General features: G+C 50.0%; 56 protein-coding genes and 1 pseudogene (2 of these 57 cut by a window edge). 37 read left to right on the top strand and 20 right to left on the bottom strand.

Features of this window, described 5'->3' with window-relative positions; all coding sequences use genetic code 11:
* The 9 genes from AC0YNW_RS22370 to AC0YNW_RS22330 form a co-directional block, all read left to right on the top strand.
* Window positions 1-680: the 3' portion of a carbohydrate ABC transporter permease gene (locus tag AC0YNW_RS22370; RefSeq protein ID WP_475833835.1), read on the top strand. 205 nt of this gene lie to the left of the window's left edge; the window shows 680 of its 885 coding nt (coding positions 206-885); its start codon lies off the left edge, out of view; it ends in the stop codon at window positions 678-680.
* 88 nt (window positions 681-768) lie between these two features.
* A complete protein-coding gene (locus AC0YNW_RS22365; protein ID WP_475833834.1) occupies window positions 769-2,433 on the top strand; it encodes an extracellular solute-binding protein in 1,665 nt (554 codons plus the stop codon).
* A gap of 155 nt (window positions 2,434-2,588) precedes the next feature.
* On the top strand, window positions 2,589-4,427 hold the full coding sequence (locus AC0YNW_RS22360) for a sensor histidine kinase (RefSeq protein ID WP_475833833.1): 1,839 nt from the start codon (window positions 2,589-2,591) through the stop codon (window positions 4,425-4,427).
* A 3-nt stretch (window positions 4,428-4,430) separates the two neighbouring features.
* On the top strand, window positions 4,431-6,002 hold the full coding sequence (locus AC0YNW_RS22355; protein WP_475833832.1) for a response regulator transcription factor: 1,572 nt from the start codon (window positions 4,431-4,433) through the stop codon (window positions 6,000-6,002).
* Between the two features lie 571 nt (window positions 6,003-6,573).
* Complete coding sequence (locus AC0YNW_RS22350) at window positions 6,574-9,192, top strand: family 16 glycosylhydrolase (protein ID WP_475833831.1); 2,619 nt, start codon at window positions 6,574-6,576, stop codon at window positions 9,190-9,192.
* Window positions 9,193-9,429: 237 nt separating this feature from the next.
* The gene (locus tag AC0YNW_RS22345; protein WP_475833830.1) at window positions 9,430-10,164 is read left to right on the top strand and encodes a hypothetical protein; all 735 of its coding nucleotides are present in this window, start codon (window positions 9,430-9,432) and stop codon (window positions 10,162-10,164) included.
* A 48-nt stretch (window positions 10,165-10,212) separates the two neighbouring features.
* The gene (locus tag AC0YNW_RS22340; protein ID WP_475833829.1) at window positions 10,213-10,779 is read left to right on the top strand and encodes a hypothetical protein; all 567 of its coding nucleotides are present in this window, start codon (window positions 10,213-10,215) and stop codon (window positions 10,777-10,779) included.
* 299 nt (window positions 10,780-11,078) lie between these two features.
* Window positions 11,079-11,522: an SMI1/KNR4 family protein gene (locus tag AC0YNW_RS22335; RefSeq protein ID WP_475833828.1), complete on the top strand. Its 444-nt coding sequence runs from the start codon at window positions 11,079-11,081 to the stop codon at window positions 11,520-11,522.
* Between the two features lie 48 nt (window positions 11,523-11,570).
* Window positions 11,571-12,131, top strand: a complete 561-nt coding sequence (locus tag AC0YNW_RS22330; protein ID WP_475833827.1) for an AAA family ATPase — start codon at window positions 11,571-11,573, stop codon at window positions 12,129-12,131.
* A gap of 95 nt (window positions 12,132-12,226) precedes the next feature.
* On the opposite strand, the gene AC0YNW_RS22325 is transcribed toward AC0YNW_RS22330, so the two are convergent.
* Entirely contained in the window at window positions 12,227-12,994 is a 768-nt protein-coding gene (locus AC0YNW_RS22325; protein WP_475833826.1) for a class I SAM-dependent methyltransferase, read from the bottom strand.
* A gap of 413 nt (window positions 12,995-13,407) precedes the next feature.
* On the opposite strand from AC0YNW_RS22325, the gene AC0YNW_RS22320 reads away from it, so the two are divergent.
* The 3 genes from AC0YNW_RS22320 to AC0YNW_RS22310 are packed head-to-tail and all read left to right on the top strand — an operon-like array spanning window position 13,408 to window position 17,411.
* A complete protein-coding gene (locus tag AC0YNW_RS22320) occupies window positions 13,408-16,476 on the top strand; it encodes an ATP-binding response regulator (protein WP_475833825.1) in 3,069 nt (1,022 codons plus the stop codon).
* Window positions 16,477-16,500: 24 nt separating this feature from the next.
* Entirely contained in the window at window positions 16,501-16,959 is a 459-nt protein-coding gene (locus AC0YNW_RS22315) for a GNAT family N-acetyltransferase (protein WP_475833824.1), read from the top strand.
* Window positions 16,960-16,985: 26 nt separating this feature from the next.
* The gene (locus AC0YNW_RS22310; protein ID WP_475833823.1) at window positions 16,986-17,411 is read left to right on the top strand and encodes an immunity 22 family protein; all 426 of its coding nucleotides are present in this window, start codon (window positions 16,986-16,988) and stop codon (window positions 17,409-17,411) included.
* Between the two features lie 53 nt (window positions 17,412-17,464).
* Here the strand turns inward: AC0YNW_RS22310 and AC0YNW_RS22305 are convergent.
* A pseudogene (locus AC0YNW_RS22305) lies at window positions 17,465-17,536 on the bottom strand (hypothetical protein); the annotation flags it as partial.
* A gap of 74 nt (window positions 17,537-17,610) precedes the next feature.
* A complete protein-coding gene (locus tag AC0YNW_RS22300; protein WP_475833822.1) occupies window positions 17,611-18,132 on the bottom strand; it encodes a GrpB family protein in 522 nt (173 codons plus the stop codon).
* Window positions 18,133-18,351: 219 nt separating this feature from the next.
* On the opposite strand from AC0YNW_RS22300, the gene AC0YNW_RS22295 reads away from it, so the two are divergent.
* The 3 genes from AC0YNW_RS22295 to AC0YNW_RS22285 all read left to right on the top strand — a co-directional run bounded on the left by AC0YNW_RS22295 (window position 18,352) and on the right by AC0YNW_RS22285 (window position 20,320).
* Window positions 18,352-18,849: an RNA polymerase sigma factor gene (locus AC0YNW_RS22295; RefSeq protein WP_119801939.1), complete on the top strand. Its 498-nt coding sequence runs from the start codon at window positions 18,352-18,354 to the stop codon at window positions 18,847-18,849.
* The gene (locus tag AC0YNW_RS22290; RefSeq protein WP_475833821.1) at window positions 18,830-19,675 is read left to right on the top strand and encodes a DUF5666 domain-containing protein; all 846 of its coding nucleotides are present in this window, start codon (window positions 18,830-18,832) and stop codon (window positions 19,673-19,675) included. Before AC0YNW_RS22295 ends, AC0YNW_RS22290 begins: the two co-directional genes overlap by 20 nt.
* Before the next feature lie 153 nt (window positions 19,676-19,828).
* Window positions 19,829-20,320 (top strand): pyridoxamine 5'-phosphate oxidase family protein, encoded by a 492-nt coding sequence (locus tag AC0YNW_RS22285; protein ID WP_475833820.1) that lies wholly within the window; start codon window positions 19,829-19,831, stop codon window positions 20,318-20,320.
* Between the two features lie 94 nt (window positions 20,321-20,414).
* Here AC0YNW_RS22285 and AC0YNW_RS22280 read toward each other — a convergent pair whose 3' ends face one another.
* Window positions 20,415-21,050, bottom strand: coding sequence for a TetR/AcrR family transcriptional regulator (locus tag AC0YNW_RS22280; protein ID WP_475833819.1), 636 nt, complete (start codon window positions 21,048-21,050; stop codon window positions 20,415-20,417).
* Between the two features lie 180 nt (window positions 21,051-21,230).
* Between AC0YNW_RS22280 and AC0YNW_RS22275 the strand changes: the two genes are divergently transcribed.
* The 6 genes from AC0YNW_RS22275 (at window position 21,231) to AC0YNW_RS22250 (ending at window position 26,412) form a co-directional block, all read left to right on the top strand.
* Complete coding sequence (locus tag AC0YNW_RS22275) at window positions 21,231-21,968, top strand: SDR family NAD(P)-dependent oxidoreductase (RefSeq protein ID WP_475833818.1); 738 nt, start codon at window positions 21,231-21,233, stop codon at window positions 21,966-21,968.
* A 135-nt stretch (window positions 21,969-22,103) separates the two neighbouring features.
* Window positions 22,104-22,253, top strand: a complete 150-nt coding sequence (locus AC0YNW_RS22270; RefSeq protein ID WP_387477211.1) for a hypothetical protein — start codon at window positions 22,104-22,106, stop codon at window positions 22,251-22,253.
* A 27-nt stretch (window positions 22,254-22,280) separates the two neighbouring features.
* Window positions 22,281-23,057, top strand: coding sequence for a MerR family transcriptional regulator (locus AC0YNW_RS22265; protein WP_475833817.1), 777 nt, complete (start codon window positions 22,281-22,283; stop codon window positions 23,055-23,057).
* Window positions 23,047-23,703, top strand: a complete 657-nt coding sequence (locus AC0YNW_RS22260; protein WP_475833816.1) for a GAP family protein — start codon at window positions 23,047-23,049, stop codon at window positions 23,701-23,703. Before AC0YNW_RS22265 ends, AC0YNW_RS22260 begins: the two co-directional genes overlap by 11 nt.
* 341 nt (window positions 23,704-24,044) lie before the next feature.
* On the top strand, window positions 24,045-25,544 hold the full coding sequence (locus AC0YNW_RS22255; RefSeq protein WP_475833815.1) for a malate:quinone oxidoreductase: 1,500 nt from the start codon (window positions 24,045-24,047) through the stop codon (window positions 25,542-25,544).
* A 322-nt stretch (window positions 25,545-25,866) separates the two neighbouring features.
* Window positions 25,867-26,412: a 50S ribosomal protein L25 gene (locus tag AC0YNW_RS22250; RefSeq protein ID WP_475833814.1), complete on the top strand. Its 546-nt coding sequence runs from the start codon at window positions 25,867-25,869 to the stop codon at window positions 26,410-26,412.
* Window positions 26,413-26,607: 195 nt separating this feature from the next.
* Here the strand turns inward: AC0YNW_RS22250 and AC0YNW_RS22245 are convergent, their stop codons facing one another.
* Together AC0YNW_RS22245 and AC0YNW_RS22240 are read right to left on the bottom strand one after the other, a co-directional pair.
* Window positions 26,608-27,375, bottom strand: coding sequence for an SMI1/KNR4 family protein (locus AC0YNW_RS22245; RefSeq protein ID WP_475833813.1), 768 nt, complete (start codon window positions 27,373-27,375; stop codon window positions 26,608-26,610).
* Window positions 27,376-27,391: 16 nt separating this feature from the next.
* Window positions 27,392-28,408 (bottom strand): hypothetical protein, encoded by a 1,017-nt coding sequence (locus AC0YNW_RS22240; protein ID WP_475833812.1) that lies wholly within the window; start codon window positions 28,406-28,408, stop codon window positions 27,392-27,394.
* Window positions 28,409-28,590: 182 nt separating this feature from the next.
* On the opposite strand from AC0YNW_RS22240, the gene AC0YNW_RS22235 reads away from it, so the two are divergent.
* The 5 genes from AC0YNW_RS22235 (at window position 28,591) to AC0YNW_RS22215 (ending at window position 32,667) form a co-directional block, all read left to right on the top strand.
* A complete protein-coding gene (locus AC0YNW_RS22235; RefSeq protein WP_475833811.1) occupies window positions 28,591-29,667 on the top strand; it encodes an ankyrin repeat domain-containing protein in 1,077 nt (358 codons plus the stop codon).
* A 62-nt stretch (window positions 29,668-29,729) separates the two neighbouring features.
* Window positions 29,730-30,803 carry a LytTR family transcriptional regulator DNA-binding domain-containing protein gene (locus AC0YNW_RS22230; RefSeq protein WP_475833810.1) on the top strand — a complete coding sequence of 358 codons (1,074 nt, stop codon included), beginning with the start codon at window positions 29,730-29,732 and terminating at the stop codon, window positions 30,801-30,803.
* 135 nt (window positions 30,804-30,938) lie between these two features.
* Complete coding sequence (locus tag AC0YNW_RS22225; protein ID WP_475833809.1) at window positions 30,939-31,784, top strand: ABC transporter ATP-binding protein; 846 nt, start codon at window positions 30,939-30,941, stop codon at window positions 31,782-31,784.
* Window positions 31,781-32,500, top strand: coding sequence for an ABC transporter permease (locus tag AC0YNW_RS22220; protein WP_475833808.1), 720 nt, complete (start codon window positions 31,781-31,783; stop codon window positions 32,498-32,500). Before AC0YNW_RS22225 ends, AC0YNW_RS22220 begins: the two co-directional genes overlap by 4 nt.
* A 38-nt stretch (window positions 32,501-32,538) precedes the next feature.
* Complete coding sequence (locus tag AC0YNW_RS22215; protein ID WP_475833807.1) at window positions 32,539-32,667, top strand: hypothetical protein; 129 nt, start codon at window positions 32,539-32,541, stop codon at window positions 32,665-32,667.
* Between the two features lie 65 nt (window positions 32,668-32,732).
* Here AC0YNW_RS22215 and AC0YNW_RS22210 read toward each other — a convergent pair whose 3' ends face one another.
* Window positions 32,733-33,110 carry a hypothetical protein gene (locus AC0YNW_RS22210; protein WP_475833806.1) on the bottom strand — a complete coding sequence of 126 codons (378 nt, stop codon included), beginning with the start codon at window positions 33,108-33,110 and terminating at the stop codon, window positions 32,733-32,735.
* Window positions 33,111-33,529: 419 nt separating this feature from the next.
* On the opposite strand from AC0YNW_RS22210, the gene AC0YNW_RS22205 reads away from it, so the two are divergent.
* Window positions 33,530-35,638: a TerD family protein gene (locus AC0YNW_RS22205; protein ID WP_475833805.1), complete on the top strand. Its 2,109-nt coding sequence runs from the start codon at window positions 33,530-33,532 to the stop codon at window positions 35,636-35,638.
* A 184-nt stretch (window positions 35,639-35,822) separates the two neighbouring features.
* Here the strand turns inward: AC0YNW_RS22205 and AC0YNW_RS22200 are convergent, their stop codons facing one another.
* Window positions 35,823-36,065, bottom strand: a complete 243-nt coding sequence (locus AC0YNW_RS22200) for a hypothetical protein (RefSeq protein ID WP_475833804.1) — start codon at window positions 36,063-36,065, stop codon at window positions 35,823-35,825.
* 135 nt (window positions 36,066-36,200) lie between these two features.
* Here AC0YNW_RS22200 and AC0YNW_RS22195 point away from each other — a divergent pair, with 135 nt between their 5' ends.
* Together AC0YNW_RS22195 and AC0YNW_RS22190 are read left to right on the top strand one after the other, a co-directional pair.
* A complete protein-coding gene (locus tag AC0YNW_RS22195) occupies window positions 36,201-37,982 on the top strand; it encodes an HSP90 family protein (protein ID WP_475833803.1) in 1,782 nt (593 codons plus the stop codon).
* Complete coding sequence (locus AC0YNW_RS22190) at window positions 37,979-39,040, top strand: hypothetical protein (protein ID WP_475833802.1); 1,062 nt, start codon at window positions 37,979-37,981, stop codon at window positions 39,038-39,040. The genes AC0YNW_RS22195 and AC0YNW_RS22190 overlap by 4 nt, the downstream gene beginning before the upstream one ends.
* A gap of 146 nt (window positions 39,041-39,186) precedes the next feature.
* Here the strand turns inward: AC0YNW_RS22190 and AC0YNW_RS22185 are convergent, their stop codons facing one another.
* Window positions 39,187-40,620, bottom strand: a complete 1,434-nt coding sequence (locus tag AC0YNW_RS22185; protein WP_475833801.1) for a catalase — start codon at window positions 40,618-40,620, stop codon at window positions 39,187-39,189.
* A gap of 100 nt (window positions 40,621-40,720) precedes the next feature.
* Between AC0YNW_RS22185 and AC0YNW_RS22180 the strand changes: the two genes are divergently transcribed.
* The 4 genes from AC0YNW_RS22180 (at window position 40,721) to AC0YNW_RS22165 (ending at window position 45,242) form a co-directional block, all read left to right on the top strand.
* A complete protein-coding gene (locus tag AC0YNW_RS22180) occupies window positions 40,721-41,398 on the top strand; it encodes a response regulator transcription factor (protein WP_475833800.1) in 678 nt (225 codons plus the stop codon).
* Window positions 41,395-42,759: a sensor histidine kinase gene (locus AC0YNW_RS22175; protein WP_475833799.1), complete on the top strand. Its 1,365-nt coding sequence runs from the start codon at window positions 41,395-41,397 to the stop codon at window positions 42,757-42,759. Before AC0YNW_RS22180 ends, AC0YNW_RS22175 begins: the two co-directional genes overlap by 4 nt.
* 181 nt (window positions 42,760-42,940) lie before the next feature.
* On the top strand, window positions 42,941-44,623 hold the full coding sequence (locus AC0YNW_RS22170; protein ID WP_475833798.1) for a S41 family peptidase: 1,683 nt from the start codon (window positions 42,941-42,943) through the stop codon (window positions 44,621-44,623).
* A gap of 136 nt (window positions 44,624-44,759) precedes the next feature.
* Window positions 44,760-45,242, top strand: coding sequence for an SRPBCC family protein (locus AC0YNW_RS22165; protein ID WP_475833797.1), 483 nt, complete (start codon window positions 44,760-44,762; stop codon window positions 45,240-45,242).
* Window positions 45,243-45,290: 48 nt separating this feature from the next.
* On the opposite strand, the gene AC0YNW_RS22160 is transcribed toward AC0YNW_RS22165, so the two are convergent.
* From AC0YNW_RS22160 to AC0YNW_RS22120, 9 genes are all read right to left on the bottom strand, one after another.
* Entirely contained in the window at window positions 45,291-45,755 is a 465-nt protein-coding gene (locus tag AC0YNW_RS22160; protein WP_475833796.1) for a DUF2306 domain-containing protein, read from the bottom strand.
* A 59-nt stretch (window positions 45,756-45,814) separates the two neighbouring features.
* Window positions 45,815-46,459, bottom strand: coding sequence for a TetR/AcrR family transcriptional regulator (locus AC0YNW_RS22155; protein WP_387477251.1), 645 nt, complete (start codon window positions 46,457-46,459; stop codon window positions 45,815-45,817).
* Window positions 46,460-46,620: 161 nt separating this feature from the next.
* Complete coding sequence (locus tag AC0YNW_RS22150) at window positions 46,621-47,019, bottom strand: hypothetical protein (protein ID WP_475833795.1); 399 nt, start codon at window positions 47,017-47,019, stop codon at window positions 46,621-46,623.
* On the bottom strand, window positions 47,016-47,492 hold the full coding sequence (locus AC0YNW_RS22145; protein ID WP_475833794.1) for a hypothetical protein: 477 nt from the start codon (window positions 47,490-47,492) through the stop codon (window positions 47,016-47,018). The genes AC0YNW_RS22150 and AC0YNW_RS22145 overlap by 4 nt, the downstream gene beginning before the upstream one ends.
* Complete coding sequence (locus AC0YNW_RS22140; RefSeq protein ID WP_475833793.1) at window positions 47,489-48,019, bottom strand: MauE/DoxX family redox-associated membrane protein; 531 nt, start codon at window positions 48,017-48,019, stop codon at window positions 47,489-47,491. Before AC0YNW_RS22140 ends, AC0YNW_RS22145 begins: the two co-directional genes overlap by 4 nt.
* A gap of 34 nt (window positions 48,020-48,053) precedes the next feature.
* Window positions 48,054-48,521, bottom strand: a complete 468-nt coding sequence (locus AC0YNW_RS22135; RefSeq protein WP_475833792.1) for a TlpA family protein disulfide reductase — start codon at window positions 48,519-48,521, stop codon at window positions 48,054-48,056.
* Window positions 48,490-50,241 (bottom strand): ABC transporter ATP-binding protein, encoded by a 1,752-nt coding sequence (locus AC0YNW_RS22130; RefSeq protein WP_475833791.1) that lies wholly within the window; start codon window positions 50,239-50,241, stop codon window positions 48,490-48,492. Before AC0YNW_RS22130 ends, AC0YNW_RS22135 begins: the two co-directional genes overlap by 32 nt.
* A 26-nt stretch (window positions 50,242-50,267) precedes the next feature.
* Window positions 50,268-50,690 carry a TlpA family protein disulfide reductase gene (locus AC0YNW_RS22125; RefSeq protein ID WP_475833790.1) on the bottom strand — a complete coding sequence of 141 codons (423 nt, stop codon included), beginning with the start codon at window positions 50,688-50,690 and terminating at the stop codon, window positions 50,268-50,270.
* An 895-nt stretch (window positions 50,691-51,585) separates the two neighbouring features.
* Entirely contained in the window at window positions 51,586-52,374 is a 789-nt protein-coding gene (locus AC0YNW_RS22120) for a MerR family transcriptional regulator (RefSeq protein ID WP_475833789.1), read from the bottom strand.
* A 209-nt stretch (window positions 52,375-52,583) separates the two neighbouring features.
* Here AC0YNW_RS22120 and AC0YNW_RS22115 point away from each other — a divergent pair, with 209 nt between their 5' ends.
* The gene (locus AC0YNW_RS22115; RefSeq protein WP_475833788.1) at window positions 52,584-54,131 is read left to right on the top strand and encodes a tetratricopeptide repeat protein; all 1,548 of its coding nucleotides are present in this window, start codon (window positions 52,584-52,586) and stop codon (window positions 54,129-54,131) included.
* Between the two features lie 88 nt (window positions 54,132-54,219).
* Here AC0YNW_RS22115 and AC0YNW_RS22110 read toward each other — a convergent pair whose 3' ends face one another.
* A complete protein-coding gene (locus AC0YNW_RS22110; protein WP_475833787.1) occupies window positions 54,220-54,939 on the bottom strand; it encodes a 3-ketoacyl-ACP reductase in 720 nt (239 codons plus the stop codon).
* A 161-nt stretch (window positions 54,940-55,100) separates the two neighbouring features.
* Between AC0YNW_RS22110 and AC0YNW_RS22105 the strand changes: the two genes are divergently transcribed.
* The 3 genes from AC0YNW_RS22105 (at window position 55,101) to hxlB (ending at window position 56,805) form a co-directional block, all read left to right on the top strand.
* Complete coding sequence (locus AC0YNW_RS22105; protein ID WP_387477263.1) at window positions 55,101-55,436, top strand: winged helix-turn-helix transcriptional regulator; 336 nt, start codon at window positions 55,101-55,103, stop codon at window positions 55,434-55,436.
* Between the two features lie 170 nt (window positions 55,437-55,606).
* Window positions 55,607-56,242: a 3-hexulose-6-phosphate synthase gene (gene hxlA, locus AC0YNW_RS22100; RefSeq protein WP_475833786.1), complete on the top strand. Its 636-nt coding sequence runs from the start codon at window positions 55,607-55,609 to the stop codon at window positions 56,240-56,242.
* Window positions 56,243-56,247: 5 nt separating this feature from the next.
* Window positions 56,248-56,805, top strand: a complete 558-nt coding sequence (gene hxlB, locus AC0YNW_RS22095) for a 6-phospho-3-hexuloisomerase (protein ID WP_475833785.1) — start codon at window positions 56,248-56,250, stop codon at window positions 56,803-56,805.
* A 74-nt stretch (window positions 56,806-56,879) separates the two neighbouring features.
* Here hxlB and AC0YNW_RS22090 read toward each other — a convergent pair whose 3' ends face one another.
* Window positions 56,880-56,897: the 3' portion of a Gfo/Idh/MocA family protein gene (locus AC0YNW_RS22090; protein WP_475833784.1), read on the bottom strand. Its footprint extends 1,020 nt past the window's final position; only the last 18 of its 1,038 coding nucleotides appear in the window; the start codon falls outside the window, past its right edge — the gene reads right to left on this strand; its stop codon occupies window positions 56,880-56,882.

Raw genomic sequence — 56,897 nt, 5'->3', positions numbered from 1 at the left:
ATAAAGGCTTGATGAATGGCTTCTATGTCACCACGATGCGTACGCTTATCGGTACGACCGCGCATGTGCTGTTCACGGCAATCGTAGCGTATGGCATGAGCAAGACAAATCTGATCGGCCGTAAGGTCTATATGAAGATTGCCCTGATTACGATGCTGTTCTCAGGTGGACTTATTCCTACGTTTATTCTCATGACGAAGCTGGGACTCTATGATAACTTCCTGGTCTTCATCATTCCGGCGATGTACACGTTCTTCAATATGGTCATCTTCATGAGCTTCTTCCGCACAATTCCGGATAGTCTGGAGGAATCGGCGAAGGTAGACGGAGCTTCTGATTACGGCGTATTGTTCCGCATCGTCATGCCGAACAGTATGGCTGTTATTGCGACGATCTCGCTATTCTCGGCGGTATATCACTGGAACGATTATTATCAAGGTGTCATCTATATCTACTCGCAGGAAAATCTGCCGCTGCAAACGATGCTCTACAAAATTATTGCAGAGAACTCCATGTCGTTCATGCAGCAGCAAGCGATGGCGCAATTCGGCGCCAGGCTGCCGGGCAACTCCATCAAGTTCGCTTCCATGATGGTAGCTACGCTTCCTATTCTGTTGGTTTACCCCTTTATTCAGCGCTATCTGGTCAAAGGTGTTATGATTGGCGCCATTAAAGGGTAAGCGTCATACGCCGATCTAAGGTAATGAGCGGAGCGGCGTATGATCCATATATACTAAAAAAGGGACAAAAAGAGAGGATGATCACGTAATGAAGCGCAACCGCATGAAGCAAAGCATCATTATGGCCCTGGCTTTAATTATGGTGCTAAGCTTGGCCGCGTGTACCGGGTCGAAGAACAATGAGAACACGCCAACTTCCCAGCCTTCGAACAACTCGCAGCCGCCCGCTGGCGAAGCGACGCCGAACCCTGAGGTTCCGGCATGGCAGCTGGATACTAGCCCGATAGAATTATCGTGGTTCGTAGGAGCTTCCTGGTATCCGCATTCCTGGGGCGAAAGCTTGGCCTCCAAGTATGTAACTGAAAAAACAGGCGTCAAAGTAAAACTCGAAGTTCCTTCGGGCGAAGCGAACGAGCATATTACGCTCATGATGACTTCCGGTAAACTGCCGGATCTTATTACAATGGGCTCTTGGGAAAACGCTGTCAAAAAGCTATGGGAAGGCGACTTTGTGTATGCTTTGAATGAACTGGCAGACCAGTACGACCCCTACTTCTACAAAGTGGCGGGCGATGGCACACTGAAGTGGTACCGTCAAGAGAATGGCAATACGTACGGCGTGCCGAATGATTCGTATAGCCCGAACCTGATGCATGAAACGGGTATGACTGCCGCTAACCAAACGTTTTTGGTGCGTAAGGATCTATATGAGGAAATGGGCAAGCCGGATCTAAGCACACCGGAGGGCTTCCTGAATGCCTTGCAATTGCTGAAGGATAAGTATCCGGAATACAAAGGACAGCCGATCAGCCCGTTCTTTGCACAAGGCAATGTGCCTTACGGCATGACCGAGTACCTGCAAAATCTGCTGGCTGTTCCGCATGAGCAAGAAGGCAAGGTTTATGACCGCATTACCGATCCCAATTATGTTACTTGGCTGAAAACCTTCCGTACGGCTTACGAGCGCGGACTGATCAACGTAGATTTCCTGGTCGATTCCGATACGCAAGTGGAGGAGAAAACGAATAACGCCCGTTATTTCATGATGGTTCGCGAGTGGAACGGTATGGCGGCGGTTAACCCGTTGCTGGCTTCAAGCGCCAACCCGGATTCATACTACATTGCCGTGGATGGACCACAGAACAGCAACGGCGACAGCGCGAAGCTGTTCCCGGGCAATATGGACGGCTGGATGGTTACCATGATCAGCAAATCGACCAAAAACCCTGAGCGTGCCATTCGCTTCCTGACGTACCTGGCCAGCGAAGAAGGCCAGCGCGATCTGTTCCTTGGCAAGGAAGGCGAGACATGGGATATGGTCGACGGCAAGCCGACGCTGAAGACGGAGATGGTAGATCTTCTTTCGAACGATATTGAGAAGCTGGAGAAGGAATACGGCGTCATGGATACGTACTGGATGGTTCGCAATCCGGTTATTATCAACCAGTGGAGACCGGAGAAAGCCCCTGTTCTGAAGCAAATGGAGGACTTCGCGAACGCTCAGGCCGATATTGACAGCGGTATCTACAAGGGCCTCGACCCGCTTGGCGATTCCGATGTAGCGGTAGCATGGGCGCGTATCTCCCAGAACTGGGAGGAAGTCATGCCGGAGCTGATTACCGCTAAGGACGAGGCTACTTTCGACAAAGTGTTCGAGAGCTTCCTTGCACGCCGCGATAGCTATGGCTTTGACAAAGTACTGGAATTCCGTCAGGCGGAGCTGGATGTGCGCAAAGCCAAAATGGCGGAGTAATCGAATAGTTATAGGATGTTAATTGCCGGCTGCCGTAATGGTGGCCGGTATTCCCTACTTTTACGGGAACTAGCCAGAGGGTGCCATATTGCCTGATTACCTACCTGCCGGTTTGTAATACATGGTATATTACAGAGGTAGGGGAGGGCGCTGGAATGAATTATTTGCTGACGAGAATGAGAAAGCTGTACCGCAATTCCCGCATATCCCAAAAGTTCTTTATGGCCTTCAGTCTGACAATCGCAATTCCTGCCGTGTTGGTATCCTTCCTGTTCATCCGAACACAGGAGACGCAGCTGTACAAGGATGCGATGGCGAGTGGAAGCAGCCATGTATCAAGGCTGAACGAGCAGCTGCGCAGTCGGATGGATATGATTGAAAACGCTTCCTCTACGGCGTTGACTCAGAAGGCCTTTGTCGATTTTATCCACTCCAATATGCGCAGCGACGGCCTTAGGCTGGTGAAATTCAGACAGAACCAATATGAGCAGATGCATAATATTATTCAAAGCCATGAGATGATTAGTCAACTCAGCTTTTATGTCGATAATCCGAATTTGCATGAAATCTGGCCGGAAATTTACCATTATGACAACTTCTATCCGCAGGATTATTGGGTCACGCTGCGGGATGAAGGAGGGACGGCATACCGCATCTTTGCCCTTCAGGATGGGGAACATACGCTGTCCTACTACCGGCTCGTTCGCCTTCAGGGGCAGCAGCAGAAGCGTCCCAGCATTATGGAGATTCGCGTAGAGCACAGCGCATTTTTCCGAGACATGCTGGAGGAGACCGGGGGGAATTTCTTTTCAGTAGTCATGGATGGCAAGGACCCTGCCCGTACGGTGTATAATCCTCAGCATGAATTTACCGGCAATGCAGGAGAGGAACTGGGCGATATTCTGGGCAGCATTCACCGGCAGCTGGATGTGCTGGAGCAGGGGGAACCCGTTAAGGTCAAGGTAGGGGATCATACCTACTATGCGTTGTACAAGTATATTGCCCCGCTCGATGCCTATGTGGTGGATATTGCATCTCACCAGGCGCTAATGAAAGGTCCGCGCAATTGGTATGCCCTGGTTGTAGCCATTACCTTGAGCGTGCTATTGCTCATTATGCTGTTCGTCTCGCATACGACCCGGCGCATGTTCCGCAGACTGGAGAGTATATTGGTTTCTATGCGCAAGGTGCGCAGAGGCCAGCTCGATGCGAAGATTGACACGGGCCTTGATGACCACGAGAGCGGAGATGAGATTGATGAAGTGGCTGTAAGCTATAACAACATGCTGGATGAGATCAAACGCCTGATGACACAGGTGGTGGATAAGCAGCTTATAGCCAAAAATGCGCAGCTTCACTCCCTGCATTCGCAGATCAATTCGCACTTTCTGTATAACGCGCTGGAGTCCATCCGTATGCAGGCGGAGGTTCAGCGGCAGCCGGCTATTGCGGATGCCTTAGTTTCGTTAGGCTCGCTGCTCCGATACAGCATGCAGTGGCGCAGTGATACCGTGGCCCTCAGCGAGGAGCTTGCGAACATTCAAAGCTATATTCAATTTATTAACTTCATGGAAGGCGGCAACATTGAACTGACAGCGGATCTTCCGCCGGAGGTGCTGCGGTACACTATTCCGAAGATGTGCATGCAGCCCATCGTGGAGAATGCCGTTCATCATGCGGCGCCGCGGGGCGGCAGCGTACGGATCGGAATCAGTGTCTCCGTGGAGGATGACAGCCGGCTGCTCATCAACATACGGGATGACGGAGCGGGCGTGGAGCCGCAGATGCTGGCCAGCTTGCAGGCTGTGCTGCAGGGCGATTCAGACACGCCGATCGTGGCGAGTAAGAACGGGTTGGGTTTGGAAAATGTGCATAAGCGGCTGCAGCTTCATTATGGCAAAGGCTGCGGTCTGTGGATTGAGAGCGTGCAGGGTGCTTATACCTGTGTCACGATTCGATTGCCTTGGGAAAATGTGAATCTTGGAGGGTGGTAGAGCATGATCAACATGTTGATTGTGGACGATCAGAAGCAAATACGCGATGGCCTGCAGGCCATGCTGCGCCAATTTCCTCTAGAGCTTGATACCATCTATTGTGCTGCTAACGGGGTAGAGGCGCTGGACATTTTGCGTCAGCATAGCATCCAACTGGTGATTACCGATATCATGATGCCGGATATGGATGGGCTGGAGCTGATGGCGCACACCAAAGAGGAACGGATCAAGGTGGAATATCTGATCATTAGCGGCTATAGCGATTTCGCTTATGCCCAGAAGGCGATAGGGCTTGGAGCCAAGGGTTATCTTCTTAAGCCCGTGAAGCGGGATGATCTGCAAACCGCGGTCGAGCATGTATGGCAAGAGATCAAGACCCGGCAGGCGCTCTCGCGCAATATGAAGCATGTCTCTCGCCGCGCCAAGGAAGCGGACCGCAAGGAGCTGTGCATGTATATGCAGGGCGCTGCCAATGACGAGTCGTGGATTATTCAGACCCAGCAGCAAAATCCGGATTTATGGCGACATTACCGCCTGTGCTTGCTGCGTGAGGAGCTGCGGATCAACCAGCCAGGGGCCAGCAGTGCTCATAGCATGGAATCCATTGCGTATCGCGTCTATGGCAGACGGGGCTGTATCTGCCTGCAGCACGGCCCGCATCTGATTCTAGCGGTTGCCGCAGACGTAGATACGGGCGCTTTGCCCGCCGCGCTCAAGGCTTCACAGATTGATACCACTATTGTGATGACCAGCCCGCAGAAAGGGTTAAAGGAGCTTCCGGGCAGCTACACGCAAGTGCTGGAGCTGCACCGACATAGCTATTTGTTCCCTGATAAACGATGCATACTGCCCTCGCAAGTGGATCGGCTGGAACAGCAGTGGCAGCTTCCATATGAGGATATTTATGCGCTGTTCCAGCTAATTGGCACCAAGAACAGCGGCAAAATCGCCCAAGGTATCTCCTCCATGTTCCACAAGGATGCCCTGCAGCGTTATCATATCCGCTATACGCAGCAGCTCTGTCGCGCCATGGTCGAGATGCTGGAGGAGTATGAGCGTGTTATACGTCCCTATATGGGGGAGGAAGCGCTGGATATTGACTGCTTGCGCAATCTGTTCGATTATCCGGGCATTCGCGACTACATTCAGGCGCTTCAGCAGCAGCTGCTTCGTCTGAACCAATTCTATTATGAATTCAAATGCAGCTATCGCAACTCGCAGGATTTGAACGAAGCGATTCGTTTCATCCATGAGAGTTACCATAAGCCGCTGGATCTCGCAATGGTATCCAATCACGTATCGCTTAATTATGCTTACTTCTCCAACCTGTTCAAAAAAAATATCGGCAAAGGCTTCGCGGAATACTTGCGTGACGTGCGCCTAGATAAAGCCCGGCGGCTGCTTGCTGAGACGGAGCACAAGATCGTGGAAGTGGCAGCCATGGTCGGCTATGAAAGCTATAAGAGCTTCACCCGCGCATTTCGGGATGTTATGAATATGCAGCCTACCGAATACAGGGTGCTCATGCGGAGGAAGTATGAAAGAGAAGGGAAATACCAAGACACAGCGCTATGACTTCCGGTCATAGCGCTGCTATCTTTTTGAGCATAGTGCTGCAATCTAAAATATTGGGTCATAACAAAAACAATTGTACCTTTCAGGCGATTGCGATATTCGTTAGAATAAAGATGTTCTCCCATGTAAGCGGTTTCCTTGACTTGTACACGGACCTATTCGCATGGTCCGTTGCAGAAGCCGCAGGCCCAGATAAAGCGAATGACTCGGCCGGAAAGCTTGAAGTCTAATGGCCTTACAGCAGGTATGCCAGCGGCTATACATGAGCTAGCCATGTATTCGAAGCGGGAATACTCTATCTGTGCAAGGGGCCATGTTGCGAGTCAGCCACCGTCTGCTGGCGAATCTGCCCGGGCTTCACAAGGGAGTAACAGCAGGGTCGTCAAGATGGACAGCGCTGACGAGCGAAGCACGTAATAAACAGGGGTAAGCTTGGTCATTAAGGCATAACTGCGCTTAATGGCATAGTTCCCGACATTCAACCAATCCCATATTTATGCTTTTTAATTAATATTATCCTATTAGTCACGGCAAATCACAAACATCTATGTATTAAAGGAGGACAAATGTAATGCAATATTACCGGATGGAGAATAGATTAAAGCACAGAGTACTGAGTATGTTCTTAGCAATCGCTATGATCGCCAGCGTGGGACTGTTGCCGCCATCCAAGGTACAGGCAGCCGGAACCGCCGTTACCTCAATGGCTTACTTCTCAGCAGAGGATGGGCCTGTCATCTCCAAGTCAGGGGTCGGACAAGCCAGCTACGGATTTGTAATGCCTGTATTCAATGGAGGCTCAGCTACCTGGAATGATGTCTCCGATGATGTAGGCGTAAATGTGAAAGTAGGCGGCAATTGGGTCGACATTGACAGTGCCAGCGGATATGTCTACAACCAGAACTGGGGGCACTGGAGCGACGGCGGCATGAACGGCTACTGGTTTATGCTCTCCGCTACGACCGAGATTCAGCTGTTCTCCAAGACCAATCCCGGAGTGACGCTGAATTACACGCTTCAATTCCAGAACATTAACAAAACGACAATTACGTCCATGGCTTTTACGCAAGGGCCGCAGATTACAGCGGGCTTTACGGGCGGAGCGGGCTTCACTTACCCGACCTTCAACAATAATGCGGCTATTCCTTATGCAGCCGTTGCGGATGATCTGAAGGTGTATGTGAAACCTGTGAGCAGCGGCACTTGGATTGATATTGAAAACAATGCGGCCAGCGGCTGGATTTATGACAATAACTTCGGTCAATTCACGGAAGGCGGGGGCGGCTACTGGTTTACCGTAACCGAGTCCATCAACGTGAAGCTGGAGTCGAAATCCTCCGGCGCCAACGTTATTTATACGATCGTCTTCAATGTGCCGGTCCGAAATTCGTATACCCTGACTCCATACGAAGGAACGACCTTTACTGCAGATCAAAGCGGCGTCATCGGCATTCCTTTGCCTAAGATTGACGGCGGTGCAGCGATTGGCACGGAGCTGGGCAAATTCGTCTATCAAATCAATGTGAATGGCCAATGGGTAGATATGGCGAACTCCAGCCTGAGCGGATTTGCCTACTCCCCGAATGGCTACAATAATATGTCTGATGCCAATCAATGGGGGTACTGGGCTGACTACATCTATGGTCTGTGGTTCCAGCCTATCCAAGTCGATATGCAGATTCGTATCGGCTATCCGCTGAACGGCCAGTCCGGCGGCAGCGTAGGCAACAATTATGTCTACTACACCTTCATTGGCAACCCGAACGCTCCGCGTCCGGATGTGAGCGATCATGACGATATTGAGATTGGCACGCCAACCAATCCGGCGATCCAGAACTGGAACCTCATCTGGAATGATGAGTTTGCCGGCACTCAGCTCGATACGAACAAATGGAATTATGAAACAGGCTATTACATTAGCAACGACCCTAACAGCTGGGGCTGGGGCAATGCGGAGCTGGCGCACTATACGGACAGCTCGCAGAACGTATTTATTCAAGACGGGAAGCTGAATCTCAGAGCGCTGAATGATCCGAAGAACTTCCCTCAGGACCCAACTCGTTATGCGCAATACTCTTCTGGCAAGCTGAATACGAAGGATAACTTCTCCTTCCAGTACGGCAGAGTGGACATCCGCGCGAAACTGCCGACGGGCAATGGCGTCTGGCCGGCTCTGTGGATGCTTCCGGAAGACTCGGCTTACGGCGCATGGGCGGCATCCGGTGAAATCGATATTATGGAAGCAAAGGGACGCTTGCCTGGCACAACTAGCGGAGCGCTTCACTTTGGCGGACAGTGGCCGGTCAACCGCTACATTGCGGGTGAATACCACTTCCCAGAGGGCCAAACCTTCGCCAACGATTTCCGCGTCTATTCCATGGTATGGGAAGAGGACAACTTCAAGTGGTATGTCGATGGCGAGTTCTTCTTCAAAGTAACAAGAGACCAATGGTATTCCGTAGCTGCTCCGAATAATCCGAACGCGCCATTCGATCAGCCGTTCTATCTCATTATGAACCTGGCGATCGGCGGATACTTTGACGGACTGCTCAGCCCAGACCCTCAGGATATTCCTGCAACGATGCAGGTCGATTATGTACGTGTGTACAAAGAAGGCGACAGTGAGAATCCCGGGAGTGTATCCGTTACCGGTGTAACGCTGAACCAGACTTCTGCACAAGTGGAAGTAGGGCAGGACGTACAATTGAATGCTACAGTAGCGCCGTCTAATGCGACGAATAAACAAGTAACGTGGACCGTATCCAATTCGAGCGTCGCTTCCGTGAATCAGAGCGGCAAGGTGACGGGACTCGCTCCGGGCACAACCACGGTCACGGCGACGAGCGTTGACGGCAACAAGACAGCTGTAAGCACCATTACGGTGGTGCCTGCAGCGCCTACGGTCATTGTTATTGGCGACGCGGTGCGCGGGCTGAAGAAAATCGGAAACAACCTGCAGTTCTATGTCAATGGTGCGACCTTTGCCGACTTGCACTATAAGATCAATAACGGCGGGCAACAGAACGTTGCTATGACTTCAGCAGGCAACGGCAACTATACCTATGCGGTCAATAATTTGCAGCAAGGGGATACGGTTGAATATTTCTTCACTTATAATCCAGGTCAAGGCGCGCTCGACACGCCATGGTTCACGTATGTTCATGGGGTAACGCAAGGCACGCCTGAGTAAGCGATGACTTGTTGCTTGGTCTGAGAATAACAGAGTAATGCCATAGATAGGCGAGGGGAAGCATCGTTTCCCTTCGCCTATCTTGTTATGTCGCCTTACTCATATAGGCTCATGGCATTATGGACAGCAGCTCTCCCCATGATCATGCTAGTCCCTTTTGGCTAAACTTAGCAGTTCAAGCAACTTAAGGCGTGCTGCTTCCGTACATAGAAGAAAGCAGGAGAGCAAAGGAGGAAGATGATGTATTTGGTATCACAGCCAGGGCCGCTATCATCGGCTCACATGGAAGCAATAGAGCTGAATTCAGCCGTCTCTTTTCCGCCAGGATATCTTCGGTTTATGAAGCGGTTTGGTTCAGGGACGTACAGGGGTTGGATGAATGTCTACTCACCGGATAACGAGGTGCTTCGTCCTTTCCCGGAATATGAATTATGGGAGCATGATGCGGACAGCCCTATTACACAAGAGCAGATTGGCGAGTGCGTCGCAATAGGCCATACCGCAGATGGCGACTTTCTGGCGGTGCATCCGCAGACGAAGCAGCTGTTATGGCTGCCGCGGCATGCGGAGCGTATCGAGAGAGTGGTTGTGCAGGTACGGGAGACGGAGGATGACAGCATGTATGCTTTGTTGCTGGATGATATCTATAGCCAAGTATACGGATGTGGCCAGCAAGGGGCGGTCTATTATGAACCGTGGTCCGAGACGCGGAACCATCGTTTTTTGCGTCTGCCGCCGGGAACGAATGGACTGACGCTGCCGAAGCTGTCAGGAATGTTCCGGGAGGTTTTCCCGCCTGATCTGGTCGTCGAAAATGAATTTACCTGTCTACTGTTCTATCAGGAAATAGGCGGTTATATACGGTTTAATTATGCCTACGGGCAAGAGGTGGCTGTCATATATGAAGAGGATGCTGCGCAGGCGTTCGTTACGATGGAGCGATGGTTGTTGTCGCAGGGATGCGTAGGGTAACTTCAGTGAGACATGCCAATCATTTGGTCTAATAAGGGAGCGGGAATAGTGGACATAACCTTTGGCTTGGATACACATGGCACATGCGTGGGCCAATTAAAAGACGAGCTGTTGCCGCTCACCGAATTGGCGGAAGCTTGGTCGTTTCCTTATCACATTGCGTTCATGTGGCGTGTATTGCCGGAAAGTTATGAACGCAGGACCTTCAGACGATTCGATAGCCGGGATCAGACACTTACGCTGGATATTAGTATCCCCTATGAGCAGTATTTGCGAATGTCCAAAAACGAGCAGCGAGAGGCTCTAGGAATTGGGCTCTATCAATATTTGGTGGAGTCGATTGTGAAGTACAAGAAGTATGCGGGTACGGAAGACCAGCAGCAATTATTGGCGAAGGTGAAGGGCTGGATGCTGGAGAATAATTGGCTGGAGGGAAAGATCGAGCAGGCAAGGAAGCTTCTTGCACAAGACATCGGGCTATACGATGTCAGTAAGCAATTGCGCATGTCCCTGGAGGAAGTAGAGTATATTCTGCTTCGCATGAATGGTTATGAGCAGACTGACGTACATCCTGACAACATCGTCGCAGGGAAAGCGACATCTTATCATTTGTAAGAACAAGGGTAGTGGCTAGTCAGCCTATATTGAGGAGGTACTGATGATGAACCAAGGGCAGACGTCGCTGAATAAAGCATTGCTTTATTTGGACCGCGGCAGTCTGTTACGGGGAATGGTTATGTGAGATGGAGAGGGCCCGGGAGTCTTCGAAGTGGCTTCGGCTTGCACTTGAGCGGTCTGCTCTGTCCCCGCATTCAGATATAGATGTGTTGGATGAGGAGATCAACCACGCTCGCGAGTTGCTTGAATGGATGGCAAATAGGTCGTAAGAGTCAAATGACAGGGAGGGTTACTGGATGAATAATGCACTTATGGAGAGGTTAACAACATTTCTTCATCGTGAGGATAATAGTACCTTAGCAGGCACTCCTGCGAGCCAGGAGGAAGTGGCTCATGCAGAGCAGCGGCTGGGAGTAAGTTTTCATGAGGATTATGTGCAATTTATCCGTGCGTTCGGAGGAGCGTATGCAGGCATTGCGGTGCATGCGTTCTCTAACGGCTCTAGTATCGGGAAGGAGACGGTTACCGATATGACGCTGGAATTTCGCGAGCAGTGCAAGGAGCTGCCATGCGGAGAGATTTTACAAAGCAGTTACGTCATCTCGTTGGACGGCTCCGGCGATCCGATATTTATCAATCCGGCGGGAGAAGTGCTGATCTGCTATCATGATACCGGGGAGCTTAAGGTATTGGCAAAATCATTTGAGGAGCTTATTGAAGACAGCTTTTACGAATGGTGAGCAGGCAGAGGGAGAGCGATTGATGGATTTCGGGATGGAGTTGTGTGTATGAGCAGGTTAGTCATTCTTACAGTAGGCAAAACCCATAGCGGTAAAACGACCTTTGCCAAAGCGTTAGAGCAACAGCTTCAGGATACACTTGTCATTGATCAAGATAACCATGCCGAATTCATTAATGCCTATTATAGAAGCCTGCTGCCCGCACATGGGCCCAATAGAATCAAGTTTGCCATGACCCAGACCATTGTAGAGTACGCTATTCATCAAACCGAGCTTCATCTGATTCTATGCAATTCCAATCGTAATCGCCAGGATCGGTTAGAGCTGCTCTCCAAGTTTCATAACGAAAAGTTTATCTGCATCGTGGTCCATTTTGATCTTGACGATGACATTATTCAAGCGCGAGTCGCTAACAGTACGCGGAGCACAGTTATATTTAGGAGTGTTTCCACATTTGAAGAGGTTTTACTTCGACAACAAGCAGAATTGGTTAACGATGCTGATCACGCACCTCAAGAAGATGAGGCGGATTATTTATTTGTGATAAAAGACTCTACTGACGTTCAGTCGGTCATTCAACGTATAGCAGCGATTTCTCGCAACGAATAGGGTTCATAGAGCAAGGTTAAAGCCAGACAATGGATCATCCCAAAAAGCCATCCTTTAGAGGATGGCTTTTTTGGGATGACTGTTTCTTTAATCATTTAAGCTCTAGTTGCTTCAAACACATACGTCTGGTTCGCATGGGCAGGCGTCTGGCCGTATTCGAAGTCGGCCGATATGGCCACATTCGAGAAGCCGATGCTTTCCAAAACAAGCTTAAATTCCTCAATCCCGTACCAGCGCAGGCCAAAGCGCTGCAATTCCGTCTGAATCAAGGCCCCGTCGCGCCACTTCTCATATCGGAGATAGGAGACCTTGTATTGATGAAGCAGATCCGCTTCTACGAGCTTCTCTTCCAGCGTAATGCTGTCGCCATTCGGTAAGTGGAAGGTCGATGTTGGTCCAACCTTGCCAACTTCGAAATTAGCGTCAGGCAGGAACAGATCCAGAATGAGACGTCCGCCTGGCTCAAGATGCTCATAAAGGCGCTTCAATACGTTAATGGATTCCTCGCGTTTCTCAATAAGCAAGAAGGAACCCGCTGGGATAATGATCGCTTCATATCGCTGGGGCAGGGACAACTCTTGAAGGTCTGCCTCGTATAGATTGGCGATGAGCCCTCTTTCCTCTAGGCGCTGATGGCATGAAGCCAGCATTTCCGGAGAATAGTCCACGCCATCTACTAGAAGCCCATCTTCAAGCAGCGGGATGATGACCCGTCCGGACCCGACCATCGCCTCTAGAATACGCCCTTTGCAAGGCTTCAGTCTGTCGCGGTAGTAGTCAAGTTCTCTTCCAAAAGATTGACCGACCTTTTTCGTCAGGTCATAGACCTCTGTACAAAGCTCACCATAATAACTAAAAGACATATTGTTTTCCCTCCGTAATTTGAATGTATGACGGATAGGGATGGGTTGGAATTATCCCTTCCGCACCTTATAAATGGACATCGCGGATGTAAGGACTGTCATATCAATCACACACCTTCTTGTAAAATTAATCCTATTATAGGCCTCTGTTAGGAATTGTACAATGTTACTAAACGTTTTAAACTGAACTTTCTATTAAATGATGACAAAGCCATGCGTTATGGAAGAATAAATGAACGGATATCCTGGTTCATTCTTTTTTGTTTCTGCCGAACACCCAACATCTGTTAAGTTTGTATCGTATAATAGATATAATGTTAGCCTTTATATGAATGTCTTTGAAGAATAGGACTAGGAGAGAAGACCTCTTGCCACGTTATTCATTAAGATACCCATTTAAGAAAGCACGCATTATGATCATGCTACTGATAGTTCTAGCTGTTGCATCGGGCTTACGGCTGTTATGGATGGAATGGTTCCATCTTCAAAAACAGGTATCCATTCAAAATGGACAGTTGGACTTACGCGATTGGCATGCAGAGAATGGAGATATTCTCTTGCTTGATGGGGAGTGGGAGTTTTATCCTTCTCAATGGCTCATGAAAGGCAACCGGCAGCAAGCAACCGGAGAGCGTAATTCGACACTCATTCAAGTTCCAGGCGGATGGAACGACGCGCTGAATGAGCAGCGGCCGACCCCATACGGCTTTGGTTCTTATCGCTTGCTTCTATATGTAGACCCGGCGAAGGACGAGAACTACAGTGTTCGAGTGCCGAGCGTGCGAACTTCATCCGAGTTATATGTCAACGGCAGACTCCTTGCCGGAACGGGACGTATCGCTGACGCGGAGCATGATTATATAGCGAAAAACCTTCCTTATTCTACAACGTTTACAGCCGATGAGAATGGTGTTATCGAGCTTGTCATTCAGGCAGCCAATTACGTGGATAGCCGCAATAGCGGTATTGCGCGGTCGATTAAATTCGGCTCGGAGGAAGCGATCGCCATGGAGATGAAAATCTCTGTATCAATGCAGCTTCTGGTCACGGTAATCTTTCTCATGCATTCGGCTTACGCGTTTATATTATTTTTACTCGGAAATAGAGAGAAGAAGCTGCTTTACTTTTCTCTGCTGACCGTGTGTATCTCATTTGCTAATCTGTTAAGCAACGACGAGAAGCTGTTCCACCAATTGTTTTATATCGGAACCACCTGGGATTTCCGGTTGGCGAATTGTGCCTTAATGCTGGGTGTCTATGCTTTGCTGCAATGCACGAATCATCGCGAGATTCGGTATTGGCGTCGTATGTACCCTTTCGTGATGGTCATGATATTAGGGTCTGCCAGCATAACGTTGTTCTTGCAGCCCGATCAGATTATTCAGCTGTTTCCGGTTTATACACTAGGTGGAGCTATAGCCATTATCATTACGATCATGGCCATCTTCAAAACCGTGGTAAAGGATATTAGGAGCAACCTGCTTTTGCTTGTTGCCTTACTTGTGCTGGTGCATCATTTTGCATGGTCGTTGTTTTGGCGGGATAGCGGCCTCAGTCTGGTATACTATCCGTTCGATCAGATTTTTGCTATGGGATGCCTGGCTTCTGTCTGGTTTAAGCAATACTTCAGTATGCATGCCCATACGAAAGAGATTGCATCCACCTTGCAGCGTATGAATGACCACAAGGATCAATTCCTAGCCAATACGTCGCATGAATTTCGCAATCCGCTTCACAGCATTTTGAATATGTCACAGACGGTCTTGAATCGAGAGCGGCATTTGTTGCAGAGCAGGAGCGTCAAAGAGCTTGAAACGGTACTGGCCGTAGGGCGCCGGCTCACCTTGATTCTTAATGATTTGATTGATGTCATGAGCTTGCGGGAAGGCAATCCGCGCCTGCAAAAAACATCCGTCTCGATTCAATCTATCGTGACCGGCGTACTGGATATGCTGAGCTATAATGCAGAAGTGAAGTCGATTCACATCACGAATGGAATCCCGGTAGATTTCCCTCCTGTCTATGCGGACGAAAATCGTGTTATACAGATCATCTTCAATCTGCTGCATAATGCCGTGAAGTATACGAATGAAGGAAGTATTGTGATTCAGTCTGCCGTCAAGGACGGTAGAGCGTATATCCGAATTACGGATACAGGGATCGGCATGGATGAAGAGATGCTGAAGCGCCTATTCCGTCCCTATGAGCAAGCGGGTAGAAGCGAAACCATGATTGAAGGCGGCTTTGGCTTAGGCTTAAGCATCTGCAAGCAGTTGGTTGAGCTTCATGGGGGAATGCTGGATGTGTCCTCTGTAGCAGGGGAAGGCTCCACCTTTACCTTCTCGTTAGAGCTTGCTGAGCTCGGCGCTAAGAATGAGGTCGCCGCTGCGAGCTCATTCGAGCCGGTGAATAGGCCATCGCTGCCGATGGAGGACGACTCTATTCCTACGGAGAAGACCGTTCCGCTGCTTCATGAAATTGCAGCCAATTGCCCCCGTCCGTGTCTACTTATTGTGGATGATGACCCTGTCAATCTTCAGGTGCTGGAATCGATTCTGTCGTCGGATGAGTACGATGCCACGATGGTTACAAGCGGCAAAGAAGCGTTGGCTGTACTGAATCAGAAGGAGTGGGATTTGGTCATCTCGGATGTCATGATGCCGCAGATGTCTGGCTACGAGCTGACGCGAATCCTTCGCGGTCGCTTCTCGCTTACAGAGCTACCCATTCTGCTCATCACGGCAAGAAGCCAGCCGGAAGATATTCGCGGCGGTTTTATGGCGGGGGCGAATGATTATGTAACCAAGCCTGTGGAAGCGATAGAGTTAAAATCACGGATCGAGGCCTTAATTACAATCAAACGATTTGTTCGGGAGCAGCAGCGGTTGGAGGCGGCATGGCTTCAAGCGCAAATCCAGCCTCATTTTTTATTCAATGCACTAAACGCTGTAACTGCATTAAGCAACATTAACTTGGATAAGATGCGTACGCTGCTTGAAGAGTTTAGCAATTATTTGAGGAATAAATTTAGATTTACCAATATGGATGGACTTGTTCCGATTGAGGAGGAGCTAAGTCTGGTGAACTCTTATCTATTTATTGAACAGGTTCGATTCGATGAAAGGCTGCAGGTGATTTGGGAGATAGAGGATTGCAAAGCATTGAAAGTCCCGTTCCTGTCGATCCAGCCTCTGGTGGAGAACGCGATCATGCATGGCGTAATGAAGCGCAGTCGAGGCGGCAAGATCTATATTAGGATTGCTGTCCATGAATCGTATGCAGAGATAACCGTTGAAGACGATGGAGTCGGCATGGACGAAGCACAAGTGAAACGGCTATTCGAAAGAACGGCGGACGGCAGGACAGGTGTCGGATTGATCAATACGGACCAGCGATTAAAGCGTCATTTTGGAACCGGACTGCATATCAGCAGTAAGTTAGGTCAAGGAACAAGGATAACCTTTTATGTTCGTAATAAGTAAAAGGGGATTGGAGGAGGCGGCACCATGGCGATTGTGCGATTGGCTGAACTGGAAGATGTCGATCAACTTGTTCGAATGCGGTGGGAGTTCTCAGAAGAGGAAACGCAAAGCGGAGCCCGATATGAGGAGTTTCATACTGTGTGCAGCTCGTTTTTGACGAAGGCGATCGGTGGCGGAGATTGGCACATATGGGTTGCAGAAGCGGACGGGAGCATTGTCTCTCACATGTATCTGCAATTCATTCATAAAGTACCAAGACCGGGGAAGTCGCCCGATCCTTATTTCGGTTATGTGACCAATGTCTATACTCGGCCGGAGTTCAGGAGTCAGGGAATAGGTAGTCAAATTCATACCGCGATGGAACAGTGGGCCAAGGAGAATGCGGTTGAGTTTATTGTGTTGTGGCCTAGCAGCGGAAGCATCGAGTTCTATGCAAGGAATGGCTTCTCGCGATGTGAGGAAGCTATGGAGAAGCACTGGTAACGAACTATGAATAGACGGGTGGTGGGGTGGAGTTGCAACATGTTGTGACCGTATGGGGAGCGAGGTTCTCCTCAGAGGACGAGCTGGCCGCTTTTGTTGAGACTCTGTATGACGAAGATGGAGAGGCTCAGCCGTCAGTATTTCTAGACAACATAGGGTGCTCCTGGTTGGACGATGACTTTCTGGAGCTGCATTTTTTGAGTGATGCAGAAGAACGGGCTGCTTTTGTCTCATACTTGCGGTCGGAGTATGCCCCGCATGATGCATTCGCAGATCAACTGCCCGCCACGATCGGTGAAGCCTTGGAGGGCTACAACTCCATTATTCTCGTATCGGGTAGCAATTCGTCGTATGGTGCGATCAACGAAGAGCTATTCCAAATTGCCAAGACAGGTGCGCAGCCTGGTTCCCCGGCGGTTCTCCTTGCAGCAGTGGAGTATGAGAGCCGGTAGGGAGTTAGAGGCTGACTTTGGTCCATACTGTACGTGTTCATGAACTCTAGGCTATAACGAAGTAATTCAATGTCTTCGAAGTCGAGCCAATAATAGGAGTCAGTCAGCCCGAAACAATGGAGCATAAGGTTATTTTCTTGCCCCCAAGCTGGATCTTTGTAGGCGGTTTGAGCACGAATTGAATCATAGAGCAGTCTCCTCAATTCCCGCTCTGGCTGTACCACTCCAAGGCCTTTCTCTCCAACTCTTTCACAAAGGCATCCTTGCCGTTCATATAAGCTTCGATGTCCCTCGGAAAGCGGACAGCGAGGCTTTCTTTTAATCCTCCATAAAGATGTGCTTCATCCGGATGCATCCGAAGGTAATCTCTGACGGCCAGATGGCGAGTAGTATCCACCAGGTTATTGTCCTGAAATACGTGCACCTGATGTGTGCGAAGATCGCCGCCTTTTCGAAAATATCTTCTTCCCTTCATGCCCAACTCTCCCATGCATTCATACCCGAGCGCTTTCATGGACTCATTATACAAATCTACATTACCAATATCCCGAACCACCGGCATGATATCGATGACCGGCTTGGCTTTTAGCCCAGGGACAGAAGTACTGCCGATATGATGAATGGCAATTAATTCATCGCTGAATATCTGTTTGATCCGATTGGATTCCTCATTAAATTCACGTACCCATTCCTCACGGTAAGCTGTAACTACAACATACATCTACATACCCTCCTTAGGTCAACCAGATCGTCATTCTCTTCCTACTATACCGCTCTGGCCAGACTTAGGGTCAAGCGATTTCTTCAAATAAACCCTGGAACCTTTTTTCGCCTATACCGCGTTTATTTAATCAAAAATAGCTGGATGCTAAAAAAAGTTTGGGCACAATGAAAAATATAAGCCTCCTCAGTTGTATTAAAAGTGAAAGGAGGTGCTGAGTTGTACAATTCATATGAGCTCAATGAATCTGTACGGCGGGCCTTGGATCTATATTCGCAAAGCATGATCAAGATTGCTTTTACGTATTTGAAAAATATAGCGGACGCGGAGGAAGTGGCACAGGATGTATTCCTGACCTACTTGCAGAAGCGCCCCGTCTTTGAAAACAGTGAACACGAAAAAGCATGGTTGATTCGAACAACCATCAATAAAAGCAAAAATATGCTGAAAACCGGATGGTTCAAAAGCAGGAATCCTGTTCCCGAACACTTAAGCTACCTCCCGAAGGAAGAAAACGAGGTTCTTCAGGCCGTGCTGGCGTTGGACAAGAAGTATCGAATTCCGATTCATCTGCACTATTATGAGGGATATTCTATCCAGGAAATTGCAGCTATTATGCGGACCAAGTCGGCAACGGTTGGAACATGGCTTGCAAGAGGACGCCTTATCTTAAAAGAAAAGATTGGAGGCCTGGAGGATGAAGAAATCAGTCTATAAATCTGCGATGTCCCGTGTGAAAACAAGCGAGGATTTTCAAGAAGCAACGTACCGGAAGCTGATGCACGAAATGGATAAAACCACACCATCAACTAGAAACGATCAAAAGGAGCGGGTTAGAATGATGAATACAGCGAAAAAAAGAATGATTACAGGTTGGACGGTTGGAATTGCAGCATGTGCAGTATTGTCGGTTAGCTTGATTGCCACGAATCAGCCGGCGCCTAAGCTGCCAGGACAGCCCCCAACGACCATTACACAACCGCCGATTTCGGGCAAAGTAGCTGTGAATATCGACGGAGTCATTACGGAAGTAAGCGCAGACGGCAAAAGCTTCAAGGTTGGCGATCTCTGGGTTCAAGTAACCGACCAAACGAAGTTGGGCAGCAATGAGCCAACGGCTACAGCGCCTTCCGAAGATCTGCTTCAGAAGGAATTCAAAGTCGGCAACATCGTCTCTGGCTATACATCCCAGGATGTGAGCAGCGGCAAAGTTACGGCAGACGTCATCTACAACAACATGGCTCCGGCGAAGGAAGAAGCAAGTGCGCCGCCGGTTACAGGCAAGGCAATGGTGAATATTGACGGCCAAATTACCGAAGTAAGCGCAGACGGCAAAAGCTTCAAAGTCGGCGATCTGTGGGTAACGGTAACGACTGACACGATTCTGGGCATCCCCGGCCCAACTGCTGCCGAGCCATCGGAAGAGCTGCTGCAGAAGGAATTCAAAGTCGGCAATTTCGTATCGGGTTATACATCGGAGGATCTGAGCACAGGTAAAGTGAATGCAACACGCATCTACAACAACATGGCTCCGCAGCAATAAGAACAGGAGCTCCAGCATTCAGGATGATCAACGACAAGATCGCAACCTTAGGGGGCGTTCTTGCCGTTTTTTTGTATGAGCGGATGGAGAAAGCTGGCCGATCTTCCGAATGGAAGGGAGGCTATCAAGGAATCCTAAGGCGAGGTGATCAGAATGAAAGAAGCTAAGACAGAGCGCAAGCAGGCCATTCAAAAGGTTCGAGAATTGATCAAAGGCATTGATACAGCTATGCTGACGACCATCTCTGGCGAAGAGGGGCTTGTATCCCGTCCCATGAAGACACAGGAAATCGAGTTCGACGGAGATTTATGGTTTGTGACGATGAAGGATACTGCCAAGTTCCATGAAATACGGAGCAACCCGAGCGTGAATGTCTCGTATGCAGGACAATCCTATGTATCGATTAGGGGTAAGGCCGAGTTTGTAGAGGACTTGCAGAAGAAAAAGGAATATTGGAACAAAGCCTATGAAAAGCTGCTTCACGCTTCCTACGATGACCCCAACGTCGTCCTTATTAAGGTGAATGCGGAGACAGCTGAATATTGGGAGAGCGGCAGCGTGATCAAGTCGGTGAAGCTGCTGTTGCATCAGTTGACGGGAGCGGGAGGGGACAGCAAGCTGAATGAGACTGTTCAGCTAAGGTAGCTAGCCCATAGCGGAAAGTATTCGCTTGTTGCCTCGCCATAAGAACCGGAAGCCGCTCATTCACGGCTATCCTCATGGTGTAGGGCTGTAACAGTTATCGTATCGGGGGGTGCTGAGGATCGTCTGAAGCGCGTCCCACATATTCCACAGCTTGCATATGGGTTTTGGTCAGAGCGATGATTTCTTGGATGAACTCTTCCTGGGATGCCCGGAACCCCGTCTCAATCCAGTGACGGACCAGCCCGTAGAAGCCATAGGCCGTGTAGCGCTTGAAGTAATCCATGTTGACGGGCAGCCGATTGATCGTCTCGAATCGGAATTGCTTCTGGTAGATGTTCAGCAGCGTCTGGGGAAATCCCGTAAGCAGCCCCGGTAGAGTATCCTCATACATGATCAGCTCGAAAAAATCGCGGTTCTCGTAGATGTACGACAGAATGCGGAAGGATGGGGTGCCGAGCTTGTCCGTATATACCTTCTGTCCGGGCTGATACGGCTCCCCGACAGCCCCCTCAAGACCTTGCAGCATCGTATTCAGCAGATCCTCCGTCAGCTCGATCTTGTCTTGATAATGCACATAGAAGGTGCTCCGGTTATAGGCTGCGCCTTCCACGATATCTTTTACGGTGACCGTATGATAGCCCTTCTCCTTCACCAGCTTGATGAAGGCCGACTTCAGATGCTCTCTTGTCCGATTTTGTCGCCGGGTTGCCGCGTTACGTTCTGTATCCATCTCCATACCCTCCTTCGAAAAAAGACACTTTTCCTGTGAGTGTCGACCAATGCGACACATCGCAAAAGGTTGCTGATTGTGATCTATAGTCAGAATCGTACAATGAAATTGTAGTCAAAATTAATCAGAGGCGTATAGCTTCTGCATGCATACTACTCTATTATACGGGAGGATTCCTAAATGGGTAAACTGGACAACAAAGTGGCTGTCATCACAGGCGGAGCATCCGGCATCGGTGCCGCAACCGCGCGCCTATTCGTATCTGAAGGTGCAAAAGTTGTGTTGGTCGATCTGAATGAAGAGAAGGGCAAATCGTTCGAGCAGGAGCTCAAAGAGGCGCAAGCAGAAGCGCTGTTCGTAAAGGCGAATATCACAAGCGAGGAAGAAGTTGCAGGCGTGTTCCAGCAGGCGAAAGATGCCTTTGGCAAAGTGGATATTGTCTTTAATAATGCAGGAATCGGCCGCGTACAACCTACGCATGAGCTGGAGTATGCGGAATGGCGCAACACGGTGAACGTGGATCTGGACGGTGTATTCCTGGTGGCTCGCGAGGCCATTCGAGAAATGCTGGCATCCGGCGGCGGCACAATCGTCAATACTGCATCGATGTACGGCTGGGTCGGTTCCCCGGGCTCCGCGGCTTATAATGCGGCCAAAGGCGGCGTCGTGAACCTTACGCGTTCGCTCGCGCTTGAATATGCAGAGAAGAATATCCGCGTGAATGCACTGTGTCCGGGCTTTATTGATACGCCGATTATTCCGGAAGAGAGCAAGCAGGCTCTGTCCGCCATGACGCCGATGAAACGTCTCGGCCAAGCGGAAGAGATGGCCAAAGCGGTACTATTCATGGCAAGCGACGACTCCTCCTTCATGACGGGCGGCAGCCTGATCGTGGATGGCGGTTATACGGCTCAATAATGACCCATTTCATGGCGCAAGCCTGTTACTCACTCTTAAAGTGAGCAGCAGGCTTTTTTTTCTGAAAAAGCCCTTGAAAGTGACGTTGCGTCATTTTGTATAATCAACCCAGAACACTTCAAGGAGATGATTTTCATGAAATCCGGAGACATTATCATTTATGCTTGTGTCATTGTTGGCGCTGGGATCGGCCTTATGCTCGATCAGTCGCTCCCCGGCGTGCTGGTCGGATTAGGTTTGGGGTATCTGATTAAGTATGCTATAGATAATAAAAAGGAAGAATAGAACGTCCGAGTGCGGGGGTGCGATGAATTGATTCATATCAAAGATGTTGCCAAGCAAACGCAAATTACGGTTCGAACGCTACGTTATTATGACCAGATCGGTCTGCTTTCAGCCCCGTCCAAGACAGAGGGAGGACATCGCCTTTATTCCGAGGAGGAGCTGAAGAAGCTGCAATATATTCATTTTTTCAAGCGTATGGGCTATAAATTGCAAGAAATTAAAGATATGCTGTCAGACCCTGACTGGGATTGGTCGACAGGATTGAAGAGCCAGCTGTCCTTTATCCTTGAGGAGCAGAAGAGATTAAGAAGCATGGAGCTTTCTCTGCGCGAGCTCATTAACGGAATTGCAGTCGAGGGCGGGAATGAGCCGCTTGCGGTGCAGAAGCTTATTCAGCTGTCGAATCAACATCAGAAAGACTTGCCGGATTTGAAGGAGCATCAATTGAAGGCTAAGGACCCGGACCTCTGGGCCAAGCTCCCCAAGATGAACGGAGAAGACCCGGATTCACTGGAGTGGATTGCTCTGCTGGGCCAAATCAAACGATTGGTCAAGGATGCTCCGGCTTCATCCAAGGTGCAGAACATTATACGGCGTATGGCGGAAAAGCAGGCGGAGCAATTCGGAGATGCAGATGAGTTCGTCAATGAACTATGGGACATCAGGAAGTCTCCTAAGCAATCGGAGAACCACGGGCTTTATCCGATTGAGAAGGAGGTTCTCGACTATATGGAGAGAGCATTCGATATCTATCTCTCTTCGGTGAAGAGCCCCTCCAGCAAGGAGGAGAAGCATGACCAATGAACTCCTTATTACGGTAGGAGGCTTGGCTTTGCTAGATACGCTAAGTCCAGCAACCCTGGGCGTGACGGTCTACTTGTTGCTAACGGAGAAGGAACGGTTAAGCTCCCGCCTTATGATTTATTTGGCCACAGTCGCTGCCTTTTACTTTTCAGTTGGCGTTGCTCTGATGCTAGGCCTTGATGCCTTGCTCCCGGCTATGTCCTCGATATTAGAAAACCGGACGGTAAGCTGGGGATTATTCATCATAGGCGCCATATTGTTCATAGCCAGCTTTTATTATCCGAAGAGCAAAAAGACGATCGTGCACAGACCAAAGTCCAAAAGCATCGCGTCCATGATTGCGCTTGGATTCACAACGTCTTTGATCGAGGTAGGGACGGCCTTTCCGTATTTTGCGGCTATCGGGCTGATGTCGACCCATCACTTGCCGATGTTTCAATGGCTGCCGATGCTGGCTGGATACAATGTAGTTATGGTCCTTCCTCCGCTTATTGTGTTCGCATTGCATGTTTTGCTAGGAAGAGTGATGCAGAGACCGCTGGAGAAGCTCCAGACTTACATCTCCAAGCATTCGGGATCGGCGATCTCTTGGATCATGTGTATTGTCGGATTAATCCTTATCTTTAATACCTTGGACTACCTATAACACGAGAGCAGCAGGAGCCTATAACGTCCTTATCCAAAACCAAAGCAAAGACCCGAGCATATGATAAGGGCAAAGCTTTGGTTTTTGTGTTGATTGGACCGCAAGAGGAAGCTTTCTCCCCTCTTAACAGCAACAGGGTCGCCACACTAAAATTTAACGGCTTTCAAATACCAACTAACTATCATATAATAGTATATATATCAAATTCAAAATATTTTGTTGTTCGGCTGAATGATTCATTTAGAAAAGGTGCGTGACTGGTTCGCACCCTGCTTTGCTATGTACTTGAGCGGGAAGTCTTACATCTTTTCTTTAAATATTAGTGTGTAAGGGCGGTAAAAATGGGTGACAAACAAACCAAATCAGACGTTATCTTAATTGGTGCTGGCATTATGAGTGCAACTCTGGGGGCATTGCTGAAGGAACTGGTCCCCAGCTGGAAAATCACGGTATTCGAGAAGCTGCCAAGCGCAGGCGAAGAAAGCTCAAATGAATGGAACAACGCCGGAACCGGTCATGCGGCTCTTTGCGAGCTGAACTACACGTCCGAGAAGCAGGACGGATCTGTAGATATTAGCAAAGCGATTCAGATTAATGAGCAATTTCAGGTTTCCATGCAGTTCTGGTCTCATCTGGTTAATAGCAATCTGCTGCGCAATCCCCAGGACTTTATTATGCCCTTGCCGCATATGAGCTTAGTCCAAGGTGAGAAGAATGTTTCGTTCTTGAAGAAGCGTTATGAAGCGATGTCCGCTAATCCATTGTTCAAAGGAATGGAATTTTCCGAAGATCCGAAGAAGCTGATGGAGTGGATTCCGCTCATTATGCAGAATCGCGATGCGAGCGAAGCGATTGCGGCTACCAAAATCGACACGGGTACGGATGTTAACTTTGGCGCTTTAACGCGCATGCTTTTCGACCATTTGAAGAGCCAAAATGTAGACATCAAGTACAAGCATAGTGTCAATAATATGAAACGCACGAGCGAAGGCGACTGGGATTTGAAAGTGCGGAATGAAGCCAGCGGCACAACCGAGCATCATACTGCCAAATTCGTGTTCATTGGCGGCGGCGGCGGAAGCCTGCATCTGTTGCAGAAATCCGGCATTCCTGAAGGCAAGCATATGGGCGGCTTCCCGGTCAGCGGTATCTTCATGGTGTGTAAAAACCAAGAGGTTGTCGAGCAGCATCATGCCAAAGTATATGGCAAAGCGAAGGTCGGCGCTCCTCCGATGTCAGTGCCGCATCTGGATACTCGATTCATCGATAACAAGAAATCACTTCTCTTCGGTCCATTCGCCGGCTTCTCGCCGAAGTTCCTGAAGACGGGCTCTATGTTCGACTTGATTACGTCCGTGAAGCCGGATAATCTGTTCACCATGCTGGCAGCAGGCGCGAAGAACATGTCGCTAACCAAATATCTCATCGAGCAAGTCATGTTGTCGAAGGAGAAGCGTATGGAAGAGCTGCGCGAGTTCATCCCGAACGCCAAGCTTGAGGATTGGGATCTGGTTGTCGCGGGACAACGCGTACAGGTCATCAAAGATACGGTAGCCGGAGGCAAAGGCACGCTTCAATTCGGTACGGAAGTCGTCAGCGCGGCTGACGGTTCGATTGCTGCATTGCTTGGCGCTTCGCCGGGCGCATCGACTGCTGTCTCCGTCATGCTTGAAGTATTGAACAGATGCTTCCCGCAGCATATCAAGGAGTGGGAGCCGAAGATTAAGGCGATGATTCCTTCTTACGGTGAATCTTTATTGAAGAACCCTGCACTGCTTGAGGAAGTTCATGCTACGACAGCACAGACGCTTCGTCTAAGCCGTGAACTGCAACCGGTCTAATTGTCTTTATATCTTCAATGAGTTAGCGGCCTTCTATCCTGAGATGGATGAGGGCCGCTTTTGTTATGTCTTACCCGGATGGCCACAAATCTTAGACAAAGCGCAGCTTCTATGATATGGTAGCTGTAATCCATAGGCATTCCACTCTTTCTTGAGTGGGGTGCCTTCGCGCGTATTAAGGGGTTTTTACATTAAATGTATAGCTCTATTGGCGTGAGAAGGGTTATGGGAGGTGATGCTATGTTTCTCTTTGTATCCCCGCCAGGGGAGGGTTCAGCGATTAGGCAATTCACGCTAAATTCATGAAGAGGAGCGATTTATTATGGCAAAAAGCTTGCTAGCGGAAAAACGTACTCATATGAACACATCGGCGCTTCGAAATCTGCGTCACTCGGGCCGTATTCCCGGCATCGTATTCGGCAGGAATAAAAGTAATGAGATGATTCATATTTCAGCCATAGAATTTCAGAGATGGCTCAGGCAAGACGGATCGGGCATTATTCAGTTGCAGCTTGAGGGAGACATGAAGTTACCGGTATTGTTAGAGGACCTTCAGCGTCATCCGGTCACACAGGATGTGATCCATATCGACTTCCAGCATGTGCAGTCGAATGAGCGCGTGCGCACCAAGGTTGCCGTCAGGTTTACGGGCACAGCGGTGGGCACCAAGTCCGGCGGCGTTGTGCAAATCCATAAAGAATTTATTGAAGTGGAAACGTTGCCTCAGCACTTGCCGAATGTTATTGAACTCGATATTAGCGGCATGGACATTGGTGAGTCTCTGTACATTCGAGATATCGAGTTTGCCCCGGAGGTAACGGTACTCTCGGGGACGAATGACTTCCTCGTATCCGTCGCCATGCCTTAAGCTTGAATCAAAAAATAGCTTTCCTCTCCATGGTTATGAAGGGGAAAGCTATTTGTATTGCTCAGCTATATACAATAGGGTTCAATGCTGACGGAGTTAGTTCCTTTTTTCCTCGCATGTTCAATGATTTCAATGGAATCCTCAATGAATTGCCGTATGTCGCCTATTTCTTGATGCGGGGCTGTAAGCCTGCACCTACTGCACAAATTCAGCGAAGCTTATTTCTCGCTTTTCATACTCCGTTCCAATGTCCTTCAGTTGTGCCTCCATTTTCTCGGCACCTTGATGAATTCCCTTGTACACAAGGAGAGGCAGCGACTCCATAAACGCTCTTGCTTGCGCATAGTCGCAGGAAAACTTCTTTTTAATAAACGCCAATGTCTTCAGCTTGTTGCTGCCTTCACCTGTAATGAAAATCTTGTAATAGGTGTAGGTATCGGACTCTTCTGTGTCCCAGTCCAAGGAGCTGCTCGGCGGCAGCAGAACACTGCGAAGAAAGACGGTTAGATTGTCGTATGCGACGTCAAAATCCCATGATCCTGTGCCATGCTCGGCAGCATATACAACGGTGTCCCCTCTGGACAAATCGATACAATAGGGATCGCCTTCATCGCTGGCGATGACCAGATAATGGTCAGGCCATTCTTGGAACACTTCATTTGTCTGAGGATTATGGCTGTACCCCCATTGCCCTCTCTCCAAGTCCTTGGCGCCAAAAATGTCCAAGTTCACATAGTCGCCGGTATTCCATGTGACGGATTGCGGGACATAGCGCTTCAGAAAATACAGGTACTCTTCCGGCAATGCCCACTCGCTAATGTTATGGAGGGACTGTTCGTCCGCTTCGCCCGCCAACGTCATAGGGTATCGGTTGTAATGTTGGGGATCTTGCTCCTGAAGCTCCTGTATGAAGACCCGCATTTCTTCGATAATATCATCAATTGCTACGTATGGCTGATTCAAAAGGGGTCCACCTTTCTTAATCCAAGTCCTGCAACACCATTTCTATAATTAACTTTGTATCCTCTTCGAGCTCTGTTTGAAGCTGCTCTCTCAAGTACGGTATAGCCGGTTCACCGAGCGAGAGGAGCTGTTCATAGGGGGCATAGTCCGTCTTCTCATATTGGTGCGGGCTGTCCTTACCGAACTCGCCTTGCTCAATGGCAGTCGTCCAGTGCAGCACTTGCTCTTGTACAGACTTCTTCTGCACCTCCAGCACAGCTGCTTGGAAAGCAAGGTCCATCTCCTGCACCTCCGGCATCACCTGGTACAACTTCTCCTCGCTTATACACTTTCGGATGAGCTGGCTGGTCGTGAGCGTGTCTCCTCCTACACCGTCTGCGGCTGATACATAAGCAATGAAATTATCGGTTTGATCCAGCTGTCTGAGATTATCCTGCAGCCGGTGAATAACCTTGATCGCAAGGAGAAAGAGCTGGGAGTCTGTCATTCCCTTTTCAAAAATATAGTTTTGCTCCACATCCAGGTACTCCGGCGTATTAATCTCTATACAAGCCAGCATACCCAGCCAATGTCTCAGTCGCGGCGGATAATCGTCGGACATAAAAGGGTAGTCGGCTTCCGCATACTGGAGCTCGTAGTGAAGCTGCTTGCGGAGCTGACTATCGTCATTTCCAGCCTGTGAAGCAGATGAGCGGGAGCGCTCATACGGAAGGGCGCTCTCTATGCTATGATTTAGACTCGCCATGTTGTTGATATAGACGAGCAAGCTGCCGTGATACGTATCAACCTGAATGGAGAAGGTGTAGACATCTTTATTGTGTCCTGCCGCTATATATTGGGTGAGGGCAGATTGGCAAAATTCGTACAGAGCATCCTCCCAATCCTGGGAGCTCACGAGAATTCCTTGAACGGAGCCGGGAGATTCCATTTCGGTAATGGTCTTCTCCGGCGTGCAGAGCAAGTAGACTCCTTTGCCCTCCTGCTCGCGTCTTCCGCTAATTAATTTTCCAATATGCACATCATACGCGCTCATTACAAACCGCTCCTTTCTTTAAAAGCGTCTATGCAATATTCAACGGGAGGGTTGGTATTCCTGCCGCTTGCACGGAACTTGCACTCTCCGTCAAATGCCCGATCTAAGTCCCTGGTCGGATGCGTTTTGCCGAATGGTTCAACTATACTTTTTGTAAGACTTAGTCAGGAGTGGATAAATCGATGATTAAGCTGAAGGATATCGGAAAGTTCGAGAGTCTTCCGGACATCGCGATGCATATTTATAAAGGCGATATTCCGGCTTTGAAAGAAGCTATTGAGGCAGGTTGGAATATAGAAGAAGGTATTGCGCTCAGCAAACATATAACGGTCAGCCCGCTGGACATGGCGCTGCTTTCGGAAAAGCTGGAAGTCGTTAGACTGCTAGTAGAGCATGGTGCTAATCTGAATGATCGTCAAAACCCCGCTTTTTTGCGAGCGGTCCGATATTGCAAGGAGAATATTGTACGTTATGTGGCGGAGCAAGGCGCCAAGCTGGATCTCGTGAACAAGGTTGGCTCCAGTGCTTATAGCGAGGCGTATTACGGCAACAAACAAAATATCCCGCTTATTGAGGAGCTGGGATTGGATATTAAGCGGTACGGGGGCTCCTTATTGCGCAAGGCGGTCTCCGATTATGACAGGAAGACCGTCACTTATTTGCTGGATCGTGGAGTGGATATTAATTACAATGAACCCGATCAAGTATATCCCTATCGGGCGACACCGTTGACTGTCGCGGTGCGTATAGGGAATCAGGCGATGGTGAAGGAACTAATCGAACGGGGCGCGGATGTGACCATTGCGGAGAAGGACGGCGAGCGCCCTTATACGATTGCAGTAGCTAATAAGAACAATGAGCTGGCCGACTATTTGAAATCATTAGAACCGGCAGCGTTTCATGACGTAGCGAACAAAAAACACGAATTGAAGTCCTTTCATTTGTCAGAGGAAATCATGAGCTTTCTGACCGGTGACCAGCTGCGTCTGGATCTGACGGCTAACGAGTACGAGATTAGCCATATCGACTTCTTCTCCTTAACCGATACGGTTCAGATGAAGATTGGCCGGCAGAAGCTGCTTCGCTTGTCGGCTGACATCGACAACTATTCGCATCTTCAGTTGGTGTGGAATCCGAAGAAGAAGGGGCTAGGCTGCTATGATCTGGAGCACCAGCAATACGCGGATCTATGCGGATTTTCCGAGTTTCTTGCTAAACCGGAGAGCTATTTGATCCGGTTTATGGAGGGGGAGCTGTAGTAAGCCGGCCGATTGGAAGTTAAGTTTACTCTTTATAAAAGCAATAGGAGGCGCCAAAACATATGACGGTATTGCAAGTACAACAGCAGAAAGAAGAGAGCACCGTTACTTCGGCGTTAATGGAGCTAGAGCTTACGCTCGGACAGTGCACGGTTGTGCAATGCAACTACGAGCATGGACGCCAGTTCATCGGCTCCATTCTAGGTGAACCGTCTAATCTCGGCTACAACGTCCAGTACAGGGGTGCGTCGCTTCATCTGCAGCGCTCGGAGATGAAGCATCGAGCCGGCTTTTGTTTATTGGATGACGGAGTCTACAGTTACATGAGCGTACGCGATTTCCTGCAATTTTGGGCACGGCTATATAAGATGGGAAAGCCGGTTGACGAGCTGCTAGGGGCGGTCGGACTGGAGGCCAAAGCCAAGGTTCGACTCACCAAACTCAGCATCTCCGAGAAGCGGCGGCTTAGCTTTGCCAGAAGCATTGTCCATGAGCCTGAGCTGGTCATATGGGAGGACCCCGAGCAAAATCTGGATCTCGACAGCTGCATTATCGTTCGGAAGCTCATCGCAAGTCTTGTCGATCAGGGCAAGACCGTGCTGGTGACCTGCTCCACAATGGAGCAGGCCATCTCGCTGTCCGATCATGTATACCGGCTGACGGGAAATGGCTTCCATCGGTTCGCGACGCAGGAAGAAGCAGAGCCGGCTGAACAGACGGCACCATTACATGCAGACTTCCTGGATATAGAGGAGCCATACGCGGAACAACCGGAGACGGAGACTGCGATACCTAAGCTCGCAAAATTAATGGTGAAGTCAGATGATAAATACGTGTTTATCGATCCGTCGGATATTTACTATGTGGAGAGCAATGACGGACTGTCACATATTCATACAGGCATAGGAGAGTTTGCGGTGACATGGACACTGACGGAGATGGAGTCGCGGCTCGCTCCGCATCAGTTCTACCGCTGCCATCGTTCGTACCTCGTCAACCTTCAGTATGCAGCGGAGTTGATCGTATGGTCCCGCAATAGCTACAGCCTGGTGATCGGTGACGGCAAGAAGTCGATGATTCCGATGTCCAAGGCCAAATTCGAGGAGCTAAAGGCGATTGTGGGCTCCCAAACCTGATTTATTCAACCCCAAAATGGCTGAATTCATCCCCCTGACGGCGCAATTCATGGGGGATTTGCTGCGTTTGCAGGGGAAATTCGGTAAGCTTGCCGTGAGCTTGAAAGAGCTACTAAGTGACAGTGGGTGACGGCAATGGAAAGCATTATTGAAGTGGAGAACCTTCAGAAGACGTACAAAAATAAGCAAGCGTTGAAGAATGTCAGCTTCCGGGTGCAGAGGGGAGAGATATTTGGTTTTCTCGGTCCAAGCGGCTCTGGGAAAACGACGACGATGAAAATTCTCACCTCCCAGCTGACGCATACATCAGGACGAGTGAGCGTCTTTGGAGGGGATCCAGCCCGCAATCGAAAAGCCGGTTTCCTGAGCAGGATTGGGGTGCTGACGGATAACAGCGGCATGTATGACCGCCTTACGGTTTATGAGAACCTCAAGCTGTTCTGCGGCTTATATGGCGTCCCGGATAAAGAGATAGGGCCGGTGCTGGCGTCTGTCAATATGGCGGCAGACCAGTCAACGCCGGTACAGAAGCTGTCCAAAGGCATGAAGCAGCGAGTGACACTGGCGAGAGCGATTCTGCACAGGCCGGAAATTCTCTTCCTGGACGAACCGACCTCGGCGCTCGATCCGGTCAATGTGGGGCAAATTCACGAAACGCTGAGGCAGCTTAACCGTGAGGGCACGACGATTTTTTTGACCACGCACAATATGCAGGAGGCGGAGATGCTCTGCAACCGGGTAGCGTTCTTGAATAACGGGGAAATATCGGCGCTAGACACGCCGCTCCAGCTGCGGCTGCAGCATGGTGATCAGACCATTACGATAACAGCGCCTGGGGGCAAGGAAATCGTGCGACAGGATAAGGACGGAGCGAGGCGAATTGGCGAGCTAATGGAAAGAGGAGAGCTGCTCGCGATCCATTCGAACGAGCCGACGCTCGGAGATATATTTGTGAAGATTACGGGGAGGGGCCTGGAATGAGCTTATCACTGCATCGGCTGTTGGCCATTATCAACAAAGAATGGAAGGACTCCATGAAAAATCCGCAGATTCTGTTAATGGCGGGTATCCCCATATTAATGGCTATTTTGGCAAAAGGAAGGCCCCAGACGGCAGGAGAAGGCATGGACATCTTCACACTGCCAATAATGGTTGCCATTGTGACCGTCGGCGCCTTCGCACAAGCCTTAATGATTTCGGAAGAAAAGGAAAAGAACACGCTGCGGGCGCTCATGCTGTCCCCTGCATCGCCTATGGAAGTGCTGCTTGGCAAAAGTGCCATGACCGCAGTCTTTACTGCCGTGGTTATCGTCATATGTACCCAAATTACGGGCATACCTGATCTCCATATCGGATTTCTTATTCTGTTTGTGCTTATTATGCTTATTATTTTTATGGCATTCGGTACAATTATTGGGCTTATCTCGCGCACCGCATCGGAGACATCCATTGTAGGGCTTCCTGTATTGCTTATCTTTATATTCGGGCCTATGTTCGGGACTGGCATTGACTCTGCCGTCATTGTAAAAATCGTGGAGCTGCTTCCATCCTATCAATTCATGATTGGGCTATCCGAGCATGCGCATGGCGGGGGCTTCGAGGGAGTGAAGGGCAGTCTGCTGAACCTGGCAATCTGGGCTGCGGCGGCGATTGTACTCACCCTGATCATTTATCGCAGTAAGAGCTTTGACAAGTAAAGGCGGAATGGAATCATGAGCGGAGAGGGGGGCGCGGATTGGACAAAAACAAGCTGGCGAAAAATATAATTGTGGGCGTCATTGTACTTGCGGTGGTGCTTATTGTCAGACGTTATTGGCTGCCGGATGGCATCATCGGATACCTGTTCGAAGATAACGACAAATAGTGATTCATCTCTTTAAGATAAAGACCCGCAGTAGGCACATCCTGTGCTCTCTGCGGGTCTGTGCATTATGATGGCAGGTAGGCTCCAACAACTTCATAGCGCCGCTCCTGGCCGATCATCATAAACTTGACTTCAATGACGCTGCCCTTCTGAAACGAAGGGATCGATATAATTGGAATAACGGCCTTTACTTCGGTATGGACTACCTCGCCATCCGGCTTGGTCACTTCCAGATGGAGCAGTACCTCCGGCTGATTGTCGACCTGTGCGTTGGTTTGCTGAATGGACTTAATGACGGCTTGGGCTGTTGTGCCTTCCGCAAGAATCATTTTCTTCTGTTTGTAGCGTTGGCTGTTGGAACGCACTAGCTTAACGACAAGCACAATGGTGATTGTAGCTGAAATCAAGGACATAACGGCTAATGCTGTGAAAAAGATTGTCATCGTCTTCACCTCTCTGTTCATTAGGAATGAGCAAATGGGATCGGCTTCCTTTTATTATAAGGGCAATCATCCAAAAGGGTAATGGTTTTCATATTTCATTTCGATGCCGCCCTTTATGAGGGCACTAGATGAGCCCCACAATTCGAATATGAGGATGAATTTAACGCTTCGTAATACTTCCGCCCTGTTCGGAGCATTCCGGTTATGTGAAGATGGGTACATCAAAGCGAGCGGCTTTAGCTGCTGGTTTTGGCCTTCAGGCTACCTGCGCATCCTTCCTTCTATTATTCAGTTAAAGGTGAACTAGGGGCGCAGCTTTCCTGAAGGAGTTCCCATGAGAGGAGGCATCCAGGCTATTATATTCCTTCCTTCTATTCCAACTTCCAATGAATAGGGATATAGCTTTCCTGGTAGTCCTTATGAACATGAATACCATTTATTTGCGAAGAGCAAACAAGTTAATTGTGAATCGGGGAGAGAATCCTCGCAACCTGCTGCCCCATACTTACTTGGCGACAGCGCTGAACAATATCGAACAGCTCGGCTATACGTTCTCTGCCCCATTGATGCAAGCTGTGCGATCCTTGTCCATTAAGCAGTTTGAAGAGTTGTATGTTCAACTTGTCGCGGATCTAAGCGTGATGACAGGCGCTCATGTTACGTACAGACCGATGTATCCTGACTTTCCGAACCAAGTGATGGAGGCTCACGATGCAGAGCTGTATTTGAATGCAATCTATCACTATTACACACTAAATGTTCCCGAATATATGACGTCTGAAAGACCTCCTTTCCCGGAGAAAACGAAATTGAAAACCATTGAACTAGGCAGCGACGCGGAGTTCCGCGTCATGTTATTCAGACTAATTCAGGCAAATGCATCCATCTCTGAGACAGATAAAGCAGATATCGATTCGGTAATTGAATATGCCGATCATCGGGTACTGAGCGAGATATTGCCCGAGCAGATTCCGTATAAGGAGAATGTGGCATTCGTCGCAGGCGCTTTGCTTAAGCATGACAAAGCGGATACCGCGTTAATCGGGCGTTATGTGAAGAACGCAACGGATGTCCTTCGTCTGGCTGTCGCTTGGTCGGAAGGCGATGTCAGTCTTGCGGAGCCTGCACGCTTCCGCAAGTTCAAGCGTTCCGAGAGAAGGCTATTGCTGGGGCTGCTGGAACAATGCCATTCTATAACGGAGGACATGTTGAAATACAAGCAGCGTTGGATCAGGCTTGGCGAAATTTTGCATCCTGCGGAATATAAGCATCGTTATACGCGCTGCCAAGAGGCATTCGATATATTGCGCAATAATAAGCCGTTTACGACCTTCCGCGGAAGCGTTGAGCTCGCCTTGCAGTATCGAGATGTATGGACCTCGATGAATCTCTTGATGCAGCGTCCCGGCGAGTTCGCCAGACGGCTGGATCACCTGCTGCGTATAGGCGTCGATGATCAAGAATACGTCGTGGCGGCTTTCGGCGAGATCGCAGACCAAGTAGCTACGCCTGTCTTGCTGCAAGTGAAGGCGCACTTTGCCCTTCGTCATGAGCGGGTAGAGCTGCGGACATTTTTCCCCAAAGGCAATGTCGCCAAGGCGGTTGTCATTCCATATCAGTTGCCTGTGATAGACCGTGCGCTGTGTGAAGAGATTGTACACATCTCTGACCGGACCCTGATCGAGCGATTCTCGTCGCTTCCGCCGCTCGGGAAGACCTATATTGATCGCCGATTGGTGAATTGTCTAGTTCCGTTCTCTCAGCGATCGGCAAGCAAGGCGCTGCGCACCATCGTCCGGGGCAGCCGTCTGGCGATGCCGGAGGGAGATACGATCCGTTTCTTCAGCTGGTGGAAGGAAGGGGACGTGAACGGCAAGCCTACCGGACGTGTGGATATCGATTTGTCCGCCGTGATGTACGATAAGAATTGGCGGTATATGGAGCATATCTCGTACACGAATCTAAGATCCACCAGTATGCGTGCAGTGCATAGCGGCGATATTGTAGCGGCGCCACACGGCGCGTGTGAGTTCATTGATCTGCATATTCCCTCAATCGTCGAACAGGGCGGCCGTTATGTTATCGCAACCCTTCAGTCTTATACGGATCAGCCGTACTGTGACTTGCCGGAATGCTTCATGGGCTGGATGATGCGCAAGAAGCCTGTCTCGGGTGAGATTTTCGAGCCTTCGACGGTGGAGAACAAGATTGATGTGACGGCTAATACGCAGATTGCGATTCCCGTCATTTTGGATCTAGTGACACGTACAGTGGTGTGGACAGATTTATCTCTGAAGAGACATCCTGGTTATCATAATAATGTGGAAGGGAACCAGAACGGTATCGTCATTATGGGCCAAGCAATGACTACCCTGCGGAAGCCCAACCTGTATGATTTGTTTACGCTCCATGCGATGGCAAGAGGCGTACTGGCTGAAGAAGCGAATGAGGCTGACTCGGTATTTTCGATGGATAAAGGGGTTACGCCGTTTGATCTGGAGGAGATTATGGCGGAATATCTCGCTTAATCGAAAGAAGCCCCTGCTGCAGTGAAGCAGCAGGGGCTTTGGTTTTGTAAGGGAGCCTTAAGTGGTGACACCGTTTAGCATAATTCCGGAAGCAAAAATGTGTTTATCGAGATTACCGCTCTTCGCCGTGCCTATTGCCTTGCTCCCGCCATAATCCTTCCATCCCAACATGTCGATATACAAATTAGAGATATTTGCTTCCTCCAGCCAGTCTTGCTTCTGAAGTTAATGAGCAAATCACGGATTTCCGGGTCGAGCGCAGGCCTGTTGTTCCGAAATGGGAAGGTGAGTCCGGCTCAAGTGCCTTCTCTGGTATATTGGTGAAGAAGACAATGAAGTTGTAGCTCAGATTGCGCGTAAAGCGCATCAGCGCTTCAAGCGTCTGAGCATCCATATCTACGGCATATTTCAAGTAACTGTAGTCCAACGTTGATCACCTTCTACAGAATAGACCAGATAGACTGGGCTCAGGTTCACGAGGCAGCTAACATATTCACTTTATCCTTACTTTGATATAATTAAATTTGTAACATATTCCATTCTAGTATGATGAGGTAGACTCATGAAAAATATGAACTTTCAAGTGAATTTACAAGGCGTTATTGATCTATTATCTAATCACCTCTACTCCGATCCCGGCGTATTTGTACGAGAGTTGCTGCAGAACGGCGTCGATGCGGTGACCGCAAGAAGAAGGCTTGGACATACCTTCGACGAGACGGTGAAGGTTGAAGTATTCTCTTCCCATACGCTCGCCTTCTCGGATAATGGCTGCGGGTTGACGGAGTCGGAGATTGAGCAGTTTTTGGCTCGAATCGGCAGCTCGACGAAGCGGGAGCAGCAGGATACGGCGGACGACTTTATCGGTCAGTTTGGGGTAGGGCTGCTGGCTTGTTTTGTCGTGAGCGAGGAGATCGTGATGATTACCCGTTCCGCATTGGAAGGTGACGCGCTGGAATGGCGCGGCAAGCCGGATGGCACTTACACCATTAAGAAGCTTCAGCGGCAGGTACCGATAGGGACGACCGTCTACCTGAAGGCGAAGCCAGATTATGAGGAATACTTTGAGTATTATCAAGTCAGCGAGCTGCTGGAGAAGTACGGGCAATATTTGCCGATTCCGATCAAGCTGATTGAGGATAAATACGAGCGTACCATCAACGAGCCTACACCGCCGTGGTGCATGGAAAAGGAGGAGGCTCTTGCATATGTGGAGCGAGAGACGTATTCCAAGCCCATGGATATTATCCCGTTATCCTCGGTCATTGGAGGCGTGTCTGGCATCGCGCATATTCTTCCGTATGCGGTTAGCTTACAGGACGAGAAGAGACACCGGGTCTATCTGAAAAACATGCTGCTGTCCGACAAGATGAACAACATCCTGCCGGCATGGGCTTTTTTCGTCAATGGCATATTGAATACCGATAGCTTGCGCCCTACGGCATCACGGGAAGCCTTTCAGGAGAATGACTTGTTTTTTGCCGTCCGTGACGAACTGGGCGAGTGTATCAAGCGGTACTTGATCGGTCTGTCCGAGCGCGATCCGGAGTTGTTCCAGCGTATCATTCGCGTACACTATGCTTCGATCAAGACGATGGCCGTCGAGGATGATGAGCTGTATGCCTTGTTCATCCGTCACTTAAGCTTTGAGACCTCCTATGGGGATCGGAAGATGGCGGACATTCTCCGCGATCATCGCATCATTCTTGTTGCGGCTACTCTGGATGAATTCCGGCAGGTTGCGCGTGTAGCCAAGGCGCAGGAGTTGATGGTCGTGAATGGCGGCTACGTCCATGATCTGGACCTTGTACGGAACGTGACGACAGTAGAGGAAGATGTAACGGTCGATATCTTAAGCATTCTGGAATTCGCCAATCGATTCGAGGAGCTGGGCTATGAGGATAAGCTGGCTGTCCAGCCTTTTCTGGACTATTCCGATCGGCTGCTTGAGCCGTTCCAATGCCGCACGTTAGTGCGCTGGTTCGAGCCGGCGGACATTCCGGTGCTGTACAACACTGATCAGGAAGCGAACTTCTTCAAGCTGGCGGAGGCAAGCGAGCAGGAAGCGAACCCGCTATTCGCGGAGATCGTTCGTGTCATCAAGGATGGGCTGTATGAACAGCCGTATGCTCGTCTCTGCTACAACTACAACAATCCGATGGTCCGCAAAGCGATTGAATCCCGTGATCTGGAGCTGCAGAAGGCCAGTATAGAGCTGTTCTATACGCAGGCGCTTCTGCTTGGCAACCATGTCATGGGAGCGGAAGAGCTGCGGATGCTGAATGAGGCTCTGCTGAAGTTCATGAATAGAGGACTCGGCGGAGCGGCCGAGGTACGCCTATGAGTAATCGATTCCATGAATTAAGGCGCGGGAGCTGGAGCATAACGGACCAGAAGCAGAAGGCGGCGACCTTCGAGGAAATGATCGTCATGGCAGACTGTTATATGACGGAAGAGGATGCCTATGACGCACGGATTAACTATATGTCGGCCGCGCTTGAGGCAGGCTCGCGGGAGAAGATATTAGTTGCTTTCTCCTGGTGCTTGGCGAAGTTCGAGCAGACGCCGGGCGAATATTCGGTGCATACCTTGCTCTGGTATTACAAGTGGGTCTTGAATGAGGTATGGCGAATGCCGGAGTTCAGTCTGGATCAGGTGGAACGGATTTATGAGGATTTCAAGCAAAAGTGTATCCAGCACGGCTTTAATCTTCGTCCGTACTATCAGCAGAAGGTCAATTTCTTATTGTCACAGGGCATGCTTGCGGAAGCAACAGAATTTTATAAGCTATGGCGTTCCGCGCCGCGCGATTCCCTCGCCGATTGCAAAGCCTGCGAACAGAATCTGTTTGGCGTATACCAGTTCAAGATGAACCATTACAAGAAGGGCATGGGAACGCTGAAGCCGATTCTGGAGGGGAAGATGACCTGTCACGCTGTTCCTCAGAATACATACAGCCATACCATTGTTCCGCTGCTGAAGCTTAAGGAATATGATCAGGCGATGGCTATCTCGAAGAAAGCGCTCCGGCTCATTAAAGGACCGCAGTTTCTGGAGGAGCATAGCATTTTCTTGGAGTTCTTCACCGTGACCGACTTGCCTAAGGCTGTGAAAATCTACAATGAGACGATTCGTTATGGTCTGGATAGCAAAGTAGGCTGGGACCGGTTTCACTATTTTCTGTCCGTGCGAATGTTCCTCGCCGAGTGGCATAAGAAGAGGCGGAGGAAGAAACTGGCCGAGGCGGATCGCGTGACGATGGACTGGGTGAATCAAGAGATTGCGCGACTGGCTGAGGCGTTCGACCGCAGGAATGGCAACTCGTATATGACTCAGTATATCGAAGAGAGGAATAAGCATATCCGCAGGCTGATTGCGGCGTATGCATCTCGATCGGAATAGCGGGGGGAGCGCTTATTGCACGGCCTCCAAACAGCAAGGAACTGCACCTATGGGCTGGCAACTGGCCAATCCCACGGGTGCAGTTCTATTCGGTTCAACGGGGAATGGCCGAGTCAATGCTGCGAGACTATGCTTTCTCGTATGCTCTAGCTGGAGCCATTCCGAGACGAGGCTTGAATCTGCCGGGCTACCCGGTCGCCGAGCTCAGGCGATGCCTGGGACAGATAGCCCAGCACGACGCTTCGTGTCTCTTGGGAAATGCCGGCGAGATCAGCGGCCAGATTATCAACCAGATGCTCCTGCTCCACAGGAGGAAGGGCTTGGTAGAACTGGCCGGCCTGTGTGAAGTCGTCTGGCTTCGGGATATCTGAGCGTTGGAGGCGGCCCTCGACATGACGTCCATCGCCGCTGGTCACGAGGTTAGCGGGTGTCCAGTTTTCCTGATGATTGACGGGGATTTTGCGGAAGTCGGGCCCGAGCCGCCGCCGCTGCGAATCCCAGTAGATGTTGGCGCGCCCTTGGAGCATCTTGTCATCGGACAGCTCAGCGCCTTCGAGCAGATTGGAAGGCGAGAAGGCGAGCTTCTCCACTTGTTCCATATAGTTGCGAGGGTTGCGGTTCAGCACGAGCCGCCCTACCGGCCTCATGGGGTATAGCCGCTCGTCCCATACCTTTGTATCATCCAGCGGGTCAAAGGGGAGTACAGCTTCATCCTGTGGATTCATGAGCTGCACATACAGCCCGTATTCTACTGTTTTGCCTGCCGCCAAGGTATCGTACAGATCCTGGCCTGCGTAATCCGGGTTAGCGGCACTTAACTTGGCCGACTCTTGTCGGTCTATGTACTGAATGCCTGCGGTCGGAATCCAGTGATACTTGACGTACACGCGTGCGCCCTGCGCATTCTTCCACACATAGGTATTGACGCCGTGGCCCGGAATGTGGCGAAGGCTCTTAACCGTCCCTGCATCGGAATAAAGATAGAGAAGGAAATGCGTAGATTCCGGCGCTCTGGCGACGAAGCTCCAGAACCTCTCTGGATCAAGTAGATTATTTACCGGAGATGGCAGGAACGCCTTAATGGATTCCGGGAAGCGGATGGCATCCCGCACAGAGAAGACGGGAATATGGTTGCAGATCAGATCGAATACGCCTTCGTGAGTATAAAATTTGGTGGCAAAGCCGCGCACGTTGCGAGATGTGTCCGGCGTACCCCGGTTGCTGACAGCCAGGGAGAACCGTACAGTGACGGGAACCTGCTGGCCAGGGTTTTGCAGAAAGCTGAGCTGCGTATACGGAGTCATGGAATGAACGGTCTCGAAGTAGCCGAAGGCGCCGTAGCCCTTTACATGCACTGGTCTTTCGATGATTTTCTCATGGACAAAGGTCTCCAGTGTCTCATGCAGGATGTTGTCCTGCTCCAGTACCGGGCCGCGATCGCCTACCGTCTGCGAATGCCGTTCAGCGGGCGCATCGCTTGCCCAATGACCGGTGACGCGAACCTGGCGTTGTTCATCTCCTGCCGCATGCTGCGATGGCTGGGGGGACGGCGTCCGGGGGTTTTCGTTAGGATTGTCCATGCTTCTACCTCCCATGTCTATAAGTGTATTCCTACTACCATATGGTTCGGGTCAGGCTTCCATGCCAGTACAAAGAAATCGATAAAGGAGTGAGTTCCGGATGGCCACAATTCTAATCGCCGAAGACGATGCGCATATTCGCGAGCTGATTAGCGAGCATATGCAGACCGCGGGCTTCTTGACGGTGGAGGCGGACAACGGTGTCCAAGCGCTGGGTATTTTGCAAGGTATGGAAATTGACCTGATCATTCTAGATATTATGATGCCGGAGATGGACGGCTGGGAGCTCTGCAAGGCTATCCGCAGCGAGGGGGAGGATATCCCTATCCTTATGCTGACGGCGAAAGGCGAGGCGGGTCAGAGGGTGAAAGGCTTCCAGCTAGGAACGGATGATTATTTGACCAAGCCCTTCGATCCAATGGAACTGGTGCTGCGCGTGAAAGCGTTGCTGAGGCGCTACCGGATCGCGTCTTCCCAAATTGTGCAGTTGGGCGGAATAGTGCTGAACCGGCTAACCTACAAGATTACGCGAGGAGACGAGGAGCTTGCTCTGCCGCTGAAGGAATTCGAGCTGCTGTTCAAGCTGGCCAGTTATCCGGGTCAGATCTTTACCAGGGAGCAGCTCATTGTCCAAATATGGGGCATGGCATATGAAGGCGATGACCGGACTGTAGATGTGCATATCAAAAGGCTGCGGGAGCGGTTCGGGGATGAGTCAAGCGGGTTCCGCATTGAAACGGCCCGCGGTCTCGGCTACCGGGTTGTGGGGCGGATATGATCAAGACGCTTTATGTCCGCGTTGTCCTGACCTTTCTAGCCACGATTGCGGCAGCTATTTTCGCGGCTTCATTAATCGGATTGTTGCTGTATCAGAGGGATCTGAACGTATTGCAGCAAGAAGAGATGCGGGCTGCGGGAGAGCATATTCTAAGCGTATACGAACAGGCAGATGTTGAGGATTTGGAGCGGTTCATCGGTGATGTGTCCGCATTGTCTTCGTTTCCGGTTCAACTGCTGGCGGACGGCGCCAATAAGAAAGCTTATGAAGCGATAAATCAAACCTACGATATCCGGCTTACTACTGAGGCGGTCCAGCAGGTATTACATGGAGAGCTCTATCAGGCCGCGATCAAGTCGGAGGGCGCATTCGTCGGTGTGCCGATCCGATTCAAGGAGGAATCGTATGCTTTGATCCTGCTGTCTTCCTCCAGGAATGAAGGAGTCATTATCCAGCTGTTTCTCGTCATTCTTGGTCTTGCGTTGCTGATTGGCAGCTTGCTTATTCTCTTCGCGGCAGGTTATCTGGTTAAGCCGCTGAAGGTGCTCACGGCGGCAACCAGGCGTCTTGGCAAGGGCGACTTCGACGTGGCGCTACGGATAAAACGGAGAGACGAGATCGGGACGCTGGCGCAAAGCTTCAATGAGATGGCGAAGGAACTGAAGGAGCTGGAGTCGATGAGGCAGGACTTTGTCTCGAACGTCTCGCATGAGATTCAGACCCCGTTGACGTCTATATCCGGCTTTGCACGAACGCTAAGGCATAGCGAGGGGATGGCGGCCGAGAAGCGGGACCGTTATCTCGATATTATTGTAGCGGAGAGTGAGAGGCTGTCCCGATTGGGCGATAATTTGCTGGCGCTGGCTTCTTTAGAGTCCAGCCATCATCCGTTTGAGGCCCGTACCTACCGCGTGGATGAGCAAATCAGGAGCGCGGTCGTCGCCTGTGAGCCGCAATGGTCGTCCAAGGGGATTCGAATGGATGTAGACTTGGGCGCTGCCGCTCTTATTACCGCGGATGAGGATCAGCTTAATCAGGTATGGCTGAATGTGCTGGGCAACAGTATCAAATTTACGCCTGAGGGCGGGCGTATTCTTGTGGCTATTGCATCAACACCGACCGTTCATACGATTACGTGGACCGATACAGGCCGAGGAATGTCACCCGAAGAACTCAGTCGAATGTTCGAGCGGTTCTATAAGGCTGATCGGTCGCGCAGCGGAAGCGGCAACGGCTTGGGACTTGCCATCGTTCAACAAATTATCGAAAATCACCAAGGAGAGATTGAGGTGCGCAGCCAGATGGGACAGGGAACGGAAGTTATCGTAAGACTGCCCGCAGCACTTCCTCCTCACAAATAAAAAGTGCAATCATGAACTTGCATGGGAATAGCCGTTGCCTACTGGGCAGCGGCTGTTTTTTTGCGCTGATCACTATCCGGCCTGTCCGAAACTCTGTCGCGCTTGCCCGTTCATGCTCCGTTCATATTTCCCCTCTATTCTCAAGCTGAGCAGCTGCACAATAGGGAGTTTAGGAGGATGTATGATGATTGATTCTATAAAATGGCTGACCGTATACGAAATGATCTTAGGTGCGCTTCATTTGTTTCTTTTGCTTTGGTACGCGGTACCTGTCACCAGGAGAAGCGTCCGCTGGGTGGATTGGGTGCCGAGCGCAGGCATTATTGTCGCAATTGCAAGTGTGGTGTCAGGAGATACCACTTTGCTGGCATTGGCATTTTATGTGCTGACCGTTATTTTATTTTTGAGCACCATAAAGCGGCTATTCAAAAAAAACTCTCTTATTGTGGCGCCAAAGCGCAAGCTCAGTAAGGCTGTTCGAATGGCCTTATGTCTGCTGGGAGTGCTATTCTTGGGCATTGCCATTCAGTCGGCTGGCGAATTGCGCTATAACCCGGTGAGCGACTTCAGCAAGATGGGCTATTCCGATGCTTTCGTTCAATTAAATAAGCGGTTATCGGTAGAATATCCATTCGGTGAATGGAAGAGAATCGACTGGAACAAGTTGAGAGCCCAATATGAGCCTATCTTCGAGCAAGCGGAGCGGGCAAAGAATGCAGACCTCTATAACCAGACGTTAAGGAAATATCTCGGTGAGATGAGGGATGGCCATATTCGAATCGTGAACGATAAGGTGTTCGACAGCCCGGTATACAAGAAGGATGGGGGAGGCGGCTTCGGTATAAGCGCGATTCGGCTGGATAATGGCCGGGTATTGGTGACGCTGGTGCTGGAGGGCAGTCCGGCCGAAAACGCTGGAATCCGGATAGGAACAGAAATTGTGAAGTGGAACGGGGAAGAGGTGAAGACAGCCTATGAGGCGACAAGCTGGAGCGATACCCCCAATACGGATCAGAATGAAAACATAAACCGTGGACGATTCCTGCCGAGGGCGTCAATCGGTCGAGCCGTGGAAGTCGTATATCGAAACGAGGCTGGCGGCCAGGCGCAGACGGCCAGGCTCACAGCCTATGACGACCAATATGAGACGCTTAAGCGAACTAGGCCGCAATTAACGAAAGAAACGCCTCCGGTTGAAGGGGGCATGATGGATAATGGATACGGCTATATTCGAATAAGCAGTTTTCTGTCCGGGATGGCCTCCTCGAACCCGGCAAGCGATTTGAAAAAAATATTGAATTCGTTAATGGCAATGGATATGAAAGGGCTAGTCCTTGATTTGCGGGATAATCCGGGCGGAGAGGACGCGCTGGTTGTTCAGATGGCTGGACATTTTGTAGACGAGGAGACACGATACTCCTATGTCAGCTACTATAACCGTTATACGAAGAAGTTCGAGATTAACAATGGCGAAGATTACAGAATCCAGCCTTCCCAGCCGTATTACGGAGGCAAAATCGCGATTCTGGTCAACGGACGGACAGCCAGCTCGGGAGAGGGTCTGCCGCTAGTCTTGAAGGGAAGGCCGAATGTAACGATTGTCGGTTTTACAGGGACGAATGGCTCCTTCGGCGTCGTAACAAGCCCAATTGCCGTGCAGATGCCGGGAGGCTATGTAGTGGAATCGGCTGATGGCCGGGCAACGAATAAGGCTGGCATGATTATGGGTGATGGGGATTATACCGGTAAGGGCGGCGCTATGCCGGATATTCGCATCCCGCTGAATGAAGAGACATTTGCAATGAAGTATATGGATGGACAAGATGTAGAGCTGAAGATGGCTATGGAGGCGCTTGGGCAATAGCCTGGATCTCTGTCGCAGTATTGGACTGGAATTATCCGAGCCAGTATGGATAGTCGGGGTCCTCTGGAGCAATTGCGTGTTGGGGGCAAAATTATGATAAAGTGAAGGGGCAAGACAAGCAGAGAGGAGGATATAGATGTTAGCCGTATTGAGGCAAGTCCAAGGGGAATATAAGGCGCGGTTTGAGCGTCAGTTGAACCACCCTGTGGCGAAGGTCTGGGCGATGCTTACCGACAACGAGCAATTGAAGAAATGGTTCTCCGAGCTGCATGTGGACGACCTGCGGGAAGGCGGGGTTATAAAGTTCGATATGCAGGATGGCACGTTCGAGGAGATGGCTATACTGGAACTGAAGGATCAGTCCGTGCTCGCATATACGTGGGGAGAGGATCAGGTCCGGTTCGAGCTTTACCCGGAAGCGGGCGGATGCCGGCTGGTGCTGGTCGAGAAGATTCACGTCTTAACCGACCATACGCCGAAGGATCTGACAGGCTGGCATGTATGTCTGGATGTCATTGAGGCTCTGCTGGAGGAGAAGATGATCGAGTCGCGGGAGAGTGCGTGGGAGAAACGATATAAGGAATACTCGCAGCTTGTAGAGCTGCTTCAGAAAAGCTGATAGATAAATGGCCCGCCATTCCATGGCGGGCCATTTTGCACGGACCGTTCAAGCTCGGACGAATCGATTGACCGTTCGAATAATGAGCGGCGTGCCAATCACAGTCGGAATGAACCATAGCATAATGGCTGGCATACCCGTGAGGCTGGCGATATCTTCACCGTTTACGACGAGAACGGCAGTAATAATCCCGATATAGGATCCAAGCATGCCGATAATATGCTTGCGCAGCCAGCCGTCCCTCCGCCGCTTGCGGGCAAGATACCCATAAAGTGCTTGCCCGTAAGAGAATAAGGCGATATAGAAAAGGTACTGGAGGGTAGACCACTTCATGATTGCCATCGCCACCGAGGTGATGAACACAACGAAGTAAAAGGCATGGTATGCTTCTCCGACTAGCGTGTGGACGCCTCTTCGCTTACGGACTCCAATGGCGATTCCTCCTGCCAGCAAACATACCGTTCCGGCGACAATATGAATCACGAGAAATACAGTGTAAAGTGTAGCCATCATGTGCTCCTCTCCGATTGTTCATTAATGAACAGTGTTCAGCTATTGGCTTGAAAAAAGGCCTATGCGTGAAAGGCCTTGTAGATCATGTTTTTCGCTTGCGTCACCAGCTTTATCGTGCGTTCCTCATCGAACATGGGCATCTGAATCGCCAAGGATACAATGCCGTGAAGCATAGCCCATAGGACGTCGCTATAGGCGGCTGATTCCTCTTGCTGCATCTCGCCCTGATTCATGGCCTCTTGCACGGAATCGACCAGCACTTGAAAAGCCTCTATACGCGGACCGTCTTCTCCCGCGCGCGACTCGATCAGATAGTCAATTCTCCACATAAACATGAGCCGATAATACGCGGGGTTATTTAGTCCGAACCGGACATAAGCCTCGCCTAGCTGGCTCAGCCTTTCCCAAGGATCGGTGCTTCGACCGGCAGCTTCGGTCAACTGATTGCGGAAGAGGGTGAAGGCGTCATCGACAACCGTGAACAACAGGTCATCCTTGTCGCGAAAGTATAAGTACAGGGTAGCCACAGAGTAGCCGACCCGCGCCGCCAGCTTGCGCATCGAGAAGTCATGGTAACCCAGCTCCAGGAACATTTCGCTTGCCGTTTGGAGAATAAGGCGCCGAAGCTGCTCTTTTTGCTCACCGCGCCGTCGCCGGACAACTTTACGCGGCTCAGCAGGTTCATCATTACGTACGTTTGGCATAACCACCATCCTATTTAATTAACAGTGTTCATTTATAATAACCTATATTTGGATGGAATAGCAATATCTTTTGACGATTCACACGCAAATAAGAACGGCTTGGCTCCCATTGAGGTGAATCAAGCCGTTCCTTATCCAGCGCGAATGAAGCATGTGAAGCTTTAGGATTCTTCTTTTGAAATATAGAGAGGGTATTCAGCAATGATGCTTTGCTCCGCATCGCGAAGAATGAGGGGATAGATCCCGGGCTGCGTCACAACTACTCGAATCTCCCGCTGCATATCCATGCCGGGCGGCATGTCTGAAGGCCGGACACTGACAATTTGGTCAATTCGGTTGTGAAGGAGCATCTGCCCACTGGGGTGATACATGGACAGGATGACCGATTGGCGCTCCTCGTTCTTCAGCCATAATTTGATCCATACTTGAATAATGGCGACCGAAGGGTATGTTCGGACGGAGACCCGATTTTTAATATGAATAATGGAATGATTTTTGATTGCGGGATCAAACTCAACTTTCTCGGCAACGACCAATTGTCCTGCTAATGCGGCTGTCATGACTGAATTACCTCCTGCTTTGATTGTGGTGGATGGGGAGTGAAATGGTCCAAATAAAGCTGTTGATCGGTAAAACGGCGAATTCGGTTATCGCTCCATTCTGCCACCGTGTAGCCGGAGCGTACTAGCGTGTCCCATGCCGGATGACAATCAGACGCATCCAGTACCGTGGCGTGGGCCCCCCAACTCTTGCGCTTAATGCCGCATAGCCACTCAGGGGCGGTCAGCAGAATAATAAGGGATTGATTAGACTGGGAAGCATGGGCGGGCAGCCAATCTTCAATGGCTTTGAAGGCAGCGTGGGCGTAGTCGATTCGTATAACCGTAATCTGTGCGTGCACCGGAACATCATGATAGGCCATCAGCCGGTGCAGCAAGGCTAACTCCGAGCTCCTGATCCGTTTCTTGTAACTACTCAAGAGTCCGGCTACGACGGCCATAATCATGCATAGTAGAATGGCGTATAGTGTCATAAGTCTATCGATATCTCCTTGCGCCGCTTCAGGCTCGAATATAGCTCCCACAGCATCGTTCCGCTAACGATAATTGTGATTCCAGTCAGTGCAAGGACAGCAGCATCCATGTCTGCCGGAGCACGATCGGGCAAGGCTATGCGTCCGCCTGCCAGCAGCATGAGAATGACATTGCGAACGACGGGGTACTTATTCAGCACTTCGATTTTCCCGAAGCAGGAACAGCTGGTATCGTCGCTTTCTTGAAGGCGGCGCTTCCGGAACAGCATGAGGGTAAATCCCGTAAAAAGCAGCACGGCAAACAGATCTTTCCATACATGCAAGAGGCCGAATCCATATAGTAAGCATAAAGCAAATTCAGCCGCTAACACGCTGCATGCCGCTAAGGTTAAGAGCTGCCTCGGCAGTACACGATAGGAGGCAATGGATAAGCGGAAATCGGCAAAGGAAGCCCCCAGCTTGGAGAATGCCGCCAGAAAGAACATGGCGGCCAGCAGCATATCGGTCAGATAAGCCGTTACATGCATAGAGTCACTCTCCTTTTACTTCTTTTTGACCAGCCTACGCTTCGTTTTTCTCGACGTTTCCGATGAGAATGTTAAGCTCTTGAATACTATCCACCACAGCGGTGCTGATGATATAGCCATCTTCTAGGAAATAGGCATACGGCGTAGTGCTGGACGCATACTTCTGCAGTCGTTCTTCTTTTGACATCGTAAGAACAGGAAAGGAGTAGTTGAAGTGGCGGATCAGATCGTTATTTTCCTCCTCGGTGCCGCTGCTCACCAGAATAAAGGTGCCTTCATAGCTCTGGGCAAATGCACTCAGCTCGGGCAGCAAATCAATGCAGTTGGTGCAGCTCAGCGAGACGAAGCACACGAGGGCGGAATCCATAGCTTCCACATTGATTGGAAGCGGCTCCCGAATGAACAGATCACCCCGTACCGCTGGTTGCGCATTCTTCTTCTTATCCGCTTCCCTCTGCAGCAACTCTGTGTCAAACAAGTCCCGAAACGTAACTTTGCTCATGTACACGGTCCCCTTCGTATTGATCTCTCTTATTCCACATTTCGTAGTACATGCCTTTGCCAAGCAGCAGCTCCTGATGGCTTCCCTTCTCTACAATTCGTCCTTCATGCATCACGATGATCTGCTTCACCATGGATGCGACTGAGAGGTTGTGCGTCACCAGAACGGTCGTCTTGCCAGCCCGATCCGTTAATATTCGGTTGATCAGATCCAGCTCAGTAATGGGATCAAGCTCGGAGGTTGCTTCATCCAGCAATAAGTAAGGCGAATCCTTATACAGGGCTCTGGCGATCGCAATTCGCTGCCACTGACCGCCGGATAGCTGGCGGCCGCCTTGCAGACTGTTGCCTAGTATCGTATCGAGCTCGTGATGAAGCTCGGCAGGAACCAGCATGGGATAGGCTTCGATGAGCCTCCTTACTTTATGCTGCACTTCTTTATTCGGGTGGTCGAGTGCAATATTCTCGTAGACAGAGAAGGAATAACGCATATAATCCTGATTGACCACGGATACTTGTCTGAACCAAGACTGGCGTTCCATGTGGTTAATATCTTGGATTTGAATGTACAGCATGTCCGGCTCGACGGTATGAAGGCCGAGCAGTACTTTGGCGAGTGTGGATTTCCCTGATCCATTCTCCCCGACAATGGCGATTACATCCTGATCCGACAGCTCCAGGCTAATATCCGTCAAGGCGGGAGAAGCTGCATTCGGGTAGGTAAAGGTAAGTTGGTTCAGCCTGATCTGTTGCACGGAAGCGGGTTGGATGGCTTGCTCTTGTTCAGGAGCCCCAATGTACTTGGCAATAAACTGCTTGAAATTTCGTGTTGCAATCGGAATTTGATTGAAAATCCGGGAGTTGCCTGCGATTTGCGTCATGCTGGAGAAGACGGTTATAGCAGCTGCGGACAATGCGGCATAATCGCCCAGGGTGATCGTGTTGCCCGCCAGCTTGCTGAAGAAGATCAGCTGTGCAAGCAAGAAGCCAATAGGTTGAAAGATAACGGCTATGCTGCGCAAGTTGAATTCCGCAAGCTTCAAGGTGAAGGTCTTGCGAATCACGGCCTCGGCGGCTTCGGCCCAACGGTGCAGCAGGTAGCGCTGGCTGCCGAAAATCATCGTTTCCTTAAGCGCTTGCGGCTTCAGGATGAGATCGGACGCCAGCATGGATTCAATCTGCTGCTGGGCGACTTTGTGGAAGAACTTCTCCAGCCGAAGAGCGCTCAGCAGCTCCACCCAGAAGAGCGGCAAGGAAAAGACCAACAGGATAAGCGCCGTCAGCCAGCTGTAGGTAAAAATAATGTATCCGTACACGCCAAGCATAAGCGTCTGTTGTATCAGTCCGATGATCGATGATATGGATTGTTCAATTTGGGTCAGGCTGTTCTTGAGCGTAGTAGTGTCATGGTTGAATGCGGGAGTCTCCAGCTGTGTGATGGATAAAGGCTGAATGGAACGGTACAGATGATGCTCCAGGCGGTTATGGATGCGAAGGGATAGGTGTGTCTGCACCAGCCGAGAGCCTTCAGCTAATACGAGTTCTATGAGCTTCAGGCCGGCCAGCAGCGCAGCGACAATGGCAAGCTCCTTCCAAATAGCATGGCTCGCCATCTGATCGAATAGCTGCTTGTTCAGATGAAAGGTTAACCATCCTATGCCCGGCTGTATCGCCAGTACAAGAATGACCACACTAACGCTTGCAACCGAGCCTTGAACCATGATCCGAAGCCATCGAAGAGAATGGGTCATTGGGCGACAGGATGGAACAGTTGGAAGGGTGCGGCAATGATGTCCATAAGCCCAGGCTCGCTGCAGCTGTAATGCGTAATCAACTGGCCTTCGGAATTGATGCCATACGCCCAAGGGTAGCCGTAGCCGTTGAACTCCGCATCAAGGCGGGCTTCAATTCGGTAGCATTGTATATGGGGAGAAAAGGCTTGTTTCGCCAGAACGAATTTCTCCTCCGATGTATCGATAAGAACGATAAGCCGGTAGTCGGGATTATCCACCGCGAATCGCTCGATTTCGTCAAAAGCAGGCAAACATGACGCGCATTCGGTACTCACCATTGCTATGAGCAAGTAGTCTTCCAGCAGCGTGTATAGCTTCAGGTCAGGGGAGATATGTACATCCGGAAAGTAATCACCGATTTGGATATGCTGTCGCATGATAGGAGCTCCTTTATGATATTCTCTCTATGGATAAGCGAAAATAACGCTTATAAATGCAGACATGCGGACTCTGAATGCGCTTTCATAATGAGTGCATCAGGAGTCCGCATATGTAATCATGTTATGCTAATCGACTTGTTGTTAACAAATGCAGCCCTCGGGGGTTGAGCATGTGGTGGTACTTTGTAAGCAAAGCAGGTATTGGAGTCTATTGCCGTTGGTACAAACGGTAGAAGAGCAGGTAGTGACCTCTCGATAGCAATTGGAGCATGCCATTTCGCATTTCACCTCCTTTACCATACATGTACCTGTCGCCTAAAAAAGCGATTTTACAAACAAGTATTGTATATTATGGGTACAATGTGAATTCTATTAAAGAAAGTGCAATATGTCAACTATTTTACAATTAATAGGTTTTTGATATACTTGATTGATAGGTTCAGGATTTATCTGATTTCAGGAAGTATTGGAGCATAGGATGAATCATCGAATGAGATAGGGAGTGAGGGAGAGGAAATATGCGAGCAACTGTATGCGCTTTCAAAGATGAGGCAACAGAAGCCCGCATATTTGACCAACGATTAAATGGGGAAGCTAGTAAAATTAGCAGATACAGCCTTCTGGTGTTGCGCAAGTGCTGCCGGATTGAGCGCAAACTCTGTACTGGAGTCTAAGACCGTTGGTGCATACTTGACCGCTGCAGGAAGAAAACTCTCTAATGCAATCTGAACAAGACATGTCGATTCACCTCCTTAATATATTTCTATAACAATTGTAATAAATGTAACAATATTCATATTATTTGAATGTGATAGAATCTGTCAACTATAAAAAATAATAGGTGTAACATTGAATTCATATCCCTAAGATTTAATGGGAATAAGTCGAATGGTCACCAAGCTGCAGGATGTCCGATCAAAGCTTCCGGCATGAGCATCTGCAGCTCATAACACAGCTGCTTGTTACTAAAGAGAGAAAGGTAAGATTTTTCAACAATTAATAAAGGACCTGTTATGTTAATGGATTGTGCTGCAGCAGCGGCATAAAATTGTTCTATATGTTGCTCAAGCTCCCTGTCATCGCTCACCAGCACTTGAATTGTGAAGTACATACCCTCCGGCAGCGTTAGATCGCAGCTGTTGTCCGACTCCATATATAGAGTGATGGTACCCGTACCGTCATACACCCAATGAACATCGGTCTCGAATAAGTCCGGGAGGCTCCCGGCATGCTCAGCCAAATGGCGGGCGTTCAGCGTCGTTTCCATCTCCAGTTCCATCCATTGCGCCAGGCAGGCAGTGTCCCGTCGCTTGATTTGATACGGGTGGGCCTCCGCACTGAAGCTCTGTTGCTCCAGCAGGATATGCTGGATGAATTGCTGAAGCTCCGTCAGCCGCAGCAGCTCCGCTTGAATGCCTTGCAAGGATTGCTGGAGAAGCTGCCGATACTGCTCGGCGCTATAGGAAGCGATGCATTCCTTGATGGCTGGCACAGAAACCCCTAGCTTGCGCAGCAACAGAATATGGGCCAATTGATAGATTTGGTCTATGCCATACATTCTGTACTGGTTGTCGTCGATGTACGCCGGATGAAGCACGCCCTTTTCTTCGAAATATCGGATTTGGTGTACAGACACCCCCATAAGCTTGGCTAACTCGCTTATCGTTATTTCATTTTTCATCGGTCATCACTCCTAAGCAGAGGTGTCTTACAATGATACGTTATACCTTAGGTCTGACCTAAGGTCAAGTTTGTCATTCATCGAGCAAGCGTAAAGTTCTTTATATCAATCGGATTAGCATTAGTGATTACTTGCAAAAAAGGGTATGATGGCAGAAAGGGATTTTCGAATAACCCATGAATAATGAGCAGAGAGCAGGCTAAGAAGACATGACGAATTCTAGACAACAGCGTTACCGTTACAGTGAAGCGCCTATATGGCAATTGCAGCGGGATTATTATGAAGAAGAGGGCTTGAACGCCTGGAAGAATGACCAGGTACCTCAATATATAACGAGCAATCCCATGATTGCGGCGGCTTATGCCGAGATGATCTTCGGATTTCTTCAAGACCGCGCGAGCAAAGGGGAAGGTACAGAGCTCGTCCAGATTGTCGAGCTGGGAGCAGGAGCGGGCCGTTTCGCGTTCCACGTATTGCAAGAGCTGTGCCGACTGAGGGAGTATGCGGGGATTGCAATCCCGCCGTTCCGTTATGTCATGACCGATCTGGCGATGAGCAACGTGCTGGCGTGGAGAGAGCATCCTGCTCTGCAATCCTTTATCGCAGAGGGACTGCTTGATTTTGCGCGTTTCGATGCATTCCTAGATACCGATCTCCAACTGGTTGTTACAGGCGAGACCATTCGTGAGGGTGATTTAAAGCAGCCGTTAATTCTCGTCGCCAATTACTTTTTTGATGGTATTCAGCAAGAGCTGCTTTATATAGGCGGTGGACAAATTTACGAAACGGATATCCTAATGGATTATCCGGAAGGAGTAGACACACATCGACCATCCGAAGTGCTGAATAAGCTCTCCTTGCAATATGAGCATCGGCGCGCACCGGAATATGAGCAGGAGTCGTATCCTTACCGGGATGTCATTGCGGTCTATCAGGAGCAACTGGAGGACTCGCATATTCTATTCCCGGTCGCGGGCCTAGCCTGCCTGGATCGATTGCATAAGCTGTCACAAGCAGGGTTCCTGCTGATCACCGCGGACAAAGGCGATCATTTGCTCGATAACTGGAAGTTCTCTGAGCCGCCTGAATTGATTTTTCACGGAAGCTTCTCGCTAACAGCGAACTACCATGCGTTTCAGTACTTTTACGAGCAGCAGGGAGCCGAGGCATTATTTCCGCCGCACCATTATAAGAACATTAACGTGGGCTGTCTGCTTCATCTGGATACACCGAAGAGCTATGCCAATACGAGATTGGCGTACCGGAGGTTTGTGGAGCGCTTTGGCCCGGATGACTTCTTCAGCTTGAAGGAATGGGTGGACCGTCATATCGACAGCATGGGAATGCAGCAAATATTGGGATTCTGGCGGCTAGGCGGATACGACGCGGAGTTTTTCATCCAAAGCGCAAAGCAAATCTCCAGCTTGCTGCCGGAAGCCAATGACGAAGAGAAGCAGGATATTTGGAGAGGCATTCAGCTGATGTGGTCGTCGTATTATGTGATGGCGCAGCGCTACGATCTGGCGCTTGATGCAGGCCTCATTTTGTTCGAGATGGAGATGTACGAGGAGTCGCGCCGATTCCTGGAAACATCCGTTCTCGCCGATACCGATACGATTGTGCCGACCGTCTACTATTGTTTGGCTATATGCTGCTTCGAGCTGGAGCTGAATGAAGAGGGACTGGATTATACGCGCAAGCTGCTTGAGGTAGAGCCGGACAATGAAGAGGCGAAGGCGCTGTTAAGCCACTTCTGATGAGAAAAGGTTAGATCTGAGTAGATTGGACAAACAAAAAAAGCTGTATCCGTACGTCATACGGATACAGCTTTTCCTATCAGCAGCTTTATTGAGGGTTCGTGGTCCAGATGCTGGCTATCTTCATGAATACGCGTTGCGGCAGCTTCAAGGCCGCCAGGATTAGCTCGGCTACGTCCTCCGGCTGCATCATGCGATCCTCGTCGCCAATCGGAAGTCCTGTTTTCACAGCCAGCTCCGTATTGACGGTAGACGGATTAAGCGCGGTTACGCGAATATTGGACTTGCGAACCTCTTGCATAAGCGATTCTGTGAAGCCGATCACTGCGAACTTCGAGGCACAATAGGCGGAGCCTGTGGCGAAGCCGCGTTCGCCTGCGCTAGAAGCAATATTAATAATGCTGCCGCGATTTTGATTGATCATGGTCGGCAGCGCTGCGCGAGTGACATAATACGTGCCCATCAGATTGGTCTGAATAATGCTCTCCCATAGATCCGGGTCCATATCGGCAACTGTACCGAATTGGCCTGTGCCGGCGTTATTGATCAGTATATCGACGGTGCCCAGCTCCTTGATCAGACTGGCTACAGCGCGCTCAGCTTCTGCCCGCTTGGCGATATCCGCTGTGGCGATGCTGACTTTGATGCCGTAGTTGCTGGTCAGCTCTTGCTGCAAAGCCTCCAGGTCAGTCTGGCTGCGTGCGAGCAGTCCTAGATGAACGCCTTCTTTGGCCAAAGCAATAGCTGTTGATTTGCCGATGCCTTTTCCGGCTCCTGTAATAATGGCGTATTGGTTGCGTAAGGTCATAATGAATGGCTCCTTTTCAGTGGTGTATAAGAATGGCACGACCTAAAGCCATATTTGCAACAAGGTCATTACGGCCTTTATTATTAATGATATTGCGTTCAATTACAAGTACCTGCTTGTAAGCAAGCTAGTATCCCTAAGTATACTAAGGAGTCATAACGATGGGCGATCTGCACTTTAAAAAATCGGTCGAACTGACCTTGAAAGTAATCGGAGGCAAGTGGAAGCTGGTCATATTATGCCACTTAATGGACGGCGTAAAACGCTTTGGCGAGCTGAAGCGGGGTATGCCGGACATCACGCAAAAAATGCTGACTCAGCAGCTTCGCGAGCTGGAGGAGGACGGTATTATCCATCGGGAAGTATTCGTGCAAGTGCCTCCCAAAGTGGAGTATTCCTTGACGGAGTACGGTAAGACGATGGAGTCCGTACTTCATGTCATGGCGGATTGGGGAGAGAGACATCAAGAGCGGACAGAAGCTGATTCCGTAGAATAAACCATGTATGTATAGGACCTGCAACCACTTGTTGCGGGTCCTTTTTTTGTGGAGCATGGTTTCGAAATGGGTACTACGTTACTGAATAGTGCGTACTTTTTCTTTTGGAGGTATCGTCGTACAATGGTCCCGTAACCAAGAAAAACAATAGGATAAGGAGTGACACTCTAATGAAATTGCAGTTAGCGCTTGATCTGGTCGACATTCCACAAGCCAAGCAAGTAGTGAAAGAAGTGGAAGCTTATATAGATATCGTGGAAATCGGTACACCGGTTGTCATTAACGAAGGGCTTCGCGCGGTGAAAGAAATCAAAGAAGCTTTTCCACACCTGGAAGTGCTGGCGGACTTGAAGGTGATGGACGCAGCAGGTTATGAGGTGATGAAAGCATCTGAAGCTGGGGCTGATATTGTTACCGTATTAGGAGCTTCGGAGGACATGACGATCAAAGGCGCCGTAGAAGAAGCGCGGAGACAAGGCAAGCAGATTCTGGTTGATATGATTGCGGTGAAAAACCTGGAGCAGCGTGCCCGGGAAGTCGATGCGCTTGGCGTTGATTACATCTGCGTGCATACAGGGTATGATCTTCAGGCAGTGGGACAAAATTCATTCAACGATCTGCTAACGATCAAACGTGTGGTGAAGCAGGCTAAAACAGCGATTGCCGGAGGCATTAAGTTGGATACGCTGCCTGGGGTCATCGAAGCTAGCCCTGATCTTGTCATTGTAGGGGGCGGCATTACCGCTCATGAGGACAAACAAGCAGTTGCGGCAGAGATGCGCAAATTGATCCAGCAAGGAGCCTGAGGCCGATGAAGAACAATCGGCATGCGGCTGCTATCCTTGAGGAGCTTCAACGAGCGGTTAACCAATTGGATGATGAGCAAGCGGGGGTGCTGGCAGAGCGTATTATGCAGTCGCGCAAAGTCTTTCTGGCAGGGGCAGGCAGATCGGGCTTGATGATCAAAGCCTTTGCCATGCGACTTATGCATCTGGGCATTGAGGCGTATGTGGTGGGTGAGTCGATTACCCCGAATGTTACCGAGCATGATTTGTTCATTGTCGGTTCTGGCTCCGGAGAGACGAGAAGTCTCCTATCGATGGCGAAGAAAGCCAACAGCTTACAAGCTTCCGTCGCGGCTGTCACGATATTCCCGGAATCGTCGATTGGCCAGCTGGCGGACATCGTTATTAAACTTCCCGGTTCGCCCAAGGATCAATGGGGCGATGAAGGTTCCACTCGGCAGCCGATGGGCTCTTTATTCGAACAGACCCTGCTAGTCTTTTTCGATTCCGTCATCCTTCGGCTTATGGATCAGAAGGGGTATGACTCAGCGGCCATGTACGGCAGGCATGCTAATCTGGAATAACAGCCACACCAAAAAGCACATCCGAGGCGTCATGCACGCTATCGGATGTGCTTTATCGTTATAACTCTTAAGTGCTACAGCACAATCTCCCG

This window comes from Paenibacillus sp. J31R120, from assembly GCF_056269225.1.
The sequence above is the reverse complement of the archived record's forward strand: the minus strand, read 5'-3'. Positions and strand labels throughout refer to the sequence as shown.

Bases quoted from the DNA above. Each gene is read 5' to 3' on its own strand.
- AC0YNW_RS22365 (WP_475833834.1), top strand. From the start codon at position 769: ATGAAGCGCAACCGCATGAAGCAAAGCATCATTATGGCCCTGGCTTTA.
- AC0YNW_RS22360 (WP_475833833.1), top strand. From the start codon at position 2,589: ATGAATTATTTGCTGACGAGAATGAGAAAGCTGTACCGCAATTCCCGC.
- AC0YNW_RS22355 (WP_475833832.1), top strand. From the start codon at position 4,431: ATGATCAACATGTTGATTGTGGACGATCAGAAGCAAATACGCGATGGC.
- AC0YNW_RS22350 (WP_475833831.1), top strand. From the start codon at position 6,574: ATGCAATATTACCGGATGGAGAATAGATTAAAGCACAGAGTACTGAGT.
- AC0YNW_RS22345 (WP_475833830.1), top strand. From the start codon at position 9,430: ATGATGTATTTGGTATCACAGCCAGGGCCGCTATCATCGGCTCACATG.
- AC0YNW_RS22335 (WP_475833828.1), top strand. From the start codon at position 11,079: ATGAATAATGCACTTATGGAGAGGTTAACAACATTTCTTCATCGTGAG.
- AC0YNW_RS22330 (WP_475833827.1), top strand. From the start codon at position 11,571: ATGAGCAGGTTAGTCATTCTTACAGTAGGCAAAACCCATAGCGGTAAA.
- AC0YNW_RS22325 (WP_475833826.1), bottom strand. From the start codon at position 12,994: ATGTCTTTTAGTTATTATGGTGAGCTTTGTACAGAGGTCTATGACCTG.
- AC0YNW_RS22320 (WP_475833825.1), top strand. From the start codon at position 13,408: ATGATCATGCTACTGATAGTTCTAGCTGTTGCATCGGGCTTACGGCTG.
- AC0YNW_RS22315 (WP_475833824.1), top strand. From the start codon at position 16,501: ATGGCGATTGTGCGATTGGCTGAACTGGAAGATGTCGATCAACTTGTT.
- AC0YNW_RS22300 (WP_475833822.1), bottom strand. From the start codon at position 18,132: ATGTATGTTGTAGTTACAGCTTACCGTGAGGAATGGGTACGTGAATTT.
- AC0YNW_RS22290 (WP_475833821.1), top strand. From the start codon at position 18,830: ATGAAGAAATCAGTCTATAAATCTGCGATGTCCCGTGTGAAAACAAGC.
- AC0YNW_RS22285 (WP_475833820.1), top strand. From the start codon at position 19,829: ATGAAAGAAGCTAAGACAGAGCGCAAGCAGGCCATTCAAAAGGTTCGA.
- AC0YNW_RS22280 (WP_475833819.1), bottom strand. From the start codon at position 21,050: ATGGATACAGAACGTAACGCGGCAACCCGGCGACAAAATCGGACAAGA.
- AC0YNW_RS22275 (WP_475833818.1), top strand. From the start codon at position 21,231: ATGGGTAAACTGGACAACAAAGTGGCTGTCATCACAGGCGGAGCATCC.
- AC0YNW_RS22270 (WP_387477211.1), top strand. From the start codon at position 22,104: ATGAAATCCGGAGACATTATCATTTATGCTTGTGTCATTGTTGGCGCT.
- AC0YNW_RS22260 (WP_475833816.1), top strand. From the start codon at position 23,047: ATGACCAATGAACTCCTTATTACGGTAGGAGGCTTGGCTTTGCTAGAT.
- AC0YNW_RS22255 (WP_475833815.1), top strand. From the start codon at position 24,045: ATGGGTGACAAACAAACCAAATCAGACGTTATCTTAATTGGTGCTGGC.
- AC0YNW_RS22250 (WP_475833814.1), top strand. From the start codon at position 25,867: ATGGCAAAAAGCTTGCTAGCGGAAAAACGTACTCATATGAACACATCG.
- AC0YNW_RS22240 (WP_475833812.1), bottom strand. From the start codon at position 28,408: ATGAGCGCGTATGATGTGCATATTGGAAAATTAATTAGCGGAAGACGC.
- AC0YNW_RS22235 (WP_475833811.1), top strand. From the start codon at position 28,591: ATGATTAAGCTGAAGGATATCGGAAAGTTCGAGAGTCTTCCGGACATC.
- AC0YNW_RS22230 (WP_475833810.1), top strand. From the start codon at position 29,730: ATGACGGTATTGCAAGTACAACAGCAGAAAGAAGAGAGCACCGTTACT.
- AC0YNW_RS22225 (WP_475833809.1), top strand. From the start codon at position 30,939: ATGGAAAGCATTATTGAAGTGGAGAACCTTCAGAAGACGTACAAAAAT.
- AC0YNW_RS22220 (WP_475833808.1), top strand. From the start codon at position 31,781: ATGAGCTTATCACTGCATCGGCTGTTGGCCATTATCAACAAAGAATGG.
- AC0YNW_RS22210 (WP_475833806.1), bottom strand. From the start codon at position 33,110: ATGACAATCTTTTTCACAGCATTAGCCGTTATGTCCTTGATTTCAGCT.
- AC0YNW_RS22205 (WP_475833805.1), top strand. From the start codon at position 33,530: ATGAACATGAATACCATTTATTTGCGAAGAGCAAACAAGTTAATTGTG.
- AC0YNW_RS22195 (WP_475833803.1), top strand. From the start codon at position 36,201: ATGAAAAATATGAACTTTCAAGTGAATTTACAAGGCGTTATTGATCTA.
- AC0YNW_RS22190 (WP_475833802.1), top strand. From the start codon at position 37,979: ATGAGTAATCGATTCCATGAATTAAGGCGCGGGAGCTGGAGCATAACG.
- AC0YNW_RS22185 (WP_475833801.1), bottom strand. From the start codon at position 40,620: ATGGACAATCCTAACGAAAACCCCCGGACGCCGTCCCCCCAGCCATCG.
- AC0YNW_RS22180 (WP_475833800.1), top strand. From the start codon at position 40,721: ATGGCCACAATTCTAATCGCCGAAGACGATGCGCATATTCGCGAGCTG.
- AC0YNW_RS22175 (WP_475833799.1), top strand. From the start codon at position 41,395: ATGATCAAGACGCTTTATGTCCGCGTTGTCCTGACCTTTCTAGCCACG.
- AC0YNW_RS22170 (WP_475833798.1), top strand. From the start codon at position 42,941: ATGATGATTGATTCTATAAAATGGCTGACCGTATACGAAATGATCTTA.
- AC0YNW_RS22165 (WP_475833797.1), top strand. From the start codon at position 44,760: ATGTTAGCCGTATTGAGGCAAGTCCAAGGGGAATATAAGGCGCGGTTT.
- AC0YNW_RS22160 (WP_475833796.1), bottom strand. From the start codon at position 45,755: ATGATGGCTACACTTTACACTGTATTTCTCGTGATTCATATTGTCGCC.
- AC0YNW_RS22155 (WP_387477251.1), bottom strand. From the start codon at position 46,459: ATGCCAAACGTACGTAATGATGAACCTGCTGAGCCGCGTAAAGTTGTC.
- AC0YNW_RS22150 (WP_475833795.1), bottom strand. From the start codon at position 47,019: ATGACAGCCGCATTAGCAGGACAATTGGTCGTTGCCGAGAAAGTTGAG.
- AC0YNW_RS22145 (WP_475833794.1), bottom strand. From the start codon at position 47,492: ATGACACTATACGCCATTCTACTATGCATGATTATGGCCGTCGTAGCC.
- AC0YNW_RS22140 (WP_475833793.1), bottom strand. From the start codon at position 48,019: ATGCATGTAACGGCTTATCTGACCGATATGCTGCTGGCCGCCATGTTC.
- AC0YNW_RS22135 (WP_475833792.1), bottom strand. From the start codon at position 48,521: ATGAGCAAAGTTACGTTTCGGGACTTGTTTGACACAGAGTTGCTGCAG.
- AC0YNW_RS22130 (WP_475833791.1), bottom strand. From the start codon at position 50,241: ATGGTTCAAGGCTCGGTTGCAAGCGTTAGTGTGGTCATTCTTGTACTG.
- AC0YNW_RS22125 (WP_475833790.1), bottom strand. From the start codon at position 50,690: ATGCGACAGCATATCCAAATCGGTGATTACTTTCCGGATGTACATATC.
- AC0YNW_RS22120 (WP_475833789.1), bottom strand. From the start codon at position 52,374: ATGAAAAATGAAATAACGATAAGCGAGTTAGCCAAGCTTATGGGGGTG.
- AC0YNW_RS22115 (WP_475833788.1), top strand. From the start codon at position 52,584: ATGACGAATTCTAGACAACAGCGTTACCGTTACAGTGAAGCGCCTATA.
- AC0YNW_RS22110 (WP_475833787.1), bottom strand. From the start codon at position 54,939: ATGACCTTACGCAACCAATACGCCATTATTACAGGAGCCGGAAAAGGC.
- AC0YNW_RS22105 (WP_387477263.1), top strand. From the start codon at position 55,101: ATGGGCGATCTGCACTTTAAAAAATCGGTCGAACTGACCTTGAAAGTA.
- hxlA (WP_475833786.1), top strand. From the start codon at position 55,607: ATGAAATTGCAGTTAGCGCTTGATCTGGTCGACATTCCACAAGCCAAG.
- hxlB (WP_475833785.1), top strand. From the start codon at position 56,248: ATGAAGAACAATCGGCATGCGGCTGCTATCCTTGAGGAGCTTCAACGA.